Here is a 56,229-nt window from a genome sequence, read left to right as displayed (position 1 = left end):
TCCCCCTTGCGGCCAAATCGCTCCTGCGTAGGCATTGGCGACAGGAAAAACAATCCCAACCCCAAATCCAATAACTGCAAGTAAAATCGGATAATGCGGCCACCCGTGGAAAAAAATTAAAGAAATCACTGCTGCTAACGCTAACAAAGCTCCAACCATTAACGAACGAAAACCGCCCAATCTGTCAAATAAAAAACCGCCGAGCAAATTACCGATCATCGTTGCGGCGGAATTGAGCATTAACACAAGACCGGCAACCGAAAGAGGTTTGTCTAACTGCTCATGAACGTAAATGGCATTCAAAGGCCATAAAAAAGAAGCCCCTGTTACATAGATGGCCATTCCAATAATCAATATCCAAAGAGCACGGGGCATATAAAATTCCTCCTGCCAATATTTCAAATTTCAAAATAAATTGTATTCTTTTTTGTAAGCAGAAGCAATAAAAAAGAGCTTACCGACAAATGAATGGTAAGCTCCCATATAGATAATCTTAATTTTCCGACATGAACAAGCTTTTCTGCCACTTCCCCGAACGAAAACGCCATCAGACAAATGAATTTGTCTGTCATGCGTTTCACGTGGGGCGGCAAGAAAAATCTTGCCGCCTATGGCAGAAAAGCGGTTTTCTATTCATGATGAGATATGTCGGAAACTCAACTTGAATTTATATAGCAGCTCACTGCTCAACATGTTGTTTCGATTTTTGCGGTTGTCCGCCCGTTTCTTCATACGCTTTTTTCGCTTGTTTGACAGGGTCGAAATCTTTCCCTAACTCAATATCATTGTTATTGATTCCATTTCGTGTTTTTTGCTCTGGGTTGTTTTGTTTCGAACGTTTTTTCATCCTTGTCCCTCCTTAATGCTCTAACAAAATCATGTCATTTTGCATTTGTTGCAATTGCAGGCGCATGCGATGCAGTTGTTCGCGCTGTTGCGCATTGCAGCTTAACGCCAAATGAGCTAAATCGTTCACCGTTTCTTCTAACATTTGCTGTGCTTTTGTATATTCCGTATCGTTGTAGTGCTCTTGTTTTTGCGCTTCCGTATATTGATCTTTTGCGTAGCGAATCACATCTTCACAATGCTGTAAAAACTCATCGACCGATTGCCGCGTCGCCATACTTCATCTCCTTCCTAAATGAAATTGATATCATTTCATAGTTTGCGCAGTTTTCATTCATCTATCACATGTTCTTTCCATTGAGCTCATCTTATAAATCATGGTACAATGCTGAAATGATACGATTCAAAAAGGAGGGGCTATTTTGAACCCATTTCCATATACAAACGACAATAAACGTTATCACACATGGAACTATCACTTGCGACAAGTGTTTGGTCATAAAGTGTTCAAAGTTGCGCTAGATGGCGGCTTTGATTGCCCGAACCGCGACGGTACCGTTGCATACGGAGGCTGCACGTTTTGCAGCGCTGCCGGTTCTGGTGATTTTGCCGGCAATCGCGCCGATGATTTAGTCACCCAGTTCAATCAAATTAAAGAAAAGATGCATGAGAAATGGAAAGACGGCAAATATATCGCTTATTTCCAAGCGTTCACCAATACGCATGCCCCTGTGGAAGTGCTGCGTGAAAAATATGAAACGGTGTTAAATTTAGAAGGGGTTGTGGGGTTGTCGATTGCGACTCGTCCTGATTGCCTTCCTGATGATGTCGTTGAATATTTGGCGGAACTGAATGAACGAACGTATTTATGGGTCGAACTTGGATTGCAAACCGTACATGAGCGAACAGCTTTGCTTATTAATCGCGCTCATGATTTTGAATGTTATGTTGAAGGTGTGAATAAACTTCGTAAACATGGCATTCGCGTATGCTCGCACATTATTAACGGTTTGCCGCTTGAAGATTATGACATGATGATGGAGACGGCAAGAACGGTAGCGAACCTTGACGTGCAAGGCATTAAAATTCACTTATTGCACCTTTTAAAAGGAACGCCAATGGTGAAACAATACGAAAAAGGGATGCTGCGCTTTTTATCGTTTGAGGAATATGTCAACCTTGTATGCGATCAATTGGAAATTCTTCCGCCTGAAATGATCGTTCATCGCATTACAGGAGATGGTCCAATCGATTTAATGATCGGTCCAATGTGGAGCGTGAATAAATGGGAAGTGTTAAATGCCATCGATGCTGAATTAGAGCGCCGGAACAGCTATCAAGGGAAATACTACAAAAAAGAAGGGAAGAAACAATGAAGTTAGAACGCATTCTCCCATTTACGCGCACATTGCTTAATTTAGCTGTCCAAGAAGGCGACATCGCCGTTGACGCAACGGTAGGAAACGGGCATGATACGCTTTATTTAGCCGAACGCGTCGGAAAAACAGGTCATGTATTTGGCTTTGACATTCAAGCCCAAGCCATTGAAAACACGACCAACCGCCTGCGAGAGCACGGCGCGTTAGAGCAAGTCACATTATTTCACGCAAGCCATGATCAGCTGATTGAAAAAATTCCCGAACAATATCACGGCAAAATTACCGGCGCCATTTTCAACCTCGGATATTTACCGGGCGGCGACAAACAAATTGTCACCAAACCGGATTCCACGATTCGCGCCGTTGAACAACTGTTAGAAATCATGGCTTCTGAAGGAATCATCGTACTTGTGATTTATCACGGTCATCCTGAAGGCGCCGTGGAACGTGACGCATTGCTTGAGTACGTCCAAACGATCGACCAGCAACGTGCCCATGTGCTTCGTTATCAATTCATTAATCAAGTGAATAATCCGCCATTTATCATAGCGATTGAAAAACGATAAAAACCTTTTGCTTGTTCGGCAAAAGGTTTTTCTGTTGATCATTCATTTTTTAGCAAAAAAGGAGCTGTTTCAGAGAAGAATGACCAATTGGCTTTTTCAAAAACTTCATGCTATTCCTGTTGATCGACAAAGCGGAATAGCCATTCGTCCAGTCCGCCGCTCCTTAAAGGTGATTGAAAACGGGGAAGTTCTTGGAATTTTTCCTGAAGGAAAAAGATGTAAAAATGAGGAAAGGGTCAAACCGAAAAAAGGGGTAGCTTTTTTAGGGGTAAAAACAGGAGCGCCTGTTCTTCCCATTGCGATTATTTTTCTGGATACGAAAAAGCGGATTCGAAAGCCAGTAAAAGTTGTTATTGGGCCAATGATGTATTTAAACGAACTTAAAAGTTCAGATTATACCGTACTGGCAGAGGCTGTTATGGATCGCTCAAGAGAACTTAGAGAAATATATAAGGTTTGAATATTTTTAAAATGGATTATTAAAAAACAGGTGGTAAAATGGTAGAATGAATGAAAACAAAACTATTTATGGAATTATTTTTCACTCATGCCCAACAAACCAATTTTTACATATCCTATAAAACTTTTATTATCTTTAACAAAAAGGAAAGATCGATATGTATTCTTTTATCGTCAATAAAATTTCGGGAAACGGAAAAGGATTAAAAGTTTGGAAAAAGGTTGAGAAGTTGCTTCAAGAAAAACAAGTCAATTATCAAGTGCGTTTTACAGAACGTCCAAAACATGCAATCGAAATTGTTAAGGAGATTTCTTCTGAAACATGTCTTGCCGTTGTTGCCATTGGCGGAGATGGTACGATCCATGATGTTGCTAACGGGTTAATCGGTTCGAATATCCCTTTGGGGATTATTCCTGCGGGTTCGGGAAATGATCTGGCAAGAGCTCTTGATATCCCAATGGACTATAAAAAGGCATTAGAACGTATTTTAATGGGAGAACAAAGAAAAATGGATATTGGAAGAATCAATAACGAATACTGCATCACTGTAACGGGGATCGGTTTTGACGGCAAAGTCGCCGAGGTAAACAATGCATCCAAATTTAAAAATTTGTTGAATTTCATTAGACTAGGCGATCTTTCGTATGCGCATAGCGTCTTGCACGTTTTATTAAAATATCGTCCTGTCAACATTCAGTTAAAAGTTGATGGAAAGACCCTAACTTTTTTTAATGTATGGTTAATTGCCATTGCCAATACTCCGAATTACGGCGGAGGGATTAAAATATGCCCGGATGCTTGTTATCATGATGGGCTTTTTGACATTTGCATCATCCACAGCATGACAAAATGGGAGCTGTTACGCAATTTTCCAAAAGCGTATAAAGGCAAACATGTTTCTCATCCTGGCGTAACCATGCTCAAAGGAAAAGAAGTAGAAGTAATCTCTGAATGGCCGGTGATTGTCCAAAGCGATGGCGAACTGGTTACGAAAACTCCAGTGAATGTGACCATTCAGAAGGAGGCATTGCTGATCATTTAAGTAAACATAAAAGCCTTTTGCCGAAAAAAGCAAAAGGCTTCTCTATCTTGCAAACAGCGGACAAATTTTCTGCCATGTCCGATACGCCCGGCCGTTTAGGTAGAAGAAGTAAGAAATTTGTCCACCGAATTTAATTAACTGCTTAGCCAGTTTCTTTACATCTTTTTGCTTCTGTACTTTTTCGTCAGACAAATACACGCCTAGCAATCCGCGGTTAATAAGACGATGAAATTGTTCATTTGGCAATCCAGCGATATGTTTATCCGCCTCTTCAATAAAATGGCGCAATCGCTCCATCAACGAAGAATGATGCGGATAATAGAAACAAAAGTTTAAATCTCCGCCTAACCGATCTTCCTCTTGATCAATGAAATAATCAAGCAAAATATGTAATCCTTGAATATATGGAAAGTAGCCATTGCGCACTTTTAACGCCATTTCTTCATCGAATGTTTCGGTAAAAGCGTAGGCGACTAAACAGAAAATGCCGAGCGTAGAGCCCGAGCAGGCGGAAAATTCATACCATTCCATCGGCGGAAGATTGTCTTTATATTGGCGAAACCATTGTTCAAGACGCGATACACGCTCATCTTCTTTCACGTGTTTATGCACCTGTAAATCGCAATAATAACTAGCCAGCTCCCGTAAAAACGGCGCAATTTTTTCATAATGCTTTACTTTTTTTAATACGTCTTGGCATGTTTGCACAAGCTCGTGAAGATAGCCGCCGTCATCTTGTTCTTTTCGATAGCGGTAATAATTCGTCACGTTTGCGCCAATCGATAAAGCGTCAAGCATGGAATCGTGAAGAGCCCGAAAATCAAGCGGGTCCAGCGACGTGCTCCGGTCACATAAATTATCGAGATAGTCGCTTATCGTTTGATAAGCAACAATAAAGCGAATACACTCCTCGATTTCCTTTCCCGCAAGAAGCGCTAAAATCGCTCCTCCTTCGCAATGAAACGTTTTCGTTTCAATGCTCGCAAGCGCCTGCTTTCGCAATTCTGCATCAGGAATCGCCTCTGCTTTTTTTCTCCAATACGCTAATTCACGATGCACGATCGGAAATACATCGCGATATACTTTGCTCATTAAGCTAAATGGATTGGTCGGAACTTTCAACTAGCTCACCTCGTTGCAGTTGAAGAGTTAAAAACGTTTGCGCATACAAAAATACTTGCTCACGCTCAGGTTCATTAAAAATTTCATGGTACAACTTCGGCCATTCTTTGTACACTTTTTCTGATAAAGATAATTGATCAAACCATGCCTTTACTGCTGTTTTGTCAACGATTTTATCGTCGCCTGCTTGCATCACTAACAACGGAAGATCAGGAAGATCGGCAATCTTTTCATGAGCAATTTGAATCGCTTTGACCAATTCGCGATACCAACGTACAGACACTTTTGTCACATATAATGAATCATTTTTGTCCATCTCGCGCACTTCTTCGTTGCGCGTCGCTAGTTCCACGGATAATCCTGATGGAAAACGCTTTTTCGGATGAACGTAATTCAAAATGCGCGATAATAGATCAAGCGATTTCGTTGGATATTGCACAAGACCTAGACATGGCGAAGAAAGAATAGCTCCGCGAACCGGGAGTCGCTTTTCTTGCAATGTACGGATGACAACAAGTCCGCCCAAGCTGTGACCGAGCAAAAAGATCGGCAAATAAAACTTCTTTGCTTCGTTCACCCAACTTTCTACCGCTTCAATATATTCGTCAAACGAGTCAATATGTCCTCTTCGGCGGCGCGTCGTCGTTCCTTGCCCAGGCAAATCGCCAGCAACAACATGAAAACCGCTTAAACGAAACATTTCAATAAGCCATTTATAACGTCCATGATGTTCAGCTGCCCCATGAACAATCACGACCGTTCCCTTTGCTTCTTCTGCTTCCCACTTCCGCATAAACACCCTCCTTTTTCATTTACGAATAGAGAAAAAACTTGTAAACTAAATGTAAAAATGTAACGAATTTTATCGATGAAAGGAAAGAAAGCGATGATTTATCCTTACAAAGGCCATTCTCCAAAAATCGCAGATTCCGCTTTTATCGCAGATTATGTCACCATTACAGGCGATGTCACAATCGGCGAAGAAACGAGCATTTGGTTTAATACGGTCATTCGCGGAGACGTCGCTCCGACGATCATCGGCAATCGTGTCAACATCCAAGACAATTCCGTTTTGCATCAAAGCCCGAACAATCCTCTTATTATTGAAGACGATGTTACCATCGGTCATCAAGTGATTCTTCACAGCGCCATCATTCGCAAAAATGCGTTAATTGGGATGGGTTCGATCATTTTGGATGGTGCCGAAATTGGTGAAGGAGCTTTCATCGGCGCAGGTAGTCTCGTGCCACCCGGGAAGAAAATCCCGCCTCGCACTCTTGCCTTTGGCCGTCCAGCAAAAGTCGTTCGCGAACTAACGGAAGAAGATGAAAAAGAAATGGCGCGCATCCGTCAAGAATATGTTGCAAAAGGGCAGTATTATAAATCATTGCAAGCGAACAAAACCACGCGCTAACATCAGCGTGGTTTGCAATTTCTTATGATCGGCTCAACATTTTTATTTTATCATAAACACAGAAAGACTCACGATGTCGAACAAATCGACTCTTTTTAATATCGGGCTGTGCCGCTTGCATTATGCAAGCAAAATGAACATTTCTGCCATTGCTTCTTATTGACCCAACTTTACTGGCATAACTGCGATTTTTCTTTTGATTACGCGGTATCGACTGCTCTTTTTTCATCCCTATTATAGCAAACAATTCTTTTGTGAAAAGTATCACATTCATGAACCATATCCTTGCGTCACCGATGGGTTAATGAGGTTAGAAAGCAAGAGCATATACGTGCACGAAAAATGGAAATAATATTTTTACACAACTGCTTCTTCGCGATGAAGAAGCCGATCTCGCTACGCCTAGATTTTCAAATCATTTTTTGATAAGATGACGATAAAACAACAGCTAGGGGAGAAAACATGCTCATATTCACTATCTTTCTTGCGATCGCTATTCTCGCTGTTTCCGTTTCTTTATTTTTTCGTCCAAAACGATCACGGCTCCTTTTGAATATTGCTTTGTTTTTTACCCTTCTCTTGCTTGTGAAAACACAATGGCAGGAACTAAAAGGTGACGAACAGATTGTTTCGCCAATCAAACAATCGTTATTAAGCGAAAAAACATCCCCTGAAACATTTTCTGATCAGTCATCTGTCCTGCTTGATGTGCCGATTATTCGTCAACTTCCTGAACTGCCACGCGGTTGTGAAGTAACGAGCCTAGCCATGCTTTTACAATATGCCGGGGTAGACGTTGATAAAATGACGCTTGCCAAACAAGTGAAAAAAGATCCAACGCCTTATCAAAAGAAAAATGGCCAAACATATTTCGGCCACCCCAATGTTGGATTTGTCGGCGATATGTATTCGTTAAAAAATCCTGGTTTGGGCGTATATCACAAACCAATCCGCCAACTTGCAGAAATGTATTTGCCCAATCGGATTGTTGATTTAACAGGAAGCGATTTTGAAAAATTGCAACAATATCTTTCAAATGGATCGCCCGTTTGGGTTATTACCAATGCCACCTATAAAAAATTGCCAAAAAGCGCATTTCGTCAATGGCAAACGCCGCATGGAGCCATTGAAATTACATACTATGAGCATTCTGTCGTGGTTACCGGTTACAATGAACAATTTGTTTACTTTAACGACCCTCTCTCAGGCGAAAAAAATAAAAAAGCACCCAAAAGCGAGTTTATCGACGCTTGGGTGCAGATGGGGAGACAAGCAATCACCATCAAGCCTCAGTGAACAGGCAACGATTGCTTGTCTTTTTTCACACTGAAATCATATTTTTTCTCGACGTATACTTGATGCCAAAGCATAAACATAAGCACCGTCCAAATTTTGCGGCTATGGTCAGCTTTATTGGCGCGATGCTCTTCAAGCAAGCGAAGAACGACATCTTTATGGAAGAGGTGATCGGTCTCACTCTCTTTTATTAACGTTTTCGCCCAATCATACATTTCATTTTTTAGCCAATGGCGAATCGGCACTGGAAAACCGAGTTTTTTTCGGTGAAGGACGTGATCCGGCACAATTCCTTCCGCAGCTTTGCGCAAAATATACTTCGTTGTTCCATGAGCCGTTTTGAATTTAGGATCAATTTTTGACGCTACAGCAAATACTTCCTTATCTAAAAAAGGAACACGCAATTCTAATGAATGAGCCATTGTCATTTTATCAGCCTTCAACAAAATGTCGCCGCGCAACCATGTATGAATATCGACATATTGCATTCGATTCACATCAGGGTAATGAGTTGTTTCTTCGTACAAAGGAGCGGTGATTTTTGTATATTGTAAACCTCTTTCGTACTCTTTCAACAACTGTTGCTTCTCTTGTTCACTATACATTTTCGCATTGCCGATATAACGCTCTTCTAACGGAGTTGTTCCGCGTTCAATAAAGCTTTTTCCTTTTACTCCTTCAGGAAGAATGCGAGCTATCCATTTTAAAATCATTTTCAATGATTTTGGCATGTGTGCAAACAGCCGCAATGATTGAGGCTCGCGATAAATGTTATAACCGCCAAATAATTCGTCAGCCCCTTCCCCAGATAAAACAACCGTCACGTGCTTTCTTGCTTCACGAGCAACAAAGTAAAGCGGAACTGCTGCAGGGTCAGCAAGAGGATCATCCATATGCCACATAATTTTCGGCAATTCGTTCATATATTCTTCTGGGGAAATGATGTAGCTAATGTTTTCTACGCCAAGCTTTTCCGCTGTCTCTTTCGCAACGTCAATTTCGCTAAACCCTTCTCGCTCAAAGCCCACTGAAAATGTTTTAATATTTGGATGAAATTGTTTTGCGATCGAAGCAATGAGCGAGGAGTCAATCCCACCTGATAAAAACGAACCGACTGGTACGTCGCTGCGCATATGTACCTTCACTGAGTCAAACAAGACGTCGCGAATTTCTTTTATCCACTCTTCTTCCGTTTTTGTCACAGGAGTAAACGAAGCTTTCCAATAACAATGAATCGTAAGCGGTTCACCGATTTTCTTTTTCAAATAATGACCAGGCTCTAACTTTTGTATTTCGGCTGTCATGGTCATTGGCTCAGGTACGTATTGGAATGTCAAATAATATTGCAGCGCTTCATGATTGAGTTGGCCATCGAAAGCAAGCAAAATGCTTTTCTTTTCTGAGGCAACGAATAGACGGTCTTCTTGAACCATGTAGAAAAATGGCTTAATTCCAAACGGATCGCGTGCGGCAAAAACCGTTTTCTCTTCTTTATCCCAAATCACAAACGCAAACATGCCGCGCAATTTTTCAACCGCTTTTTCCTTTTCAGCACTATAAAGAGCGAGAATGACTTCCGTATCCGATTGCGTCGCAAATGTGTATCCCTTTGCTAATAGTTCTTCACGCAGTTCAACATAATTGTAAATTTCACCGTTAAATATAATCCAATAGCGCTCATTTTCATATGATAGCGGCTGATGTCCGGCTTCAAGATCGATAATGCTTAAGCGGCGAAAACCGAAATGAACGTGTTCATCAAAAAAGTAGCCGTCATCATCTGGACCGCGATGAGTAATCAGATCGTTCATTTGTTTGAACGTGTCTTTCCATTGCTCATTCAATCGTTGCGGGTAATCATAAATACAGCCAACAAACCCACACATCCCTTATCATCCTTTCCGTTACTTAAGCAAAGAGAAAGAGAGTTACACCAATCATGTAACTCTCTTTTCTCTTTTGAAAATTACTTCGCTAAAGCAAATGCTTGCTCTCTCAATGTGTCCGCTTTATCTGTGCGCTCCCATGGAAGATCGATATCCGTGCGGCCGAAGTGACCGTAAGCCGCTGTTTGTTTGTAAATCGGACGGCGTAAATCTAACATTTTGATAATTCCTGCAGGGCGAAGATCGAAATTGTTGCGCACCACTTCAATGAGAATATCTTCTGACACTTTTCCTGTACCGAACGTATCGATGGAAATGGAAACAGGTTTCGCAACGCCAATTGCATATGCTAATTGCACTTCACATTTATCGGCAAGGCCAGCCGCAACGATGTTTTTCGCAACATAGCGCGCCGCGTACGCAGCAGAGCGGTCAACTTTTGTCGGGTCTTTACCTGAGAACGCGCCGCCGCCGTGACGTGCATAACCGCCATATGTGTCAACGATAATTTTACGACCTGTTAAACCAGCGTCCCCTTGTGGACCGCCAATTACGAAACGGCCAGTTGGGTTAATGAAGAATTTCGTATTTTCGTCGATTAATTCAGCAGGTACAACTGGTTCGATCACGTATTCTTTAATGTTGCGTACAATTTGATCTTGTGTAATTTCTGGATGATGTTGTGTAGAAACAACGATTGTATCGATGCGAACCGGTTTGCCATTTTCATCATATTCAACAGTTACTTGTGTTTTTCCGTCTGGACGCAAGTAAGGTAAAATATCTTCTTTGCGCACTTCTGCTAAACGGCGAGCTAATTTATGCGCTAATGAAATTGGAAGCGGCATTAATTCTTTTGTCTCATTGCACGCAAATCCAAACATTAATCCTTGGTCACCGGCACCGATCGCTTCAATTTCGTCGTCAGTCATTTGACCTTCGCGTGCTTCTAACGCTTTGTCAACGCCCATTGCGATATCTGGAGATTGCTCGTCGATTGATGTTAATACAGCGCAAGTATCTGCGTCAAATCCGTATTTTGCACGAGTGTAACCAATTTCACGAATCGTGTCGCGAACGATTTTTGGAATATCAACATATGTTGATGTCGTAATTTCACCGCTTACTAATACAAGCCCTGTTGTCACGCTCGTTTCGCAAGCAACGCGCGCATTTGGATCGTTTGCTAAAATCGCATCTAAAATCGCATCAGAGATTTGGTCACAAATTTTATCCGGATGTCCTTCTGTTACAGATTCAGACGTAAAAAGACGGCGTTTTGCAGTCATTGAACAAATTCCTCCTCAATTTACTTAGTAATCGCCAGCGGCCGCACCGTCTGACAAATGATACGGTACTCATTCCCCTACTTATTATGGTTTATCGTGAAAAAAACCTTTCCTTCAACTTAGAGGAAAGGTTTTTGCTTTTTGTTCGCGCCTTTCACTCTTATCGTTCAAGGGCTTTGCCTTGCCACAGGTTAGCACCTTTTCACTTTTTGTGACGGTTGCTGGGTTTCATCGGGCCTGTCCCTCCACCAACTCGGGATAAGAGTATCCGTTCATTTAAGCATCATAGCACAATTATGATTACATCGTCAACAAAATTCGACTTTACGTGTGGGTCAAGTTTTTGTGGGAGATCCTTCCCTTTCTTTTTTCTGCCAATCCGAACGAAGAACGCTCCACAAGTTCGGAAAAAGTGGCAGAAAATTACCTTCTAATAAACATTTTACTCAATCCGACTTTACTATTTATGGTTGTTCACTCATGCAAATAATCGTCAAAAAATGTTAAAATAATAAACATGAAAAAGACCAATAATTAGTATGGACTATTTATCAAAATGTGTTATACTTTTTGTATGTAGTAGATAAATAAATCAAACAAAGGTGGGTTTTGTTCAATGAACTCTATTGACGTTTCAAACAAATTATCCATGTTATTACAACGGGATGGGGCCTTCCATAACTTATCTGTACCACGCTTAGTGGAAAAAGTATTAGAGCGCAAAGAAGGAATTCTGACTTCCTCCGGGGCCGTTTGTGCAACAACAGGAAAATATACAGGACGATCCCCAAAAGATAAATATATTGTCGAGGAAGCTTCGACAAAGCATAAAATTGATTGGGGTCCAGTCAATCAGCCAATTTCCGAAGAAGTATTTGAAAAACTTTATAACAAAGTAATCGATTATTTAATGAAAAAAGAAGAAATTTTCATTTTTAAAGGATTTGCCGGCGCAGATCCAGCATATCGTTTGCCAATTCAAGTCATCAACGAATTTGCATGGCATAATCTTTTTGCACATCAATTGTTTATTCGTCCAACGGAAGAAGAATTAAAAACGCATGAAGCACAATTTACCGTCATTTCTGCACCAACGTTTAAAGCTGATCCTGCTGTCGATGGAACGCGTTCCGAAACATTTATTATCATTTCTTTCGAACGCCGCACCATCTTAATTGGCGGAACTGAATATGCAGGTGAAATGAAGAAATCGATTTTCTCTGTCATGAACTATCTCCTTCCTGAACAAGGAATTTTACCGATGCATTGTTCAGCAAACGTCGGTCAAGAAGGAGACGTCGCCCTCTTTTTCGGCCTTTCTGGAACAGGGAAAACGACGCTTTCTGCTGACCCAAATCGTCGCTTAATCGGCGATGACGAACACGGATGGTCAAATACAGGCGTGTTTAACATTGAAGGCGGATGCTATGCAAAATGCATCAATCTTTCACGCGAAAAAGAACCGCAAATTTTTGACGCCATTCGCTTCGGATCCGTACTCGAAAACGTCGTCGTTGATCCAGAAACACGCATTCCAAATTACGATGATGCGACATTAACCGAAAATACGCGCGCAGCTTATCCAATTCAAGCAATGGACAACATTGTTGATCCAAGCATTGCCGGGCATCCACATACGATTATTTTCTTAACGGCCGATGCATTTGGCGTATTGCCGCCGATTAGCAAGCTAACAAAAGAGCAAGCCATGTATCATTTCTTAAGCGGTTACACAAGCAAATTGGCAGGAACCGAACGCGGGGTTACATCACCAGAAGCGACGTTTTCAACATGCTTCGGTTCGCCGTTTTTACCGCTTCCAGCTACACGCTACGCGGAAATGCTTGGACAAAAAATCGATGAGCACAACGTCCAAGTCTTTTTAGTCAACACGGGCTGGACCGGAGGCGGATATGGCGTCGGCGAACGCATGAAGCTTTCATACACGCGGGCTATGGTGCAAGCGGCACTCGAAGGAGAATTAAATAACGTCGAAACGGTAAAAGATCCGATCTTCGGCTTAGAAATCCCGCTTCACGTCCCAGGTGTGCCAGATGAAGTGTTGCAGCCAAAAAATACATGGAAAGACCCTGTCGCATATGAAGCAAAAGCAAAAGAATTAGCGGCAAAATTCCGTGAAAACTTTAAGAAATTCAAAAACATCGATCCGAATATCGAAGCACTCGGCGGACCGATCGCATAACAAGAAAGGGGCTTCTTCAAAAGAGGCCCCTTTTAATTTATTGAATTCAACGCGATTAATTCATATGTCAACAATGTTTTTTCGTTTGTTAACTCTAACTTTTTCACAATCGCCTGTCCGCTCGTTTCCCCTTGTTTGGTTCGACGCACTTCAATTGGAACATCGAGCGGATAAAGACGATATCCATCTTTTTCAAGAATAAATGTATTTCCTTCCACTCGCTTTTCTTTTCCTTTCGTCACAATCATTGTACAAAGTTCTAGCGGCATCCCCATCGTCTTTCTCTCCTTTCTGATTGCCTCTACTCATTATAGTATCATGACCACCTTCCCTAGTCATTCACACATTTTTGTCATGTGCATACGATAAGGTAAACATGATGAAAGAGGGGAATCGTATGCGGAAATGGGGTCTTTTATTTGCCTTAATGGCTTCGCTTCTTTTTTCTTTATTCGCCTGCAGTTCAAAAGAAGAAATGAAAACGTTGCGCGTTGCGGAAGTCACTCGTTCGATTTTTTATGCTCCGCAATATGTGGCGCTGGCAAAAGGATTTTTTGAAGACGAAGGAATTAAAGTCGATTTAACCACGACATGGGGCGGCGATAAAACGATGACAACATTGTTATCGGATGGAGCCGATATCGCTCTCGTTGGTTCCGAAACATCGATTTATGTTTATAGCCAAGGTGCAAATGATCCGATCATTAACTTTGCCCAACTCACCCAAACCGACGGAACGTTTTTAGTTTCCCGGAATAAAGTCGAAAACTTTTCGTGGGATCAACTAAAAGGAAGTACGTTTTTAGGCCAACGAAAAGGCGGCATGCCCCAAATGGTTGGGGAGTACGTCTTGAAAAAGCATAACATCGATCCACAAAAAGATTTAACGCTCATCCAAAACGTAGAATTTGCGAATATCGCCAATGCGTTTGCGAGCGGAACGGGAGATTACGTTCAATTATTTGAACCGACCGCCAGCATTTTTGAACAAGAAGGAAAAGGGTACATTGTTGCTTCATTTGGAACGGAGTCCGGCCGCGTTCCATATACGACCTTTATGGCAAAACAAAGCTTTTTAAAAGAAAATGAAAAAGATATTGAAAAATTTACACGTGCACTCTACAAAGCACAGCAATGGGTACAAACACATGATGCAAAAGAAATTGCGAAAGCGATTCAACCGTACTTTGAAGATACGGATGTGGCGCTGATCGAAAAAGTAGTCAAACGATATAAAGATCAAGGTTCATACGCCACCGATCCGATTTTAGATGAGGAAGAATGGAACAACTTGCAAGAGATTATGGAAGAAGCAAAAGAACTTCCGAAATATGTTGACTATTCCACTCTTGTCAATACGTCTTTCGCCAAAAAAGCAGAGCAGTAGGTGATGGAGATGAATGTCTTAGCAGTCGAACAAATCTCTCATACGTACTTCACAAAACAAGCCGCTGTTACCGCTCTCGAACACGTATCGCTCACCATTGAGAAAGGGGAATTTATCTCCTTTCTCGGCCCGAGCGGTTGTGGAAAAACAACGCTTCTCTCCATTATTGCCGGCCTCATTCAACCGACAAGAGGACGCATTTTGGTAGAAGGAAAAGAAATGAACACAAAGCAAAAAGTGATCGGCTACATGCTGCAGCAAGATTATTTATTTCCATGGAAAACGATTGAAGAAAACGTAACGATCGGCTTAAACATTATGGGAATAAACGATTACGCCAAAAAAGAAAAAGCGCTGGCGCTTCTTACGGAAATGGGATTAAGCGGTGTCGAAAAACAATACCCTTATCAATTGTCTGGCGGAATGCGGCAACGAGCCGCTCTTGTCCGTACGCTCGCAACTGATCCAAAAATTTTGTTGCTTGATGAACCGTTTTCTGCGCTCGATTACCAAACAAAACTAAAGCTCGAAGATCTCGTCTGGAAAACGTTAAAACAATATAACAAAACAGCGTTGCTTGTCACTCATGATATCGGCGAAGCCATCGCGATGAGCGACCGCATTTTCATCTTTTCTGCAAAACCAGGTCGAATCGTACGAACCATCAACGTTCCCGAAACGTTGCGAACACATCCGCCGTTTGCGGCACGACAACATGTTGACTTTTCGTCATTATTTCAAGTGATTTGGAAGGAGCTGGAGAATATTGAACAAGCATAATTCACTGCTGCAGCACCTTCACGAGCAATATTTATTGTCGTTAAAAAAAGAAAAGAGAACCATTCTTTTCTTTCAATGTCTTATTTTCCTTTTCTTTTTCCTTCTTTGGGAAGTGGCTAGTCGCCATAATTGGATTGATCCGCTTCTCTTCAGTTCGCCCTCGAGCATTTGGCGTTTACTCGTTCAAAAGATCGCTGATCACACATTATTTGTACACGTTGGAATTACATTGACAGAAACCGTATTTGGCTTCATTCTCGGTACGCTTCTTGGCACATGTCTTGCTGCATTGCTTTGGTGGTTTCCACTCCTTTCACGCATACTGGATCCTTATTTAGTCGTTTTGAATGCGATGCCGAAAGTGGCGTTAGGCCCGATTTTAATCGTGGCGCTCGGTCCAAGCTTTACTTCGATCATCGCCATGGGAGCGATCATTTCCGTCATCATTACGACCATCGTTGTTTATACGTCATTTAAAGAAGTCGATGAAAATTATGTAAAAGTGCTGAAAACGTTCGGTGCAACAAAACGACAATGCTTTACAGAAGCGATTTTGCCTGCTTCTTTTCCAACGATTATCTCAACGTTAAAAGTCAATGTGGGCCTATCATGGGTCGGTGTCATTGTCGGTGAATTTCTTGTCTCCAAACAAGGGCTCGGCTACATGATTATTTACGGATTTCAAGTATTTAACTTTACGCTCGTCTTGTTAAGTCTGCTCATTATTGCGCTTTTAGCGACAATGATGTACCAACTTGTAAGCGTAATCGAAAAAAAACTGTTAAAGCGTTCTTAGACAAAAGAACGCTTTTTCATTTCCAATAAACTATACGTTAATACATCGTCTTTCATAATAAAACTAAATCGATCATCGCTTCGAATATTTTGAGGTAGCTGTTCTATGTATACAGGACCATTTGTTTCAAAGTAAGATGGTTGTTGAATGAGCTCGTCCACATAAGCAACATAAATATTTTTAATAATCGTTTCTGTTTTCCCCATCACTTCATACTGACCAAGGTACATCAGTTCTCGAACGATTCCGCCCGTTTCCTCTCTTACTTCGCGAATAGCCGCTTCCTCAGGCGTTTCTCCTTCTTCCATTTTCCCCCCGGGAAATTCCAAACCGCGCTCGCGATGTTCCGTCAAAAGCCAACCATTTCGATAACGGCAAATAACAAACACGTGTTTTGGTTCCGATGAAAACGCATTTTTCGTAAACGATAAACGAACGCGATTGCCATAATAATCATAAAACGTCAGCATCGACACTCAACCTCATCCATATCCTCATTTTTTCTCCATTGTATCATATGAAGTTGAGCATCGACACGTTTGGTTATTCTGGAACGATTCCAAGTGTCTGAATATGTTGCTTCGCTTCTTCGTCCCCCAACTTATAAATGAGCGCATACGCTTTTTTCATCATTTCATCATACCCATCGCTCGGACGATCATAATGATGTTGGATATACGGCACGTGCGCGCGAAAAAACGCTTGCACATCCGATGAATGCATTTGATCAAAATACTCGCGTAATTGAATAATTTCTTCATCGGTTGCCTCAATTTTAAAATCCCAAGGCGATGCAGTTTTCACTTGTGAAATTTCACCGGGTGCGACCGAGATATAATACGTCTTCTTTTGATCTTCCGTCATCTTCCCACCTCTTTTTGTATGAATGTATCTTTTAGTGTGAATAGGCGGGCAAAATTTATGCTCAAAAAAGAAAAACGGCAAGCATTTCGCTGCCGTTTTATTTTCCAAGAAACGATTTCAACATCCAAACATGCTTTTCTAAGCTTTGATGAATGCCTAATAACATATCGCCTGTCGTTTCGTCATTGGCTTCTTCTGCCAGTTTCATTCCTTCTTTTAATTCGCCAATCATCGTCTCAAAATCTTGAATAATCGATGCGACCATTTCTTCCGCTGTTTCATTTCCTGTCGCTTCTTGGACGGATGCAGTCGCTAAGTATTCTTTCATCGTCGCTACAGGTTTGCCGCCAAGGGCAAGCAAGCGTTCAGCCAATTCATCAATATGCAACGCTGCTTCATTGTACAATTCTTCAAATTTTGTGTGCAATGTGAAAAATTGCGGTCCTTTTACATACCAATGATAGTTGTGAAGTTTGACATACAACACGTTCCAGTTCGCAATTTGCTTATTCACGATTTCAACTAAACGATTTTGCATGATTTTTCTCCTCCTTCAATTTCTATTCCTCTTTTTCATTTTACCAAAACAAAATTTTTTTGGAAAATGATACACTTTTGCATGAACATAGTACTCGAAAGGTGGGAATAACATGTTCACAGTATTAATCATTTCGATGATCATTATTATTGTGGTTCTTTTGTTAAGCGTCGCAACGATTTCCAAAGCCTATCAATATAAGCATACGATCGATCCGCTCAAAAAGGATGATGACAACAAATAAGGTTCAGACGAATCGTCTGAACCTCTTGTTTTATCCAAACACTTTTTTCAATTCTTCTTTATCTTGCTCAAGCCAATAACGCATTAAGCGTTTCGCGCCTTCTAAATCATGAAGCTTCGCTTGCCCGCATTCTCTTTCCGTTGCAGCAGGAACTTCTGTTACATTCAACGCATCTTTCATTGTTGCTTCTAGTAAGTCGATAATTTCTTCGACCGTTGGCGAACCGCTCACAACTAAATAGTAACCTGTTTGACAGCCCATTGGAGAAATATCAATAATATCAAAATGATCATACTTCTCCGCATGTTTGCGAATATGAAATGCAAGCAAATGTTCGAGCGTATGGATCGCTGCTGGCTCCATCGCTTCTTTATTTGGCTGACAAAAACGAATATCGAATTTATTGACAACGCCATCGCTTCCGACTTTATGCACGCCGCAATGTCTAACATACGGTGCTTTAACTGCGCAATGGTCAAGTTCAAAGCTTTCTACTGAAGGCATTCATATCACCTCTTGAAATGATCGTTTCTTTACTATCATACACAAAAATCCGATTTTTTTCATCTGTTTTATCTGAAACTGGCAAAAATGACGAGCGTTGGTCGTTTATGCTACAATGATCAAAAAGCAATCGGAGACAGGTGTTGAACAATGGTAAAACAATTGTTTATTCTGCTCATTCGGTTTTATCAAAAGTTTATATCTCCGTTAAAACCGCCGACATGCCGCTTTTATCCAACGTGCTCTCATTACGGATTAGAAGCGATTCGACGCTTCGGCGCGATCAAAGGCGGATGGTTGACGATCAAACGCATTTTAAAGTGTCATCCGTTTCATCCGGGCGGATTTGACCCTGTACCTGAGAAAAAGGATTAACTGTCGTATCCATTAACCACAACATCTAATTTTCCTGTATGCGGATCAATGATCAGTCCGTGTACAGGAATGTTCGGCGGCAAAAGCGGATGATTTTTTAACATATCAACGCTATGACGAACGCTTTCTTCAACAGAAGAAAATCCTCTTAACCATCTTTCTAAGTCCACACCAGAGTATTTCAGCATTTCGATTCGCTCTTTTGGAATTCCACGTTCGATCATTTTCTCAATCATGGCCCCCGCTTGAATGCTTCCCATTCCACAATCATAATGGCCGACAACACACACTTCATCCGCCCCTAGCTCATAAAGTGCCACAAGCACGCTTCGCACAATGCTGCCAAACGGATGAGAAACGATCGCCCCGGCTGTTTTTACGATTTTGACATCGCCGTTTTTTACATTCATCGCTTGCGGCAACAATTCAACCAATCTTGTATCCATGCAAGATAAAATAACCAACCGCTTGTTTGGATATTTCGTCGTCTCATACTTCTCGTATTCTTTCTTTTCAACAAACTTTCGATTATGTTCTAAAATTTCATCTAATAAGCGCATGCGGATTCCCCCCAGTTCTTTTTCAAGGATTATAGCATAAATCAGTTGTGCTTTTCCTATTTTTCATGTAAGATAAATGCGTTAAATCGTAATGATTACGTTTTAAGAGAGGGGAAACAAAATGAAAAAAGTGCCTGTTACCGTTTTAAGCGGTTATTTAGGATCGGGTAAGACGACGTTATTAAATCATATTCTAAATAATCGCCAAGGGTTAAAAATTGCGGTGATCGTGAACGATATGAGCGAAGTCAACATCGATGCGGAACTCGTCAAACAAGGAGGATTTTCGCGTACGGAAGAAAAGCTTGTTCAAATTCAAAACGGATGCATTTGCTGTACGCTGCGTGAAGATTTAATGAAAGAGGTAGAAAAGCTCGTGGACGCTGGAAACATTGATTATATTGTCATTGAATCATCGGGAATTAGCGAACCGATTCCAGTCGCTCAAACGTTTACATACATCGATGAAGAATTTGGCATCGATTTAACATCGAAATGCCGACTCGATACGATGGTAACCGTTGTCGATGCTTACCGCTTTTGGGATGACTTTTCTTCAGGAGAAAGCTTGCTAGACCGCAAGCAAGGCGCCGACGAAAACGACACGCGCGAAGTCGTGGACCTGCTTATTGACCAAATTGAATTTGCCAATGTCATTTTGCTAAACAAAATCGATTGCATTTCCAAAGAGGAAGCGGATGAATTAGAAGCCGTGCTGCGCAAGTTAAACCCTAAAGCCAAAATCATTCGCACAACGTTCGCCAATGTCCCGCTTCATGAAGTATTAAACACGCACTTGTTCGACTTTGAAAAAGCAAGTCAATCCGCTGGCTGGATTAAAGAGCTAAACGAAGAACATACTCCAGAAACAGAAGAGTACGGCATTTCATCGTTTGTTTACCGCCGTCGCCGCCCGTTCCATCCGGAGCGTCTGATGCATTGGTTAGAAAATTGGCCTGTTGAAGTCGTCCGAGCAAAAGGATTCTTTTGGGTCGCTTCTCGCAATGATATGTGCGGATTGCTCTCCCAAGCAGGTCCATCGATCATGATTCAAGGGGCTGGAGAGTGGGTTGCCGCTTATCCGAAAGAAGAACAGCAACAAATTTTAGCGGAAGATCCTGATTTGCAGGCAAAATGGGATGACGTTCACGGCGATCGGATGACAGAGCTCGTCTTCATCGGAATTGAAATGGAGCAAAATCAAATTGAAGCATCACTGGATACATGTTTATTAACAGATGAAGAAATGAACATGGACTGGTCTACATTTGTCGATCCACTTCCACCATTTGTCACCGAATAATCATTTTCAAATCGTAATGACTACGATATAATGAACGGGGAATTCATTGGCTGACTCCTATTTGAAGCGGAAATATTTAAACAAAGAAAGGGGAATACGATGAGAGGAAAGGCTCTTTTATCCGTTGTGCTTGCTGGAACGTTAACGTTGTTCGGTTGCAATAAACAAGAAGAAACGACAAATTCGCAAAAAAACGAAAACACCCTTACGATTTATACAACGGTTTATCCATTGCAAGATTTTGCTGAAAAAATCGGTGGAGAGCATGTCAACGTTCAAAGCATTTATCCACCAGGGGCCGATGCCCATACATTTGAACCGACAACAAAAACAATGCAGCAACTGGCCGATGCCGATGCGTTCATTTATATTGGCCAAGGAATGGAAGGATTCGTTGATCGAGTAACAAAAACATTAACGAATGAAAATGTAAAATTAGTAGAAGCAACGAAAGGAATCGAACTGATCGATTCGACACATGATGATCACGCTCATGAAGATGAAGCAACACATGATGAACATGCTCATGAGGATGAAACAGCAAATGATGAATACGAGCATCACCATGGCGATAAAGATCCGCACGTTTGGCTTGACCCTATTTATGCGATTGAAATGGCCGAAACGATTAAAAATACATTATCTGAACTAAAACCTGAAGCAAAAGACGAATTTGAACAAAACTTTGCGGCACTAAAAAGCGAATTAGAAGCGCTCGATGCGCAGTTTAAAGAACTTGTCGCCAATGCCAAACGAAAAGAAATTCTCGTTGCCCATGCTGCGTACGGCTACTGGGAAAAACGTTACGGCATTGAACAAATAAGCGTGACAGGCTTGTCACCAACCAATGAGCCATCGCAAAAGCAGTTAGCCAATATTATTAAAACCGCCAAAAAACATAACATTCGTTACATTTTCTTTGAACAAAGCGTCACCCCAAAAATTGCCGAAGTCGTCAAAAACGAAATTGGCGCCGAGCCATTGCGTTTGCATAATTTAGAATCATTAACTGAAGAAGATGTCAAAGAGAAAAAAGATTATATCACCATTATGAAGGAAAACGTGGAAAACTTGAGAAAAGCGCTGCAATAAAAAGCCAGCCAAAAAATTGGCTGGCTACAAAACGCTGTTGACGTTTGCTCAACAGCGTTTTATTTTTGTTTGTATTTTTCCATAAACCGTTGCGCACGTCCTCCGCGCTCGACAAATTTTTGTTTTCCGGTATAAAACGGATGCGTGTCACAACTAATCTCCACTTTAATTAACGGATATGTATTCCCATCTTCCCATTCAATTGTTTCATTTGACGTTTTTGTCGAACCGCTTAAAAATTTATATCCGCTATTCACGTCCATAAACACTACTTTTTGATAATTCGGATGAATTCCCGGCTTCATATTTTCACTCCTATCCAAAATAAAACGTAATGATTACGGTTATTATTTTATAAAATCAATAGACGTTTTGTCAAATCAATCACATGCATACTTTTACCGCTCAAGATCAAAATAATACGTGTCATAACAAACAATGGAAAGAAAGGAAAATGAGTGAATGGATCATTTACTTACCGCTAGAAGCTTGTTTGGAACAACGATGGCGTTTCATATTATTTTTGCGACATTAGGCGTCGGCATTCCGTTGATGGTTTTATTTGCTGAACTTCTTTATCAAAAAACGAAAGATCGCGATTATGCGATTATGGCGAACCGTTGGACAAAAGGGTTTGCCATTTTGCTCGGGATCGCCATCCCCTCGGGAACAATTGCCGGCGTGCAGCTATCCCTATTATGGCCCGGCTTTATGGAAGTGATCGGAAAAGTCATGTCTCTTCCGTTTCAAATCGAAATTTATGCATTTTTTGTTGAAGCGTTATTTATGTCCATTTACGTTTACGCTGCCGATCGCATTGCCCCGTGGATGCGCATTTTAAGCGTGACGCTTGTTGCGATTGGAGCGATGGCTTCAGCCATTTTAATTACAAACGTTCATGCGTTCGAAGGGACACCTGCAGGATTTCGGATCGAAAACGGAGAGATTGTCGATGTCGATCCGTGGGCGGCCTTTTTTAACCCTAGTTTTGTCGTAACCGCTACTCATGTTGTTTTATCAGCCTTTATGACCGGAGCATTTGTCATTGCTTCGATCGCTGCTTATAAAATGTTGCGCACTCATAACCATAAACGCCTCTATTCTTTTCATCGAAAAGCGCTCATGCTCGGTCTTACCGTCGGAGGCATTTTCTCTCTTCTCACCGCCATGAACGGACATGAATCCGCTCAGTTGCTTCATGAATATCAACCTGAGAAATTAGCCGCTGCTGAAGGATTGTTTGAAACGCAATCGCATGCCCCTCTCGCCATCGGCGGATATACCGATCGCGAAACACAATCGGTTAAATGGGCAATTGAAATTCCTTGGCTGCTTAGTTTTTTAGCTGGAAATAGCTTCGATACGGTTGTCGTTGGCTTAAATGATTTTCCGGAAGAATGGTGGCCGCCATTATTTGTTCATACGCTATTTAACGCAATGGTCGGAATCGGCATGCTTCTACTTCTTTTATCCATAATCGGTTTTGTATGGAATAAAGTGCTCAAAAGAAAAGAGTTTCCGCGTTGGTTTATGTGGCCTGTGATTAGCGCAGGGCCTCTAGCCATGCTTGGAATCGAATTTGGCTGGATTTTCGCATGCACAGGCCGACAGCCTTGGGTCATTTATCGCATGATGAAAACAGAAGAGGCAGTCACGCAATCAACAAACTTAGGCACGCTGTTTATTCTTTTCACTATCGTTTACATTTTCTTGTTTATCGCTGTCGTTCTTGTCTTTAAACATTACTTTGGTCGCCATCCAGTTGAAAACGAATTAGACAAACACCAAAATCACTCTTTATTAGTATAGGAGGGTATATACGTGACAGATGAGCTCATTGCGATTTCGATTTTATGGGGATTTATTTTTATTTATGCCGTTATGGCGACAATGGATTTCGGCGCGGGGTTTTGGTCGATGATTTATATCAACCGTCAACAAACCAACGCGACCAAAATCGCCAATCGTTATTTATCGCCGACATGGGAAGTGACCAATGTATTTATCGTTGCCATTGTCGTCGCGTTATTCAGCTTTTTCCCTAGAGCGACATTCATCCTCGGCACCGTATTATTAATACCGGGAAGCATCATTTTGCTTCTTTTAGCCATTCGGAGCGCCTTTCTCGTCTTTGCCCATATGGCTCCAACATACGAGAAGGTGCTGACTTATATTTCAGGCGTTAGCGGCATTCTCATTCCCGCTTTGCTTATTAGCGTTCTGCCGATTACACACGGCGAATTTATTGAAACCATAGACGGTGTCTCTCGTCTACGATTAGATCGACTATTTACAAGCCCCCACGAATACGCCTTCATTGGATTTGCGATTGCAAGCACGCTTTTTCTTTCATCGCTTTTACTTGCGGATTACTCGAACTACGCCGATGAAATGGAAGCGTATCAAGTTTACCGACGAGATGCGCTCATGGTTGGGCCAATCGCTTTCATCATGTCGCTTTTGATTATGGTCACCATGCGGAACGAAGCGCGTTGGTTATACGATGGAATGATGGACTATCTTCCTTGGCTCATCGCTTCTGTCATCATGTTTTTAGTTGCTGGGGCGGCATTATTTTTACCTTCGATGAAACATAAAGGGCGAAAAGGAATGCCAAGACTTGCTGTGATCGCCATCGTACTCCAATATTTTTTTGCTAGCTATGCGTATGGAAAGGCGCATTTGCCTTACATGATTTATCCGGATGTCACAATTCAATCCGGTTTCACCCATCCAAACACGTTTCGAGCACTGTTCATCACATACATCGTCGGTTTTATCATTCTTTTTCCCGGCTTTATTTATTTTTGGCGACTGTTCATGAAAGATCGGCGCTATCTTCAACAAGAAAAACAAAAATAATCATTGCAAATGATAAAGAATTCCATTATGATTTTAACCATAAAGAATATAAAAACACAATATATTGTGATATAAACCGATAAAAAAAACTAAATATTGAAACCAGCAAGCGAAGGTGTCCGCATGGACTTAATAGGGAATCTGGTGCGAATCCAGAACTGTCCCCGCAACTGTATGCGCAGACGAAATGGAATGCTCCACTGTACATGTCAGCTTTTTCGGCGCATGTACGGGAAGGATCCAAAGTAGGAAGAAGCGCGAGTCAGGAGACCTGCCTTCCTTGTCCGTTTCATGTTCTCCGGGGGTTGGGAAGATGAAACGATGGTCGAAACATTTGCTCTTTTTCTATCTTTCACCATCGTTTCATCCACTCAATAACCGAGTGGATTTTTTATTTACTTTTCAATGGGGGAAGGGATCAAATGACAATCATCATAAAAGAAAATGGTAAAAGAAGAAAACCTTTTAACGAGGAACGATTACGAAATTTTTTATCTCATATTTTCGTAGATTTTCCTCATTTAAACATGGAGCCATACATAGAACGCACCATTCGCTCGATTGTTGGCCATAGCGAATATAAAGCTGAAGAAATCACAAACAAGCTCATTTTAAACGCATTGGATCAAATCACCATTGAAGAACCGGATTGGACGTTTGTCGCTGCCCGCATTTACTTAAAACAATTGTATAAACAGGCTGCGCTCCATCGCTCATACGATGCAGCGCAGCGGTACGGTTGCTTTTACGAACTTCAGGTGAAGCTCGCCCAATTAGGCATTTATGACGATTTTATTTTACAGCAGTACACAAAAGAACAGTTGCAAGAGGCGGGCGCGTGGATTGATCCTGACAAAGACCATTTATTTACATATATCGGCTTAAAAACGCTAGTCGATCGCTATTTATCGAAAGGATACGAGGGAGAAATTTATGAACTGCCTCAAGAGCGCTTTTTAACAATTGCCTTAACATTAATGGCTAAAGAGAAACCATCGAAGCGGATGGAATTGGCAAAAGAAGCGTACTGGGCGCTATCGAACCAATATATGACCGTCGCGACCCCGACATATGCCAACGCAGGAAAAGCGTACGGACAACTATCAAGTTGTTTCATCGATACAGTCGATGATAGTTTAATTGGCATTTATGAATCAAACACAGACGTCGCCCGCTTATCAAAAGGCGGAGGCGGCATCGGCGTTTACTTAGGCAAAATTCGCGCCCGCAACTCGGACATTAAAGGGTTTAAAGGAATCTCATCCGGCGTCATTCCGTGGATGCGCCAATTAAACAACACCGCTGTATCAGTCGACCAGCTCGGAACTCGCCAAGGAAGTATCGCTGTGTATTTAGACATCTGGCATAAAGATATTTTTGCCTTTTTAGATGCAAAATTAAACAACGGAGATGAACGGCAAAAATGCCATGATTTATTTTACGGTGTGTGCATTCCAGACCTATTTATGGAACAAGTAGAAAAGCGCGGCGATTGGTATTTATTCGATCCACATGAAGTAAAAAAGGTGATGGGATGGAAAGATGATCGCGGCCGTCCGTTAGGCCTTGAAGATTTTTACGATGAACAGCGCGGCTCGGGGTCATTTCGTGAAAAATATGAGCAATGCGTCAACCATCCTCAGCTAAGTAAAGAGCGCGTTCCGGCGATTGAAATTATGAAGCGGATCATGAAATCGCAGCTAGAGACAGGAACGCCTTACATGTTTTACCGCGATGAAGCAAACCGAATGAATCCGAATAAACACGCCGGAATGATTTATTGCAGCAACTTATGCACAGAAATTATGCAAAACATGAGCCCGACGATCGTTACAAAAGAATACACAAAAGACGGAGAAATCATTACGCATAAAAAAGCTGGAGATTTCGTCGTCTGCAATTTATCGAGCATTCATTTGGGACGAGCCGTTCCCGATGGCGTATTGGAGCGCCTCATTCCCATTCAAGTTCGCATGCTTGACAACGTCATCGATTTAAACGAAAAGCGCATTGAAGTGCTTCAGGCTGTTATCACCAATCAAAAATATCGCGCCATCGGCTTGGGAGCGTTTTCATGGCATCATTTGCTCGCATTAAAAGGAATAAAGTGGGATAGCGAAGAAAGCGTTCAATTTGCCGACCAGCTATTTGAAAAGATCGCTTACTTAACGATTAAGGCTAGCAATGAGTTGGCCAAAGAAAAAGGAGCTTATCCGCTGTTTGAAGGCTCCGACTGGCAAACGGGAGCTTACTTTGAACTTCGCAACTATAAATCGCACGATGATTTAGATTGGGATACATTGAAACAAAGCGTTATGAAATACGGTGTGCGCAACGGATATTTAATGGCGCCGGCGCCAAACGGTTCAACGTCTGTGTTAGCGAACGGCACGGCCTCATGCGATCCGATTTTTCATCGCTTATACTTTGAAGAAAAGAAAAACTATAAGATTCCAGTCACCGTCCCTGATTTAAATGCAAAAACGATTTGGTTTTATGAAAATGCATATCAGGTTAATCAATGGATAAGCATTAAACAAAACGCCGCTCGGCAAAAGCATGTCGATCAATCGCTCAGCTTTAATTTATACGTTCGCAACACGATTAAAGCAAAAGATTTGCTTGATCTACATTTAACGGCTTGGAAATCACGCTTAAAGTCCACATATTATGTCCGTAGCACCGCTTTAACGATCGAGGAGTGCGAAACATGTTCATCGTAACGGAGGAATAAACATGGAAATCTCCATTATTTACACATCAAAAACGGGAAATACGAAAGAAGTTGCCGAACTGATTGAAGAGGAGTTGAAAGCACAAGGACATGAAACAACTTCCGTTAACATATATAACGAGCCATGGAACGACCACTTTGTTCAACGTAAGCAGCTCATTTTTTTCGGCTCATACACGTGGGGAAACGGCCAATTGCCGGAGGAAATGCGCCGTTGCTTGCGTTCGATCATAAAGGAGAAGCGCATTAGTTTGCCGGATGTCGCTGTGTTCGGAACCGGTGAACAAATGTGGCCTCATTACTGCCGAGCAGTGGATGAAATGGCTTTTCATTTGTCTAAAATAACGAACGTGTTAGGAACGTTAAAAATTGAGCAATCGCCTCGCGGCAGTCAAAAACATTTGCCACGGTTGTTCGTTCATCAAACATTGCAGGAGGTGGAACGTTTTGTTGTTAACAAAAGTTAAGCTATTAGAGCCTTCAAACCCAAACAAAGCAACAAGCATCATTAACGGAAAAGCGAGTGGAATTTTAAACTGGAACGATATTAAGTACAGTCATTTTTACGATATTTACAAGACGTTGCTCGGAAATTTTTGGACTCCTTTTGAAATTAACATGTCCGATGACATCAAGCAGTGGAACATGTTATCTGAACGAGAGCGCGATGCATTTTTGCACATTATCGGCCTCCTTTCGATTTTAGATTCGGTTCAGCCAAATTTCATCGGCATCATGAAAGAATACATTACCGATCCAAGCGTCAAAGCGATCTTTTCGATTATCGAACAGCAAGAAGTCGTTCATAATCAATCGTATTCTTACGTCTTGGCATCGATCGAAAAATTATCCGAACAAAATCGCGCATTTGAGATCGCGCGAACGACACCGCAAGTTTATGAGAGAAACAAACATGTCATCAATGTATATGAAGCGTTTCGTCAGCAGCCGACCGTGCACACATTCTGTCAAGCTCTTGTCGCTTCACTCGTGTTAGAAGGAATTAACTTTTATTCCGGTTTCGCCTTTTTTTACAACTTAGCGCGCAATCAAAAAATGTTAAAAACGTCAACAATGATTAGCTACATCAATAAGGATGAACTATGCCACAGCTACTTTATCTCACAGCTCGTTCGGGCCGTTTTATGGGAAAATCCCGAAGTGGATGTACACGGTGCATTTTCAGAGTGGATTTATGAATATATCGATCAAGCTATCCAATACGAAATAGAATGGTCGCGCTTTGTGTTGAGAGAAATAGACGGTATCGACGTCAACGAAATGACAAAGTACATTCAATATCTCGGCAACAAGCGTTTGCGAATGTTAGGGCTTGAAGATCGGTACGAAGCAACGGAAAACTCAATGCCATGGATTCGAGTGTTTAGCGATGAAAATATTAATCTTGGAAAAACCGATTTCTTCGAAGCAAGACCGAGATCCTATGCCAAGACAACGGATATTAACGGATTTGATGAATTATAAAAAGGTGGGAGAGAATTCCCACCTTTTTACCATTTTTCTCGAGCCCAACGCAACGATTGAAAATCGACTTGATGCACAGGAACATATGTGTCCAGCATACACTTCTGTATCAACTTTCGTTATGTAATGCGGATCGCCGCTCACATACTCAATGGGTGCCGAGAAAACCTCTACCATTTCTCCTCCCTCTATATTAAAATGATATTCATTATCAATTATTTATTTCAAGCAATGGCTGATCATTTGTAAACACTTTCATAGAGTCGATTATTTCTGTCACTTTCCCCGTTAACACGTTATAAATACAAATTGTTTCGGGTCTTTCTTCGAATTCCCTTTCACATAAATGCACTGCTTTTCGCTTATAAACATGAATTTGATCATCTAAAACAAACATTTTCACGCGTGATGGGACAACGCACGTTTCGCAATCTCGCTCAATAAAAAATGTCATTGAACCTAGTGAAGAAAAAATGACAGGTTGTTGATCGTTTCGTACAAATTGAAGTAAATGATCGGTGACCGCTGCGATTGTTTTATAATAATCAACGGGAGTGTCAAAATCGACGACCGTTATGTATTTTAATGCACGATCAATTCCTTGCAACAACGTCAACATCGATCGGCAAGACGGAGAAACGCTGTAATAATGCTTTAATGCTTCGTTAATCATTTGTTGTAACGGCCGTTTCCAAGTTTGCTTCAATAAATAACGAATCATGTTTTGCTCTATCTTCCCTCCTTAGTTCACTTTTTTCAACTCACCAATCTGATGAATCACTTGCTGAATCGAACTCCATGAGCGCTTCACAAAATAAATCGGCTTCTCCTGGTCTTTCGCTTTTTGCTTAATGACTTTGGCTAAATTATGATTAATGTAGTCCGTCATGACAAAGACGATATCCACATGCTCTGGAATTTGGCGTTTAACCATGTTCACTTTTCGCCCATCTAAATGAATAATTTCGCGAAATCCAGAACTTTTTAATTTATCGGCAATGCTTCCTAAATGATCCGCACCTACTACCAATAAAGATGACATAAGACTCCCTCCGAAAAAGCTTTTTCCAACATTCTACACCTATTCTAATTGAGAATGATTATCTATGTCAACGTTCAATGATAAAAATTCTCATTGTTTTTAGCGCTTTTTTCAAGTTATGACTGTGAAAAGCTTTGTCAAAACTATATTCGTACAAGGAAAGGAGGGAGATATATGGCAAAAGATGTCCTTTGTGAGGTTAAAAACTGTCATTTCTGGGCCCAAGGAAACAAATGCAGCGCCGATTCGATTTACGTGGTCAGCCATGCAGGATCAAACGCTTCTAGTTCTCATGAAACCGACTGTAAAACGTTTAAGCCAAATTCTGCCGAATAATCAAAAATCCCCTGCGAATGACGCAGGGGATTTTTTGCTATAACACTATTAACAATGTTAATAATGTAAAAAAACGTAAAAAGCCATATTTTCGTCAATTTATCGCCACATTTTCGCAACATTTCTTCCGTACATTCCTCACAAATTCGCTTTAATCTTATATAAAGAAAATATTAATTAAAAATGTGTTCTGGAGGTGGAAACGATGAGCGACGTTTTGTTGCTGAGCCGTTTTCAGTTTGCGATCACGGTCTTTTATCATTTTTTATTCGTTCCGTTAACAATTGGCTTAGTCATTTTAGTGGCTTTTATGGAAACACAATATGTGCGGACAAAAAACCCGCTTTATCGCCAAATGGCAGACTTTTGGGGAAAGTTGTTCACGATTAACTTCGTCCTCGGTGTCGTTACCGGAATTACAATGGAGTTTCAATTTGGGACAAACTGGTCCGAGTATTCAAAGTACATGGGAGATATTTTTGGATCCCCGCTTGCCATTGAAGCATTAGCTGCTTTCTTTTTAGAATCGACGTTTATGGGGATTTGGCTCTTTGGAAAAGATAAAATCTCGCCAAAGCTTCGCGCTTTTTCGATGTGGATGGTTGCATTAGGAACAAACATTTCAGCCCTTTGGATCATTACGGCAAACGGTTTTATGCAAAATCCAGTCGGATATGTTTTGCGTAACGGACGGGTGGAACTCGAGAATTTCTGGGCGCTCGTCACGAACCCTTATGCATGGCATATGTTCGTTCATACCGTTGTTAGCTGTTATATCGTCGGTTCATTCTTTGTCATGGCCGTCAGCGCCTACCATTTATTGCGCAAACAACATGTAGAGTTTTTCCAAAAATCATTTAAATATGCGCTGATTTTCGGATTAGTTGCAGCAACTGCAACGCCGTTTATCGGACACAAATCGGCTTCCTTTGCTGCGAAAATGCAACCAGCAAAAGGAGCTGCATTAGAAGCGGTTTGGGAAACACAAGAAGGATTACCTTTCCATATTATTCAAATTCCTGATCCAGAAAATGAACGCAACCTTGTCGAGTTTTTAACGATTCCGAAGCTAGGCAGCTACTTCTATACCCATTCTTTCGATGGAAAAGTAACAGGATTTGATCAAATTCCAAAAGATGAACGTCCAAATGTCACAATCGTATTTTATTCATTCCGACTCATGGTTGCGCTCGGACTTTACTTTTTAGCTGTCGTTTGGTACGGATTTTATTTATACCGCAAAAATAAATTGCTTGAATCCAAACGGTATTTAAAACTAGTCATGTATTCCGTTTTACTTCCTTACATTGCGATTAACGCTGGATGGACGGTTGCGGAAGTTGGACGCCAGCCTTGGACCGTATACGGATTAATGCGAACAGCTGAAGCCGTATCACCGATTTCGTTATCACAAATCATTTTCTCTCTTGTCAGTCTTGTTATTTTCTACACGATTTTATTAATCGCCGATGTTTACTTAATGATTAAATATGCGAAAAAAGGCCCTTACGCTTCTAGCGATGTGAAAGGAGGGGAAGTTCAGCATGTCTCATGAAACACTCGCGATTATTTGGTTTGGTTTATGGGGATTAATTTGGACGGTTTATTTTATTCTTGATGGATATACACTTGGAACAGGCATGTTATTCCCTTTCATCACAAAAAACCGTCAAGAGCGCAATCAATTACAAGAGGCGGTCGGACCGTTCTGGGGCGGAAACGAAGTATGGTTGATTACGGCAGGGGGAGCGACTTTCGCTGCTTTCCCTACCACTTATGCCAATATGTTTAGCTATTTATATACACCGATGATGCTGATTTTATTCGCCCTCTTTTTCCGGGCAGCTGGTCTAGAGTTTATGCATAAAGAAGAGTCGCCAAGATGGCAAAATTCATGGAAATGGTCGTTTTTTGGCAGCAGCGTGGCTTTATCTTTCTTATTTGGCGTCACTTTTGCCAACCTTTATTACGGATTGAAAATCGGTCCTTCTGGCTACGAAGGAACGCTTTTAAGTTTGCTTCATCCATATGGCATTCTCGGTGGATTGCTATTTATTAGTTTATTTATCGTTTCTGGTTCGCTATGGATTATGATTAAAACGACGGGGGATGTCGCGGATCGCGCTTATCGTATCGCTCGACCTGCTTCTGTCGTTGCAGCAGGTATATTAGCGATTTTCTTCGTTGCAACAAGCAACCGAACACCATTATTCACAAACTTTACGAAACTTCCTGTATTATGGATCATTCCTGCGCTGGCGTTTGTCGCTTCTCTGCTGACTCTGTTGTTTGTTTGGCAAAAACGAATTGGCTTAGCGTTCACAAACATTTGCCTCACCATTTTTTCAATGATGGCAACAGGGTTTATCGGCATGTTCCCAAACATGCTTCCATCGCGTATCGCTGACAAATATAGCACGACGTTATTTGAGGCTGCCGGAAGTGAATTAAACTTAAAAATTATGCTTGGCGTTGCCATCGTCATGGTCCCAATCGTCATCGGCTATCAACTATGGAGCTATAAACTGTTTAAAGAAAAAATTTCAAAAGAAACAGCCAAAGGATATCAATAAAAAGGAGGTCGGCATTCCGACCTCCTTTTTATTGTTCAACGTCTCCTTTCCATTCATTCATGCCGCCTGTCATATTGTAAATGTGTTTAAATCCTTCTTTTACTAATATTTCACTTGCCTGTGCAGAACGGTTTCCTGAACGGCAAACGACAAGATACGTTTTTTCTTTATCCAGTTCATCCATTCTGCTTTCTATTTCTTGCAATGGAAGCAACTTTGCTCCTGGAATATGTCCAGATGCAAATTCTTCTTGTGTACGTACATCAATCACTTCCACTTTTCCCTCGGCAATCAGTTTTTCAGCTTCATCGACAGCAACATTTTTATAACCGCTTTCTGAAGAACAACCCGTCATCATCCACACAACGCTGAGCAAAAAAAGAAAAAGCTTTTTCACTCCGATCACCTCATTTTGCCACAAGCACATAAAATGATGGATGCGGATGAATCATCTCAACCGTAAACCCATGTTCCTTCGCTTTTGCTGCTAATACATCTGAAGCAATACGCTCATGAATCGGCGGCCCCATTTCTGATTCAACCGCTTCCCATTCAATGATCAACAACGTTCCATTCGGTTTTAAAATTCGCTTGATTTCTGTCAACGTTCGCTCTAAATTCGGTACTTCATGTAAAACAAACGCCGCTAACGCTTTATCAACGGAATCATCTTCTAAACGAATGTGGTCTAAATCGCTTTCAATAAGCTGAACATTTTCAATTCCTTGTTCACTTGCACGCTCCTTCAGCAATTCAAGCATTTTCGGCTCAATATCAACCGCAAATACTTTTTTTGCATAAAGCGCCATTGGCAATGTAAAAAAGCCATTCCCTGCTCCTAAATCAGCGACCATATCTTCTTTTTGAATGCCAAATTCTCGAACCATTTTCTCCGGCTGCAACAACTCGTAACGCTTCGGATCTAACAACTTGCTTGCCTTTTCGGGTTTAAATCGATGTCCACCCATTTTTCATCTCCCTTTCTTTTATACCCTAGTAAGTATATTACACTACATTTGCTTTTCATTCAAATATTTGACGATACACCGCTTTTTTAGCTAATGTATTTCGGTCAACATCGATTCCGATTCCAAACCGATCGGGAACGTCCACTTCTCCATTGTTGACGATAATTTCAGGAATGATGATGTCTTTTTCCCAATAGCGCGATGATGCGGAAATATCCCCTGGTATTGTAAAATGCGGGAGGGAGGCTAAAGCGATATTATGCGCACGGGAAATGCCTGTTTCCAACATTCCCCCGCACCAAACCTCCACATGATATTTTTGGCATAAATCATGAATTCGCTTCGCTGCTGTCAGTCCGCCCACCCGGCCAATTTTAATATTAATCACTTGGCAGCTGCCAAGCTCAAGAGCTACTTTTGCATCATGATAGGTCGCAATGCTTTCATCCAAGCAAATCGGCGTCTTTATTTGTTTTTGTAAAAAGGCATGTTCAATCAAATCATCGCTTGCGAGCGGCTGTTCAATCATCATTAATTGAAATTCCTCTAACGCTTTTAATCGCTCAACGTCTTTTAACGAATAGGCCGAATTCGCATCAGCCATAAGCGGAATCTCTGGAAAATGGCGTCGAATTTCCTTTAACCATTCATAGTCATTCTCCGGTTTAATTTTTACTTTTACCCGTTTATATCCTTGCTCCATATACGCTTCAATCATTTTCAAACAGTCGCTCATTTTCTCTGTGCCAACGACGACACCGACTTCAATTTTAGTTCGCACCCCACCGAGGGCTTTCGAAAGTGAAATTCGTTGCCTTTTTGCATATAAATCCCAAATCGCCATTTCCATGCTTGCTTTCGCCATATGATTTCGTTTCACATGCTCAAATAAGGTTGAAACTTGATCCGGATGCTCGATCGTTGCTGAAAGAATGGAGGGGATGAGGAAATCTTCAAGCATGTGCCAACACGTTTTAATCGTTTCTTCCGTATACCAAGGGGTTGAAAAGGCCACGCACTCTCCCCAGCCAATCACTCCATCTGCATCTTCTACTTCAACAATGATGACATCGCGATCTTGAACGGTTTCAAGACTGGTGACAAACGGAGATCGCAATCTCATTACAACATGATAAAGCGTCACCCTTTTAACGTTCATCGCTTCGTCCCTCACCTGTAAGAAGCGAAAGCAACTCTCTTCGCAACAATTTGTTTGAAGCGTTGCGTGGCAAATTGTTCACAAAATAAAATTGCTTTGGAACTTTATATTTTGCTAATTTTTGCTCACAAAACTGCTGTAATTCTTCCTCTGTCACGACCTCATCCTCATGCACTACGACGAACGCGCATGGAACTTGGCCCCATTTTTCATCATCGATTCCGATTACCCCTGCCTCTTTGACTGCTTTATGCTCTAATAAAACGGATTCCACCTCAGCCGGATACACATTTTCCCCGCCAGAAATAATTAAATCCGAACGGCGGTCTAAAACATATAAAAACCCGTCTTCGTCAACATACCCAATATCTCCTGTATAAAACCAACCGTCTTTTAACACTTTTTTCGTTTCTTCTTCACGATATAAGTATCCCTTCATCACATTCGGACCTTTTACGACAATTTCCCCTGCTTCATTCGCTTTCGCTTCTTTTCCATCTTTTTCGATGCGAATTTGTACAGGGAAAAGCGGCTTTCCTGCTGATCCGCGTTTCGATAAATACTCTGGAGGCAATGTAACCACTTGCGAAGCTGTTTCCGTCATTCCGTATGTTTGATACACAGGGATATGTCGACGCGCGCATTCATCGAGCAACGCTCGCGGTGCGGGCCCGCCTCCGAGAAGCATGCAGCGGAACGTTGACGGATATGGCTCGTTCAATTCACGAAGCATTTGTTGTAACATCGTGCTGACAACGGACATGATCGTTGCTTTTTGTTGTAAAATGATTTCATTTGCTTTTTTAGCATCAAACTGCGGCAATATATACACACTCATTCCGTAAATAACACTGCGCATTAAAATCGAAAAACCGCTCACATGGAAAAATGGCACGGCTGCCAACCAACAATCATCCATATGCAATCCCAGATTTAATGCCGATCCAATGGCGCTCCACCAATGATTTCCGTACGTTTGCATGACTCCTTTTGGCTTTCCAGTCGTTCCTGACGTATACATGATCGTCGCAACATCATCCAGATTGTATGTTGTTTGCAGCATTCCCTCTTGTTCAGGGACGGTTTCGAGTTCGGCCCATTCGATTAATTGGATGTCATTGTCCATTGGCTGCAAAGATTGAGCATGATCACAAATGACGAACGAAGCTTGACTATCCCGTAATTGCCATATTAATTCTTCACGCGTAAGACGTATATTTTGCAAAAGCGCAATCGCGCCAACGTATTGTAGCGCATGAATAATTTCTACCATTTTTGCGCTATTTTTCATATGTACAGCAACAATATCTCCTTTTTTTACCCCTAATCGCAACAATTGTTTTGCCTTTTTCTTTGCGAGCTCGTGCAATTCCGAAAACGTGATTTCCTTTTCTCCTTCATATAGCGCGATGCGGTGGGGAGTTAAAAAGGCTCGTTGATGTAGCCAGTTTGGTACGATCATGAACATTTCCTCCTTCAAAAAAAACAGCTTGATGTTCAACACCAAGCTGTTGCTGTTTTTTACGGAAAACGTGGAAATTGTTTGAAGTTCGGTTTGCGTTTTTCTTTAAACGCATCGCGTCCTTCTTTTGCTTCATCGGTTGTATAATAAAGCAACGTCGCATCTCCAGCAAGCTGTTGAATGCCTGCAAGCCCATCCGTATCCGCGTTAAACGCTGCTTTCAAGAAGCGAATCGCCGTCGGGCTTTTTTCTAAAATTTCTTCAGCCCATTTTACCGTTTCTTCTTCTAATTGCTCCAACGGAACGACTTTATTGACAAGGCCCATTTCCAATGCTTCTTGCGCAGTATATTGTCGGCACAAATACCAAATTTCTCGCGCTTTTTTATGACCAACGATGCGCGCCAAATATCCAGCGCCGTATCCGCCATCAAAGCTTCCGACTTTCGGTCCTGTTTGGCCAAAAATCGCATTATCCGCCGCAATCGTTAAGTCGCAAACCACATGTAACACATGTCCGCCGCCAATCGCATAACCCGCTACCATCGCGATGACTGGTTTTGGAATAACGCGGATCAGACGTTGTAAATCCAATACGTTGAGCCGCGGAATGTTATCTTCGCCAACGTATCCGCCATGGCCGCGAACCTTTTGGTCGCCGCCAGAGCAAAACGCTTTTCCGCCTGCACCTGTTAAAATAATCACACCGATTTTAGAATCATCGCGCGCATACGAAAACGCATCAATCAGTTCCATCACCGTTTTTGGGCGAAATGCATTATGTACTTCTGGGCGGTTAATGGTGATTTTTGCGATGCCGTTATACGTTTCATATAAAATATCTTCATACTCTCTCTCTTTTACCCATTCAATTGCCACAGGATGTTCCTCCTTTAAAAATAAATTCATTTACTATTTTAACAAAAAATTCAGGCTGTTCTAGATGAATCGTATGACCTGCACGTTTTGCATGCGCAATAACTCCGTTTGGTAGTAATTGTACCATTTCCTCCGCAATTCGACAAAATTTTTCATCTTCTTCTCCGCAAATAAGCAACGTTGGCATCGTTAGGTTTGTTAAATGGTTCCACCAAGACGGTTGCGTTCCTGTGCCCATTCCTCGCAAACTGTTCGCTAATCCGACCACTTTATTTTTTAATCGCTCGTGACGAAGGTGTTCACGCACGGCTTTCGGCAATTTTTTATGCGAAGCGAAAAGCGGAATGTTCTCCCATCTTTCTACAAACGCTTCGATCCCATGCTGTTCAATAAACGATGCTAACTGCTCGTCTTGCATTCGTCGCATCGCTCGTCCTTCCTCTGTTTTTAAACCTGGGGAACTGCTTTCTAATATTAGTGTTTGAACGTAGGTTGGATGCTTGACCGCCAATGTTAAAGCGAGACGACCACCCATTGAATAGCCGAGAACGTGTGCTTTTTTCATCCCCAATTGATCAAGTAGCGTTGTTAAGTCTGCAGCCACACGTTCAATGTTGTAACGTTCTACATCGGCCGGGCACGCGGTTTTCCCGTGCCCGAGGAGATCAACCATCACCATTTGAAAATGTTTTTCCCAATTTGGAATGAAGGGCTTCCATGTTTCACTGCTTCCTGTAAAGCCGTGCAACAGAAGGAGAGGATCCCCTCGACCACAAATTTCCACATAGTATGACACATCATTCACAACAATTTCCATCAAATTTCCCCTTCACGCAAAAAAATGGATATTTCCTGGGAAACAGATTTCCACAAATTGCGGTGTATTTTGACATTTTCTTCTCGTGATGATGGAATTTCAATGACATGTAATCCTTCTGATGAAGTCGCTTGGACAACGGCTGTTCGAAATTGTTCCCACGTTTCAACTTTTTCGTATTGCCCATCATACATCCGAACGACGTGTTCAAACTGCAAATCGGTCGGAGTACCAAACAATTTTTCAAAATGCTTTGGTTCGCTCGCCTGCGGCAAAAAGGAAAAAATTCCGCCGCCATTGTTGTTCAGTACAATGATCGTTGCATTTAATGATTGCAATTTCGCAGCTAGCAACCCATTCAAATCGTGATAAAACGATAGGTCACCGATGACTAATACGAGCGGCTCGGACACTACACTTGCCCCAAGAGCGCTTGAGACAACTCCATCAATTCCGTTCGCGCCACGATTCGCTAAAATACGAATGTTTTTGTCATTTGTCATGAAAAACGTATCTGCATCGCGAATCGGCATGCTATTTCCGACAAATAAGGTGGTCGATGACGGAAGCAACTGTGCTAATTCAATAAATACCTTTCCTTCAAACATCGTTTGTTCTTCGGCTGCCCGCAACAATGTTTCTTTTGCTAATTCGTTTGCCTTTTGCCATCTTTTCAGCCAACTAGACGTTCGAACATTAGATGAGGCACAATGGGCGAGTTGTTTACAAAAGTCGACTTCGTTGCTTTCAATCATGACATCGATCCTCAATGTCGGATCGCGCCATCCACCTGCTTCATCGACAACGATTTGTTCAATTTCTGGGTGATTTTTCAGCCATAAAAAGAGAGATTTAGAAACCGGCATAGCTCCAAAGCGAATGACAACGTCCGGAACGAGTGCATTTGCCGCTTCTTCGCATTTTAAAATCGCATCATACGTTTCGACAATTTGCTCTTTTCGATGGCTTCCGCTGCGCAATTGTGAAAGCGGATCAGCCAAAATCGGGTAGCCTAACGCTTCCGCTAATGTCGTCACCGCTTCAGAAAAGCGCGGAATATCCATATCTCCGCAAATGATCAATCCTTTTTCAATTGAAGATAATTTTTTATAAAGATCAGCGATGAATGATTCATGTAATTGTTTTTTTCCTGTATATACCTTTGTATATGCTTCGCGGTCATATTCCCACGTTTGTTCACTCATTTTTGGCACAAGCGGTTCCCTAAAAGGAAAGTTTAAATGAACAGGTCCAGCAGGAAGCGCTTGAGCTGTTGTAACCGCCCGTGCAGCCATTGTCCGTACATAGCGAAGCATATGCTCATGGCCTTCTGGCAATGCCATGTCAACAAACCACTTCACATATTTACCATAAATTTCAATTTGGTTAATCGCTTGCGGAGCACCCACATCGCGCAATTCATGCGGACGATCCGCTGTGATGACGACTAACGGTACGCGAGCATGATAAGCTTCGACGATCGCCGGAAAATAATTCGCTACCGCCGTTCCTGATGTACAGAGAAGAGCAACTGGTTTTTGGCTCGCTTTTGCCATTCCCAATGCAAAAAAAGCAGCAGAACGCTCATCAATGTGAACATGAATCTGAATGTTAGGATGTTCTGCCATGACCATCGCAACAGGGGTTGAACGAGAACCTGGGCTAATCACCGCATCATGAATTCCCATTTTCGTCAACTCATCAACAAAAGCAGATACATATAACGTCATCTCATTCACTCGTCCATTCCCCCTAAAGCAAAAAGCATCGGTTTAAATTTTACATTTGTCTCTTCATATTCGCTATAAGCGTCTGAATGGGCAACAATGCCGCATCCTGCAAATAAATGAGCTTCGTTTTCATGAATTAATGCCGAACGAATCGCAACAGCAAATTCGCCGTTTCCACTCGCATCCATCCATCCAATCGGCGCTGCATACCATCCTCGGTCAAGCGGTTCGATTTCACGTATTTTTCGTACCGCCTCTTCTTGCGGAAACCCGCCCAATGCTGGCGTCGGATGAAGTCGTTCAACAAGCGATAAAATGGATACATTTTCTTTGCTGTATCCTTTGACAGGCGTATATAAATGTTGAATATGCCGCATTTTTAACAACGTTGGCGCTTGCGGAACAACGACATGATCGCATACTTCGTTCATTGCGTTGCAAATCATGTCGACAACCAATTGATGCTCTTGTCGATTTTTTTCATCGTGAAGCAACCAATCGCCAAGTTGTTCATCTTCTTTAAGCGTTTTTCCGCGTTTAATCGATCCAGCTAAGCAAACCGTTTCGCACACATTCTCTTCTTTTTTTACAAGCTGTTCTGGGGAAGCACCTAAAAAACAAGAGGATCCGTTTTCAAATGCAAAAATATAGCTCATTGGCTGTTGCTCTCGGAGCGCAGCAAGCACCCTCGCTGAATCGATTTGCTCATTAAACATGAGCTCCAGTTCACGAGCCAACACTACCTTTTGTATTTTCCCGTCATGAATTTCGCTCGTTACATCTTTGACTGCTTGAATCCATTTTTCACGTTCAATTTCTTTTTTCAGTAAGCAATACACATCTTTGTTGTTTTGTTTCTTTTGGCCGTTGAACAGATGAATAATGATCTCTTCTAACTGTTCCAGTGACTGATCAACAACATTGACAGTAAGCCATGTTTCGTTATTTCTTTTCGATAACAGGATGGATGGAAGAATAAATCGAGCAGATGGGAAGTTTATCCATTTTTCTGTTTTTCGTTTGAGCGGATCGAAAGCAAATCCACCAAAAAGAATTGGACCTGTCCCTAACACGTCCTGCTCGCGCTCAATTAAAGCGCCTTCAAGAATTTTTTTCCATTTTCTTTCGATTTCTATAAACCGGTGTTTCGATTGGTCATCGCTTTGAATGACATACGTTCGCCCAAGTCCTACAAAAACGTATTCATTCGTACAATCAGACCAATAAAAACGTTGGCCAAGGAAGAACTTCTCCCCTGCTTCGAAAAACGATAGCGGATCGACCTCATCTACTTTCATCGATACACTGACTATATTCATTTTTTTTGTTAAAGCATCACGCAATCGGTCAATAACTTTGTTTTGATATAAAGTAACCACCTTGAATCACGCCTATACTTAAACTTTTTTTACTCCTTTTTCATTATAATATTGTTATGTATATATAGGAAACAATTTATCTTTCCCAAAACGTTGACACATTTTCCCCGGTTTCCTACACTTATTGTGAACGATTTTTTACATTTTCTTTTGAAGGAGTAGAATTGTATGCCATCACCATTGCGTTCAGATGCACCAGTCATCAAATATAAACGAGATTGGCGAGTTTGGTGGCGCTTATTGCGGCCACACACATTAACGGCTGCTTTTGTACCTGTATCGATCGGCACAGCACTTGCTGTTTACGAAACAACGATTAACTTCTCACTTTTCATCACGATGCTTGTCGCTTCACTTTTTATTCAATCGGCGACGAACATGTTTAATGAGTATTATGATTACAAACGTGGGCTCGACACTCCTGAGTCTATTGGGATTGGCGGAGCGATCGTTCGCGATGGAATCTCTCCAAAAACAGTGCTTCTTCTTGCTTGGTCTTTTTTTGCAGCGGCGGTGCTACTCGGAGTATATATTTGCATGAATAGCAGTTGGTGGCTCGCTTTAGTCGGAACGATTTGTATGGCGGCCGGCTATTTTTACACCGGCGGTCCGATTCCGATTGCTTATACGCCGTTCGGTGAATTAGCAGCAGGATTTTTCATGGGGCTTACGATCATTTTAATTTCGTTTTTTATTCAAACTGGAACAATCACATGGACGCCCGTTCTTGTATCTGTCCCGATTTCGATTTTGGTTGGAGCGATCTTGCTGGCAAATAATATTCGCGATTTAGATGGCGATCGCGCAAACGGTCGAAAAACGTTAGCGATCCTCATCGGTCGGAAAAATGCGATTCGCCTGCTAGGAGCCATGTTTATCGTTTCTTTCGGTTGGATGATCGCTCTCGTTCTGTTTCATATCGTTTCTCCATGGACGTTATTAGTATTTTTTAGCATTCCAAAAGCATTTGTTGCAACGAAAGGATTTGTTGGAAAAACAAAGCCGATCGAAATGATGCCGGCTATGAAAGCGACCGCACAAACGAATACACAATTCGGTCTCTTGCTTGTTATCGGGCTGCTCATTAGCTACTGGCTGTAAAACATAGCGATTGCGCTATGTTTTTTCTTTTTTTTGCAAATACTATGCTTAATCCTATTTAAGAAGGGGGAATGATTGTGCTCACATCTCAACAACAATCCGGCTTACACGCTCGATTATTGCATGACAAAAAAGAACTGCAAAATCGATTGAGGACCAATGATCATTTTGGAAAAGACAGAAACTTTGCGCACGATTCCGTCGGAGAATTGTCAAACTATGATAATCATCCTGCTGATAGTGGCACAGATCTATACGAACGCGAAAAAGATCTTGCGTTAAACGAACACGCGGAAAGAGAATTAAAAGAAATCGAACACGCACTTCATGCGATGGAAAATGGGACGTACGGCATTTGCGAAAAATGCGGAAAGGAGATTCCTTTCGAACGGCTGGAAGCCTTACCGACAACCACTTTTTGTAAAGAACATAGCCCAGATCAAGCTGTTTCAAAACAACGTCCGATTGAAGAAGAAGTACTTCGGCCTCCATTTGGAAGATTCGTTGTCGATGAAGATGACGCGGAAACGTTTGATGCAGAAGACAGTTGGCAAGAAGTGGCTCGCTTCGGGACATCGGAAACTCCTTCCGACATTCAAGGGGACACGATTCATTACGATCGAATGTACATCGAAGCGGAAGAACCGATTGGATACGTAGAAGAGTTTGAAAATTTTGCGGCTGTTGATTTATACGGAAATCATGTCACTGTATATCCAAGCATTTCACATGAACAATACGAAGACATGTTGGATTCTGAACAAATGATGTCGATCATTGGCGACTTACCTCCCGCTGAAAAAGAACCGTATACAGAATAAAAAAGCTGTCCTTTAAGCGTAACATTCGCTTATCGGACAGCCATCCCTATTCGTGAATATTCCAAATATCGCGAGCATACTCACGAATCGTACGGTCACTTGAGAAATATCCGGAATTGGCAATGTTGATCGCACTCATCTCAAGCCACTTTTCTTGATGTTCATATGCCGTCCCTACTTTTTCTTGAGCCTCCACATAAGAAGCAAAATCGCGCAAAACAAAGTATTGATCGTTTTGGGCCAATAATGAATCATAAATCGGTTCAAAGTGATCATATGCATCGTGAAAAAAGCCATTGACAAGCTGATTGACTACTTGTTGAATGCGTTGATCGTGATGATAATATTCATACGAATGGTATCCGCCATTTTCATAGTAATGTAATACTTCTTCGGCGGTTAATCCAAAAATAAAAATGTTGTCGGAACCGACTCGCTCAAAAATTTCAATGTTGGCTCCATCCATTGTGCCAATTGTAACGGCACCGTTTATCATGAATTTCATATTTCCTGTTCCTGATGCTTCTTTGCTGGCTGTCGAAATTTGCTCGCTCACATCGGCAGCAGGGAAAATTTTTTCAGCTAACGAAACACGATAATTTTCTAAAAAAACTACTTTTAGCTGACCTTTTATTTGTTTGTCATGATTAACCTTTTCGGCAAGTGAATGAATCAGTTTAATAATTCGCTTGGCATAATGGTATCCCGGAGAAGCTTTGGCTCCAAAAATGAATGTGCGCGGATAAATCGTAAAATTTGGATCCGCTTTTAGCCGATTGTATAAATACATAATATGAAGAACATTCAATAATTGGCGCTTGTAGGCATGCAGTCGTTTCACTTGCACATCGAAAATCGATGTCTCATCGATCGCGATTCCTGTTTTTTCACAAATCAATTTTGCTAAGATCGCTTTTCTTTTCATTTTCACATGAGCTAGTTCTTCCTTGAATGACGCATCAGTCGCATACCGCTTTAACTCAATCAATTGTTCAGAATGCTTGATCCATCCTGTTCCAATTGCCTCTGTAACGAGCGTTGCCAACTCTGGATTTGCCTTTAGCAACCAGCGCCGATGCGTAATTCCATTCGTTTTATTATTAAACTTTTCTGGGAAGTATTCATAAAACCGTTTCATTTCCCGATGCTTTAAAATTTCGGAATGGATTTTCGCAACACCGTTTACACTATGACACCCAACAATCGCCAAATGAGCCATTTTGACAAGCCCATGCGCAATAATGGCCATTTCCTCAATTCGTTTCCAATCACCTGGGTAACGCTCCCACAAATTGCGACAAAAACGTTCATTAATTTCTTCGATAATCATATAAATTCTCGGTAAAAGCGGTTTAAAAATATAAACGGGCCATTTTTCTAACGCTTCTGACAGCGTCGTGTGATTCGTATAAGAAATGGTATTCGTTGTAATGTACCAAGCATCTTCCCAACTCATTTCTTCTTCGTCCAAAAGAATTCGCATGAGCTCTGGAATCGCTAAAACGGGATGAGTGTCATTAATATGAATGGCAACATGTTGATGAAAGTCTTTTAAATGCCCATAACGATTGCGATATTCGCGCACAATGCTTCCGATGCTGGCGGCAACAAGAAAATATTGCTGCTTTAGGCGCAAAATTTTTCCCTCGTCATTCGCGTCGTCTGGATACAAAAATTCAGAAATCGCTTCTGTCTCACGTTTGTATTGCATAACGTTTTTGTTCATCGGAAACTTGGCTGGTTCTGCACTCCAAAGCCGCAGCGTATTAACGGTTTTTGTATCATACCCAATCACAGGCATATCATAAGGAACAGCCATTACTTTTTCAGCATCGATATGGTGAAATTTTAATCGTCCATTCTCTGTATAAACGTTCACCTTTCCCCAAAAATTCACTTCAATCGCTAAATCTTCTTTACGAACCTCCCAAACGTTTCCATGGCGTAACCATTGTTCAGGAAGTTCTACTTGGTACCCATTCACAATTTTTTGATCAAATAAACCGTGTTTATAACGAATTCCTTGACCGTGTCCCGGTAAATCTAACGAAGCTAAAGAATCTAAGAAGCAGGCCGCAAGCCTGCCGAGTCCTCCATTTCCTAACCCTGCGTCCGTCTCCACCTCTTCAATGTCACGCAACTGAATTCCTAACTCTTTCAATCCTTCTTCAACGACATCACGAATGCCAAGATTCATTAAATAACTTCCAAGCAATCGTCCAAGTAAAAACTCAATGGACAAATAGTATACTTGTTTTTTATGTTCAGCCCGGTTTCGTTCGTTCGTCTGAATCCAATGGTTGCTAATATGTTCGCGAATCATATTTCCTAACGTATGGTATTGGTCAAGTGCCGTCGATTCAGAAAACCGTTTTCCATACACCATTTCTAACCTTTGCAAAAAAGTGTATTTAAACTCTTCTTTGTTAGCGAACATAGCTGCCACTCCCAGTCGTTAATTCGGCATACAATTGGTTATATTTAAATGCTGATTTCGCCCAACTATAGTCACGACTCATCGCTTCTTTCACGATCTTCTCCCATATCTCTTTTTGTTCGTATAAAGATAAAGCACGACGAATGGTATAGAGCATGTCATGGGCATTAAAATTTTTGAACGTAAACCCGTTTCCTTCACCTGTATATTCATTAAAGGATTGAACCGTATCATTCAATCCGCCTGTTTCACGAACAATCGGAATGGCGCCATATCGTAATGCAATCAATTGCCCAAGTCCACACGGTTCAAATTTTGAAGGCATTAAAAACAAATCCGCTCCTGCATAAATTTGATGAGCGAGCTCTTCGTGAAAGCCAATATATACTTTTACTTTTTCGGGATATGTGGCCGCCATTTCGTTAAAAAAGTGCTCAAACTCCCAATCGCCTGTTCCAAGAACGATAAATTGAATGTTTTCCGCTAACATTTCATGAAATACACATTTGACTAAATCTAACCCTTTTTGACTCGTTAAACGTGATACCATTGCCATAACTGGGACATCTTCAACCGTCGACAACCCAAATTTTTGTTGAAGAGCATGTTTATTAATTCCTTTTCTAGCGATGGTCGACGCATCGTAAGGAACGGCAATATACGGATCTTTTCTTGGATTATATACGTCATCGTCGATTCCATTTAAAATCCCGACGACATGTGAACAACGTTCCCGCAAAAGTCCATCTAACTTTTCACCATAATACGCTGTTTGAATTTCTTCCTTATACGTTGGGCTTACCGTTGTAATGAAGTCTGCGGAAACAAGAGCCCCTTTCATAAAACTAACATTTCCATAAAACTCTAAATGTTCAATCGAAAAATAGCGATCGCTTAGGTTTAGTAAATCTCCTAAAATCTCGCGCGGAAAAATTCCTTGAAATTGTAAATTATGAATGGTAAAAACGGTTTTCATGCCCGCATAAAATGAATTTTTCTTATACTCTTCTCTTAATAAAAACGGAATCATCCCTGTATGCCAATCGTGACAATGCAAAACATCCGGTTTAAACGCAATCGCAGGCAGCGAATCAAGAACAGCGCGGCAAAAGTAAGCGAAACGCTCTCCATCATCATAATGCCCATAGAGCGAATCGCGTTTAAAGTAATATTCGTTGTCGACAAAGTAATATGTAATTCCTTCATACTCTAAACATTCAATTCCGCAATACTGTCTTCTCCAACCGACGCGAACCACAAGTTGAGCAATTTTTTTCATCTTGCTTCGATACGTTTCTGAAATCAACCCATATTTCGGTAACATGATCCGAATATCCGTACCAAGCCGCTTCAATTCTTTTGGTAAAGCACCGGCTACATCTGCTAATCCGCCAGACTTGACAAACGGTACACATTCTGAAACAACGAATAAAATTTTCACGAATTCATCAACGCTCCTTGCATCGTTCCTTTTTGAATGACAAATGGCTGTTCTTTCGTTCCAAATAAGTGCGTCCCATCGCTGATGCGAACATCTTTGTCAATAATGACATTGTTTAATTGACATTGATCTCCTATTTGACTTTTTTGCATAATAATGCTGTTTTTAATGACCGTTCCTTTTCCAATTTTCACTGAACGGAAAATAATGCTGTTTTCAACATGTCCTTCGATGATGCATCCGTTCGCAATCATCGAATTTTTTACATTTGAACCATTCATATATCTCGTTGGCGGTTCATCTTTCACTTTTGTATAAATCGGTCTTGATTTTAGAAATAGTTGTTTCCAAATATTTGGACGAAGCAACTCTAAACTGTGAAGAAAATAGCTTTCAATGGAATCAATCACCGCTACATATCCCGAATATTCATAATCGCAAATCGTTAGTTGATTTGTAGGATCGTGCACGACATCAATGATGCTTTGATAACCGGTTTGCTGTTGGGTAGAAATCAACTCAAGCAAAAGCGATGTTTCCAAAATAAACATATTCAATGATTTTCCTTGATGGCGAATTTGTGTAATGTCACACTTATTTTCAATATGACGCTGCAAAATCGCTTCATAATCCATGTTACAAACCGTATAACTATTGCAGATGAGCGCATATTTTTGGCTGCTTCGCAAAAAATAATCAATATGTTGCTGAAAATGCTGAAATGAACCAATTTGCGGAACTGGTAAATCAGGTGATGGGAAAAAGAAGAGGCCATCCCGTTTACGGTTTAAATCCCAATTCTTACCTGATCCAAGATGATCCATTAATGAACGATATTGATACTTCGGAAAAATGGCGACGCTTTCGATCCCTGAATTCACCATATTTGAAAGAACAAAATCAATTAAGCGATAACGTCCTGCAAAAGGAACGGCAGCGATCGATCGATTAAACGTTAAATCCTTCATTTCTTCTTTATACGTTGTTGCATCAATGATCCCAAGCATCAATTTGCTCATCGTTGCCCTCCCTCTCTACCTTTCAGATTTTCCAACAACTCCTCCGTTACAAGAATCACGTCGTCTTGCTCCCTAGCATAAATCACCGTTCCGTTTGGAATTTCCATATTCGGTGGAACAATCACTTTTTCGAGATAGACATTTTCGCCAATCACTGTATTTGGCATAATGACGGAATGTTTAATGGTCGTTTCTTGACCAATATATACACCTTGAAACAGAACGGATTTCTCTACTTTTCCTTCAATGATGCATCCTTCATTTACTAGCGATTCTTTCACATCTGCGCTTGGAGCAATATATTGTGGTGGCTCGTTTGGATTCACGGAATAAATGCGCCAAAAATGATCGAACAAGTCTAATGAAGGTTCTTCCACTAGCAAATCCATATTTGCTTCCCATAAACTTTTGACCGTCCCGACATCTTTCCAATACCCTTTAAAAGGATAGGCAACTAACCGCTTTTTTTTCTCAATGAGAAGAGGGATCACATCTTTACCGAAATCATGGCTTGATTCCGGATTGCAATTATCTATTTCTAAAAACTCTTTTAATATCGACCACTTAAAAATATAAATTCCCATGGAAGCTAAGTTGTTTTTTGGATGGACGGGCTTTTCCTCAAATTCAATAATCTCCATTTCTTCATTTGTATTCATGATGCCAAAGCGACTCGCTTCTTCCCATGGAACTTCAATGACTGAAATCGTCACATCGGCCTTCTTTTCAATATGGTATTCGAGCATTTCCGAATAATTCATCTTATAAATGTGATCACCTGAAAGGATAAGAACATACTCAGGATCATATTGTTTTAAATAATTCAAATGTTGATAAATCGCATTCGCCGTTCCTTTATACCAACGTACCTCCGACGATTCGGCATAAGGAGGCAACACTGTTACTCCTCCATTTTTTCGGTCTAAATCCCATGCACTGCCAATGCCAATATACGTATTTAATTCAAGCGGTTGATACTGTGTTAATACTCCAACGGTATCGATTCCAGAATTGGTGCAATTGCTTAATGTAAAGTCAATAATTCGATACTTTCCTCCAAAAGGAACAGCTGGCTTAGCCAAATTTTTTGTTAACGAATTTAATCTACTCCCTTTTCCCCCTGCGAGTAGCATGGCGACGCACTTTTTTCGAATCATTACGCTCTCTCTCCCCTCTTTTTCGCATCGGCCGCAAAATAGAGACCGCATATGGTGGTATGGTCATACAAACATGATACGGCTTTCCATGAAACGGCTTTTCCACAGCAGTAAGCGTTTTTCGATTCATTTGTCCCGAACCGCCATACGAAACATCATCGCTATTAAAAACCTCTTTGTACGATGCGTTGAGCGGAACCCCAATTTTATAGTTATGATAAACCTCATTTGTAAAATTACATACAACGATTAAAAAATCATTTTCTTTCTTGCCGCGGCGAATAAATGAAAAAATGCTCTGTTCCGCATTGTTCACATCGATCCATTCAAATCCTTCCGGGGTGTGATCCAGCTCATATAGCGCTTTTTGCTTTTTGTAAAAATGAACGAGTTCTTTTACATACTCATCCATTTTTCGATGCAGTTCAAAATCAAACAAAACCCAATCAAGCTGCTCTAAATCTTTCCATTCATCAAATTGCCCAAATTCTCCGCCCATAAATAACAGCTTTTTTCCCGGATGAGCGATCAAATATCCGTATAATAAACGAAGTTGAGCAAATTTTTGCCAATAATCTCCCGGCATTTTATTTAGAAGCGATTTCTTTCCGTGAACGACTTCATCGTGCGATAATGGCAAAATAAAATTTTCTGAATGCGCATATAGAAGAGAAAATGTCACTTTATGATGAACATGTTTTCGTTCATTCATTTCCGTTTCCATATAACTTAATAAATCATTCATCCATCCCATATTCCATTTATAATTAAATCCCAACCCGCCTTCATACGTCGGTGCAGTTACTTGTGGCCAATCGGTCGAATCTTCTGCGATCATTAAAATGGTTGGATCATATGAAAACACCGTTTCATTTAATTTCTTTAAAAAAGAAATCGCATAGGGATTCGAATGCAATACTTCACTATTAGGCCAATACAACATGTTTGCCACAGCGTCGACGCGAAAACCATCGATATGATAATAGTCCATCCAAAACAAAGCATTCGAGATCAGAAAACTGTGGACTTCTGGTTTTCCTAAATCAAAATTAGCCGTTCCCCAAACAAAATTTTCACGATCTTGCATATTGATATATTCATAAGTCGGTTCGCCATCAAACATATAAAGACCATGTTCATCTTTACAAAAATGACCGGGAACCCAATCCAAGATGACGCCAATTCCAGCTTGATGGCATTGATCGATCAATTCCATTAAATCATGTGGGGTTCCATAACGACTCGTTGCGGCATAATAACCGGTTCCTTGATAACCCCATGAACGATCGAGCGGATGCTCAACAAGCGGCAACAATTCAATGTGTGTAAATCCGTGCTCAACGACATACGGAATCAATTCATCAACAATCTGTTTATACGTATAAAAGCTTCCGTCTTCTTTCTTTTTCCATGTACCAAGATGAACTTCATAAATAAACATTGGTTGATTATAAATTTGCTTTCTTTTCTTTTTCCGTTGCCATTCTTGATCATTCCATTTGTATCCATCCAATTTATAAATGATCGACGCTGTATTCGGACGTAATTCCGAATAAAAAGCATATGGATCCGCCTTCAATAAAACTTCTCCGTTTCGAGTAACGATTTCATATTTATAAAGATGACCTTCTAAGTTTTCCGGGATGAAAATTATCCATACTCCTTGTTCGTTTACTTTCACCAATCGATGATGTTCACCGTTCCAATTGTTAAAGCTTCCAACAACTCGAACCTCAACCGCATGAGGCGCCCAAACACAAAAACGAGTGCCTACCGTCCCTCCCTCTTCAACGATATGCGCCCCGAATAACTGATAGCTTTTATAAAATGTTCCCTCATGAAACAAATGAATTTGGAAATCGGTCGGACTGACTGTAATCAAACGCTCGCTCACCCTTTCTTCGATAAAATGACAAAAACATTCGTTATTGAATATATTAAATACTCTAAATGAAAATTCCTTGATAAAAATTTAGATATTTTCTGACATTATTCAACAAATCACATAAAACACATTTACGTAACTTCAAAGTGATTAGGAAAGAAAATCGATTCCAATATCTACAAAATTGTCACTTGCATAATAAAGAATAATTATATAAAATACTTTATTGTAATAATTATATATATTTAATTATAATTATTATAATTATCATATTATAAAGAAAGAGGTGTATTATGACCCCATACGATTATCATCATCTGCCTCACGTAAAAATACAAAACAAATCAAAAAAAACACTTTGGATTACGCTTGCATTAACCTTATTTTTCACTATTGTTGAAATAATAGGAGGAATCCTTTCAAATTCCCTCGCTTTACTTTCTGATTCAGCTCATATGGCATCGGATGTCATCGCGCTCGGTTTGAGCATGGTCGCTCTCTACTTAGCAACACGTCAACCAAACAAAACGTTTACGTTTGGATATTTGCGCTTTGAGATTATTGCTTCATTTTTAAACGGTCTCGCCCTCACCATCATTGCAATCGGAATTTTTATAGAGGGAATTCGACGTTTCATTCATCCGGAGAACATTGATTTTCAATTGATGATCGTCATTGCTTCAATCGGATTTATCGTCAATCTCGTATTAACCATCGTCCTTAGCCGAAGCATGAAAGAAGAAGAAAATTTAAATATAAAAAGTGCATTATGGCATTTTATCGGCGATCTTCTCAGTTCGATTGGCGTCATTATTTCTGCAGTGGTCATCTATTTTACAAACTTTTACTTCTTCGATCCACTCATCAGCATGGTCATCGGCGGGATTATTTTTGTCGGAGGAGCTAAAATTGTTCGCGAATCTTATCTAATTTTGATGGATTCTGTTCCAGAGCAATTCGATATCGATCAAATTCGTGCAGATATTCGTAATGTCGAGGGAGTAGAAGATGTACATGAAATGCATCTATGGGCCATTTCGACAGATCATTATTCGTTGACGGCTCATGTCCTCATTAATGAAAACATCCAACCCTTCTGTGTCATTTTAGCCATTAACGACATTTTGGAAAAAAAGTACGGCATTAAACATTCAACCATTCAAGTCGAACACCCTTCGATTCACAATCATGGTGAATATGGCAAACAGTTTTTGCACAATAAAAAATAAAAGGTTCTATGTCAATTGTTGGGGTGCACTTGATGTGAAGTGCACCTCTTTTATATGTATGAAAGTTAAATAAGTGAGCATAATACCTTATTTCTGAGTCGTTGAAAGTTGCGAATACCATAAGACATTCGTTTAATGACTTTAATTTTATCGTTAATCCCCTCTAAATAACCGTTTGTGTAGGGATAAATAAACGAATTAATGATTTCTTTCTCCCAGCTTTTAAAGGTTCGCTTCATGTACTGATATTCGTCCAGTCCTGATTCGTCAATCGCTTGATACAGCTGTTCCTTGATACAGCTGTTCCTTGATACAGCTGTTCTAAGTTAGACCTTACATTGCGTTCATTGCTTTGTGTCATCCATTTTTTAAAGACTTCTTTCACTTGGTAAGCTTTCTTTAAATCAGGGGACAACTCTAAATAATATTGCAGGAGCTCCTGTTCTCGTGTGGTTAACTTCTCTTTCGGTTTATGTAAGAGAAAACGTAACTTTTTCATCGATTTTCGATCTTTGTCTTGGAACGACTTTTGTACTCTCTTTCGTACTCGTTCAAGTGCCCAGAAGTTATGACGAGCATAATGGAATTTATCCACAATGATAATAGGATTTTGAAAGAGTTGTTGAGCTAATATTTTGTACGGCTGCCACATATCCATGACCACCATTTGAACACGATGAGTCGGTAAAGAACGAAAATAATCTTTTAACGTGGACAACTTCCGATCTTGAATCACATCAAATACCTTGAAGCCTTGAGGATCTCCGATGACACATTGATATTTTCCTTTTTCGGTTGTCCCCTTAAACTCATCAATGGCTAAAATTCGTGGTAATGAGTGGTTCTCATAAGTATAATAACGGTCAAACCATCGAATCACTGTTGATTGTCCCAATCCAAACTCTTTCGCCACTTCCTTAAAATTGGCCGCTCTCACTTTGATGAGAAGGGCTTGAAGGACACGTTTCGTATGACGTTGATAGCGCTCTAAGAAGGTATATCGTTCATAGAAACGCTTCCCACAGGATGTACATTTATAGCGACGCTTTTTTAGAATGAGATACGTATACATTTCGCGAAATTTGACATCTCGAATCTTCTGCAGACGATAATCATGAATAGATCTTGTTCTCTCCCCGCACTGAGGACAACTTTGATGACAAGGTTTGGTTTCGATAAAAATTTCTAGGTGCGTATCCGTTTCCACAATATTTGACACAATGACATTTTCTAATCCAACCAGTTTTGTGATACAATGGTCTTGCATTTACGAAGTCTCCTTTGAAATGAGGTTTGGCCACTTTCATTATAAAAGAGAGCACTTCGTAAATGCTTTTTTATTTTATGAAATTCTTTACCCCAACATTTAGTATAGAACCAAAATAAAAAAGGCGTTGTGAGTTTCTCACAACGCCTTTTTAGTGACCCGTACGGGATTCGAACCCGTGTTACCGCCGTGAAAGGGCGGTGTCTTAACCACTTGACCAACGGGCCTCAATACACCAGTTGTTGCATGGCGGAGAAGGCGGGATTTGAACCCGCGCGCCGCAAAAACGCGACCTAACGGTTTAGCAAACCGTCCCCTTCAGCCACTTGGGTACTTCTCCCAATGGCTCCGCAGGTAGGATTCGAACCTACGACCACTCGGTTAACAGCCGAGCGCTCTACCACTGAGCTACTGCGGAATTATGGTGGGCCTAAGTGGACTTGAACCACCGACCTCACGCTTATCAGGCGTGCGCTCTAACCAGCTGAGCTATAGGCCCTAGAAAAGCGGGTGATGGGAATCGAACCCACGACATCAGCTTGGAAGGCTGAGGTTTTACCACTAAACTACACCCGCATGTTTGAATGGGGCGACTAGTGGGAATCGAACCCACGCATGCCAGAGCCACAATCTGGTGCGTTAACCACTTCGCCATAGCCGCCACGAATGGTGCCGGCTGCAGGACTTGAACCCGCAACCTACTGATTACAAGTCAGTTGCTCTACCAATTGAGCTAAGCCGGCACGATCGGATTTTTTACTTTAGCAACACTTAGCTCGTAATGTATTGAACGTCGTCCCGCTCTCAGAAAGTTTAAACAAGTAGTAGCTCGAGCGGTACGCTGAAGCACATTCACCGAAGTTTATTCGAACGTGCTCTACAATTAGGCTAAGCCGGCATAACTGGCATGATCAAAATGGTGGCTCGGGACGGAATCGAACCGCCGACACAAGGATTTTCAGTCCTTTGCTCTACCGACTGAGCTACCGAGCCTCAACATAACTGGCGGTCCCGACGGGACTCGAACCCGCGATCTCCTGCGTGACAGGCAGGCATGTTAACCACTACACTACGGGACCATTTGGTTGCGGGGGCAGGATTTGAACCTGCGACCTTCGGGTTATGAGCCCGACGAGCTACCAGGCTGCTCCACCCCGCGACGATTTTAACTCAAATCTTTACTTTATAATATGGCGGAGGAGGAGGGATTCGAACCCCCGCGCGCCTTTCGGCGCCTCTCGGTTTTCAAGACCGACCCCTTCAGCCAGACTTGGGTACTCCTCCGTATGATTGATAACATGGTGGACCTTGTAGGACTCGAACCTACGACCGGACGGTTATGAGCCGTCTGCTCTAACCAGCTGAGCTAAAGGTCCTAAGCTAGTAGCGGCGGAGGGAATCGAACCCCCGACCTTACGGGTATGAACCGTATGCTCTAGCCAGCTGAGCTACGCCGCCATTATTCAAATTTGGTTGGTGGAGCCTATCGGGATCGAACCGATGACCTCCTGCGTGCAAAGCAGGCGCTCTCCCAGCTGAGCTAAGGCCCCTCACTGGTCGGGAAGACAGGATTCGAACCTGCGACCCCATGGTCCCAAACCATGTGCTCTACCAAGCTGAGCTACTTCCCGTCTTCGCATGGCGCGCCCGAGAGGATTTGAACCCCTAACCTTCTGATCCGTAGTCAGATGCTCTATCCAATTGAGCTACGGGCGCAATACCCTGTTTTAATGGTGCCGAGGGCCGGACTCGAACCGGCACGGTAGTTACCTACCGCAGGATTTTAAGTCCTGTGCGTCTGCCAATTCCGCCACCCCGGCGGCTTTATGGAGCGGAAGACGGGACTCGAACCCGCGACCCCCACCTTGGCAAGGTGGTGTTCTACCACTGAACTACTTCCGCATTATGCGGGTGGAGGGACTTGAACCCCCACGCCGTGAGGCGCCAGATCCTAAGTCTGGTGCGTCTGCCAATTCCGCCACACCCGCGAAATGGTGAGCCATGGAGGACTCGAACCTCCGACCCTCTGATTAAAAGTCAGATGCTCTACCTGCTGAGCTAATGGCTCGTATGAATGGTGCCGGCTGCAGGACTTGAACCCGCAACCTACTGATTACAAGTCAGTTGCTCTACCAATTGAGCTAAGCCGGCACATGAGAAAGAATGTTTGAACGTTTATCAAGTTTATATTCAGTTGAATGTTGTGCCTCTTCCTCTACTAGCCTTTTCGAGGATGATGGATGCGTCGAGGCAACTCGCCGCTTATTCATAGATGCTTCGCTCGTCTCTACCAATTGAGCTAAGCCGCTTTATTAAATTTTTATGGTGGAGGATGACGGGATCGAACCGCCGACCCCTTGCTTGTAAGGCAAGTGCTCTCCCAGCTGAGCTAATCCTCCATTTTGCTGCCCGGCAACGTCCTACTCTCGCAGGGGCCCCAGCCCCAACTACCATCGGCGCTGGAGAGCTTAACTTCCGTGTTCGGGATGGGAACGGGTGTG

58 protein-coding genes, 22 tRNA genes, 1 rRNA gene and 2 riboswitches (1 of these 83 only partly in view) are annotated in these 56,229 nt (G+C 41.5%); of the genes, 25 read left to right on the top strand and 56 right to left on the bottom strand.

The window, feature by feature from the left end; genetic code table 11:
* The 4 genes from EDD69_RS12630 to EDD69_RS12615 form a co-directional block, all read right to left on the bottom strand.
* A protein-coding gene (locus tag EDD69_RS12630) for an MDR family MFS transporter (protein ID WP_132949290.1) crosses the window boundary here: on the bottom strand, positions 1 to 375 show its 5' portion. Its footprint begins 825 nt before the window's first position; the window shows 375 of its 1,200 coding nt (coding positions 1-375); it begins with the start codon at positions 373 to 375; the stop codon falls past the left edge of the window.
* Between the two features lie 23 nt (positions 376 to 398).
* A complete protein-coding gene (locus EDD69_RS12625; RefSeq protein ID WP_132949289.1) occupies positions 399 to 593 on the bottom strand; it encodes a hypothetical protein in 195 nt (64 codons plus the stop codon).
* A gap of 86 nt (positions 594 to 679) precedes the next feature.
* Positions 680 to 847, bottom strand: coding sequence for a glycogen biosynthesis protein GlgD (locus EDD69_RS12620; RefSeq protein WP_132949288.1), 168 nt, complete (start codon positions 845 to 847; stop codon positions 680 to 682).
* 12 nt (positions 848 to 859) lie between these two features.
* Positions 860 to 1,123: a YtzC family protein gene (locus EDD69_RS12615; protein ID WP_132949287.1), complete on the bottom strand. Its 264-nt coding sequence runs from the start codon at positions 1,121 to 1,123 to the stop codon at positions 860 to 862.
* 145 nt (positions 1,124 to 1,268) lie between these two features.
* On the opposite strand from EDD69_RS12615, the gene mnmL reads away from it, so the two are divergent.
* From mnmL to EDD69_RS12595, 4 genes are all read left to right on the top strand, one after another.
* Entirely contained in the window at positions 1,269 to 2,222 is a 954-nt protein-coding gene (gene mnmL, locus EDD69_RS12610; protein WP_132949286.1) for a tRNA modification radical SAM protein MnmL/YtqA, read from the top strand.
* Positions 2,219 to 2,791, top strand: a complete 573-nt coding sequence (gene mnmM, locus EDD69_RS12605; RefSeq protein ID WP_132949285.1) for a tRNA 5-(aminomethyl)-2-thiouridylate-methyltransferase MnmM — start codon at positions 2,219 to 2,221, stop codon at positions 2,789 to 2,791. The genes mnmL and mnmM overlap by 4 nt, the downstream gene beginning before the upstream one ends.
* Before the next feature lie 34 nt (positions 2,792 to 2,825).
* Positions 2,826 to 3,251, top strand: a complete 426-nt coding sequence (locus tag EDD69_RS12600; RefSeq protein ID WP_165871793.1) for a lysophospholipid acyltransferase family protein — start codon at positions 2,826 to 2,828, stop codon at positions 3,249 to 3,251.
* A 157-nt stretch (positions 3,252 to 3,408) separates the two neighbouring features.
* Positions 3,409 to 4,293 (top strand): diacylglycerol/lipid kinase family protein, encoded by an 885-nt coding sequence (locus EDD69_RS12595; RefSeq protein ID WP_132949283.1) that lies wholly within the window; start codon positions 3,409 to 3,411, stop codon positions 4,291 to 4,293.
* 42 nt (positions 4,294 to 4,335) lie between these two features.
* On the opposite strand, the gene EDD69_RS12590 is transcribed toward EDD69_RS12595, so the two are convergent.
* Positions 4,336 to 5,415 carry a tetraprenyl-beta-curcumene synthase family protein gene (locus EDD69_RS12590; protein ID WP_132949282.1) on the bottom strand — a complete coding sequence of 360 codons (1,080 nt, stop codon included), beginning with the start codon at positions 5,413 to 5,415 and terminating at the stop codon, positions 4,336 to 4,338.
* Positions 5,390 to 6,208, bottom strand: coding sequence for an alpha/beta hydrolase (locus EDD69_RS12585; protein WP_132949281.1), 819 nt, complete (start codon positions 6,206 to 6,208; stop codon positions 5,390 to 5,392). Before EDD69_RS12585 ends, EDD69_RS12590 begins: the two co-directional genes overlap by 26 nt.
* Positions 6,209 to 6,301: 93 nt before the next feature.
* Here EDD69_RS12585 and EDD69_RS12580 point away from each other — a divergent pair, with 93 nt between their 5' ends.
* Positions 6,302 to 6,829: a gamma carbonic anhydrase gene (locus EDD69_RS12580; protein ID WP_132949301.1), complete on the top strand. Its 528-nt coding sequence runs from the start codon at positions 6,302 to 6,304 to the stop codon at positions 6,827 to 6,829.
* A gap of 22 nt (positions 6,830 to 6,851) precedes the next feature.
* Here EDD69_RS12580 and EDD69_RS12575 read toward each other — a convergent pair whose 3' ends face one another.
* A complete protein-coding gene (locus EDD69_RS12575; protein WP_132949280.1) occupies positions 6,852 to 7,103 on the bottom strand; it encodes a hypothetical protein in 252 nt (83 codons plus the stop codon).
* Between the two features lie 188 nt (positions 7,104 to 7,291).
* Here EDD69_RS12575 and EDD69_RS12570 point away from each other — a divergent pair, with 188 nt between their 5' ends.
* Entirely contained in the window at positions 7,292 to 8,125 is an 834-nt protein-coding gene (locus tag EDD69_RS12570) for a C39 family peptidase (protein ID WP_132949279.1), read from the top strand.
* Here the strand turns inward: EDD69_RS12570 and asnB are convergent.
* Positions 8,119 to 10,011: an asparagine synthase (glutamine-hydrolyzing) gene (gene asnB, locus EDD69_RS12565; RefSeq protein WP_132949278.1), complete on the bottom strand. Its 1,893-nt coding sequence runs from the start codon at positions 10,009 to 10,011 to the stop codon at positions 8,119 to 8,121. The genes EDD69_RS12570 and asnB overlap by 7 nt on opposite strands.
* An 80-nt stretch (positions 10,012 to 10,091) precedes the next feature.
* Positions 10,092 to 11,300: a methionine adenosyltransferase gene (gene metK / locus EDD69_RS12560; RefSeq protein ID WP_132949277.1), complete on the bottom strand. Its 1,209-nt coding sequence runs from the start codon at positions 11,298 to 11,300 to the stop codon at positions 10,092 to 10,094.
* A gap of 157 nt (positions 11,301 to 11,457) precedes the next feature.
* Positions 11,458 to 11,565, bottom strand: a riboswitch (SAM riboswitch).
* A gap of 351 nt (positions 11,566 to 11,916) precedes the next feature.
* Between metK and pckA the strand changes: the two genes are divergently transcribed.
* Positions 11,917 to 13,503: a phosphoenolpyruvate carboxykinase (ATP) gene (pckA, locus tag EDD69_RS12555; protein ID WP_132949276.1), complete on the top strand. Its 1,587-nt coding sequence runs from the start codon at positions 11,917 to 11,919 to the stop codon at positions 13,501 to 13,503.
* Positions 13,504 to 13,535: 32 nt separating this feature from the next.
* Here pckA and EDD69_RS12550 read toward each other — a convergent pair whose 3' ends face one another.
* Entirely contained in the window at positions 13,536 to 13,778 is a 243-nt protein-coding gene (locus EDD69_RS12550; RefSeq protein WP_132949275.1) for a DUF2584 domain-containing protein, read from the bottom strand.
* Between the two features lie 122 nt (positions 13,779 to 13,900).
* On the opposite strand from EDD69_RS12550, the gene EDD69_RS12545 reads away from it, so the two are divergent.
* The 3 genes from EDD69_RS12545 to EDD69_RS12535 are packed head-to-tail and all read left to right on the top strand — an operon-like array spanning position 13,901 to position 16,466.
* Entirely contained in the window at positions 13,901 to 14,890 is a 990-nt protein-coding gene (locus EDD69_RS12545; protein ID WP_132949274.1) for an ABC transporter substrate-binding protein, read from the top strand.
* 9 nt (positions 14,891 to 14,899) lie between these two features.
* The gene (locus EDD69_RS12540; protein ID WP_132949273.1) at positions 14,900 to 15,670 is read left to right on the top strand and encodes an ABC transporter ATP-binding protein; all 771 of its coding nucleotides are present in this window, start codon (positions 14,900 to 14,902) and stop codon (positions 15,668 to 15,670) included.
* Positions 15,657 to 16,466, top strand: a complete 810-nt coding sequence (locus tag EDD69_RS12535) for an ABC transporter permease (protein ID WP_132949272.1) — start codon at positions 15,657 to 15,659, stop codon at positions 16,464 to 16,466. Before EDD69_RS12540 ends, EDD69_RS12535 begins: the two co-directional genes overlap by 14 nt.
* Here the strand turns inward: EDD69_RS12535 and ytkD are convergent.
* The 3 genes from ytkD to EDD69_RS12520 all read right to left on the bottom strand — a co-directional run bounded on the left by ytkD (position 16,463) and on the right by EDD69_RS12520 (position 17,868).
* The gene (gene ytkD / locus EDD69_RS12530; protein ID WP_132949271.1) at positions 16,463 to 16,936 is read right to left on the bottom strand and encodes an RNA deprotection pyrophosphohydrolase; all 474 of its coding nucleotides are present in this window, start codon (positions 16,934 to 16,936) and stop codon (positions 16,463 to 16,465) included. The genes EDD69_RS12535 and ytkD overlap by 4 nt on opposite strands.
* Positions 16,937 to 17,009: 73 nt before the next feature.
* Complete coding sequence (locus tag EDD69_RS12525; protein WP_132949270.1) at positions 17,010 to 17,330, bottom strand: hydrolase; 321 nt, start codon at positions 17,328 to 17,330, stop codon at positions 17,010 to 17,012.
* 97 nt (positions 17,331 to 17,427) lie between these two features.
* Complete coding sequence (locus EDD69_RS12520; protein WP_132949269.1) at positions 17,428 to 17,868, bottom strand: Dps family protein; 441 nt, start codon at positions 17,866 to 17,868, stop codon at positions 17,428 to 17,430.
* 112 nt (positions 17,869 to 17,980) lie between these two features.
* Between EDD69_RS12520 and ytzI the strand changes: the two genes are divergently transcribed.
* Positions 17,981 to 18,112, top strand: coding sequence for a YtzI protein (ytzI, locus tag EDD69_RS12515; protein WP_132949268.1), 132 nt, complete (start codon positions 17,981 to 17,983; stop codon positions 18,110 to 18,112).
* Positions 18,113 to 18,142: 30 nt separating this feature from the next.
* Here ytzI and EDD69_RS12510 read toward each other — a convergent pair whose 3' ends face one another.
* Positions 18,143 to 18,616, bottom strand: a complete 474-nt coding sequence (locus EDD69_RS12510) for an S-ribosylhomocysteine lyase (RefSeq protein ID WP_132949267.1) — start codon at positions 18,614 to 18,616, stop codon at positions 18,143 to 18,145.
* A gap of 150 nt (positions 18,617 to 18,766) precedes the next feature.
* Here EDD69_RS12510 and yidD point away from each other — a divergent pair, with 150 nt between their 5' ends.
* Positions 18,767 to 18,991, top strand: coding sequence for a membrane protein insertion efficiency factor YidD (gene yidD, locus EDD69_RS12505; RefSeq protein WP_132949266.1), 225 nt, complete (start codon positions 18,767 to 18,769; stop codon positions 18,989 to 18,991).
* Here the strand turns inward: yidD and EDD69_RS12500 are convergent.
* Positions 18,988 to 19,551, bottom strand: coding sequence for a beta-class carbonic anhydrase (locus tag EDD69_RS12500; RefSeq protein WP_132949265.1), 564 nt, complete (start codon positions 19,549 to 19,551; stop codon positions 18,988 to 18,990). The two genes, yidD and EDD69_RS12500, sit on opposite strands and share 4 nt — an antisense overlap.
* Before the next feature lie 121 nt (positions 19,552 to 19,672).
* On the opposite strand from EDD69_RS12500, the gene EDD69_RS12495 reads away from it, so the two are divergent.
* Positions 19,673 to 20,854, top strand: a complete 1,182-nt coding sequence (locus EDD69_RS12495) for a GTP-binding protein (protein ID WP_132949264.1) — start codon at positions 19,673 to 19,675, stop codon at positions 20,852 to 20,854.
* Positions 20,855 to 20,953: 99 nt separating this feature from the next.
* Entirely contained in the window at positions 20,954 to 21,946 is a 993-nt protein-coding gene (locus EDD69_RS12490) for a metal ABC transporter substrate-binding protein (RefSeq protein ID WP_132949263.1), read from the top strand.
* Positions 21,947 to 22,005: 59 nt separating this feature from the next.
* Here EDD69_RS12490 and EDD69_RS12485 read toward each other — a convergent pair whose 3' ends face one another.
* Positions 22,006 to 22,251: a type B 50S ribosomal protein L31 gene (locus tag EDD69_RS12485; protein ID WP_132949262.1), complete on the bottom strand. Its 246-nt coding sequence runs from the start codon at positions 22,249 to 22,251 to the stop codon at positions 22,006 to 22,008.
* A gap of 157 nt (positions 22,252 to 22,408) precedes the next feature.
* On the opposite strand from EDD69_RS12485, the gene EDD69_RS12480 reads away from it, so the two are divergent.
* The 5 genes from EDD69_RS12480 to EDD69_RS12460 all read left to right on the top strand — a co-directional run bounded on the left by EDD69_RS12480 (position 22,409) and on the right by EDD69_RS12460 (position 29,027).
* Positions 22,409 to 23,755 carry a cytochrome ubiquinol oxidase subunit I gene (locus EDD69_RS12480; protein ID WP_132949261.1) on the top strand — a complete coding sequence of 449 codons (1,347 nt, stop codon included), beginning with the start codon at positions 22,409 to 22,411 and terminating at the stop codon, positions 23,753 to 23,755.
* A 12-nt stretch (positions 23,756 to 23,767) separates the two neighbouring features.
* On the top strand, positions 23,768 to 24,808 hold the full coding sequence (locus EDD69_RS12475; protein ID WP_132949260.1) for a cytochrome d ubiquinol oxidase subunit II: 1,041 nt from the start codon (positions 23,768 to 23,770) through the stop codon (positions 24,806 to 24,808).
* 96 nt (positions 24,809 to 24,904) lie between these two features.
* A riboswitch (cobalamin riboswitch) is annotated at positions 24,905 to 25,101 on the top strand.
* 129 nt (positions 25,102 to 25,230) lie between these two features.
* Positions 25,231 to 27,531 carry a ribonucleoside-diphosphate reductase subunit alpha gene (locus tag EDD69_RS12470; protein ID WP_132949259.1) on the top strand — a complete coding sequence of 767 codons (2,301 nt, stop codon included), beginning with the start codon at positions 25,231 to 25,233 and terminating at the stop codon, positions 27,529 to 27,531.
* Between the two features lie 13 nt (positions 27,532 to 27,544).
* Positions 27,545 to 28,009, top strand: coding sequence for a flavodoxin domain-containing protein (locus EDD69_RS12465; protein ID WP_132949258.1), 465 nt, complete (start codon positions 27,545 to 27,547; stop codon positions 28,007 to 28,009).
* Entirely contained in the window at positions 27,990 to 29,027 is a 1,038-nt protein-coding gene (locus tag EDD69_RS12460; protein ID WP_132949257.1) for a ribonucleotide-diphosphate reductase subunit beta, read from the top strand. Before EDD69_RS12465 ends, EDD69_RS12460 begins: the two co-directional genes overlap by 20 nt.
* Positions 29,028 to 29,238: 211 nt before the next feature.
* On the opposite strand, the gene EDD69_RS12455 is transcribed toward EDD69_RS12460, so the two are convergent.
* Entirely contained in the window at positions 29,239 to 29,748 is a 510-nt protein-coding gene (locus EDD69_RS12455) for a diverged REC-like domain-containing protein (RefSeq protein WP_132949256.1), read from the bottom strand.
* Between the two features lie 21 nt (positions 29,749 to 29,769).
* Positions 29,770 to 30,069, bottom strand: a complete 300-nt coding sequence (locus tag EDD69_RS12450) for a DUF2325 domain-containing protein (protein WP_132949255.1) — start codon at positions 30,067 to 30,069, stop codon at positions 29,770 to 29,772.
* Between the two features lie 174 nt (positions 30,070 to 30,243).
* Between EDD69_RS12450 and EDD69_RS12445 the strand changes: the two genes are divergently transcribed.
* From EDD69_RS12445 to cydB, 3 genes are all read left to right on the top strand, one after another.
* Positions 30,244 to 30,405, top strand: coding sequence for a DUF1540 domain-containing protein (locus EDD69_RS12445; protein WP_132949254.1), 162 nt, complete (start codon positions 30,244 to 30,246; stop codon positions 30,403 to 30,405).
* A 205-nt stretch (positions 30,406 to 30,610) separates the two neighbouring features.
* Entirely contained in the window at positions 30,611 to 31,960 is a 1,350-nt protein-coding gene (locus tag EDD69_RS12440) for a cytochrome ubiquinol oxidase subunit I (protein ID WP_132949253.1), read from the top strand.
* Positions 31,950 to 32,978, top strand: coding sequence for a cytochrome d ubiquinol oxidase subunit II (gene cydB / locus EDD69_RS12435; RefSeq protein WP_132949252.1), 1,029 nt, complete (start codon positions 31,950 to 31,952; stop codon positions 32,976 to 32,978). The genes EDD69_RS12440 and cydB overlap by 11 nt, the downstream gene beginning before the upstream one ends.
* A 28-nt stretch (positions 32,979 to 33,006) precedes the next feature.
* On the opposite strand, the gene EDD69_RS12430 is transcribed toward cydB, so the two are convergent.
* The 8 genes from EDD69_RS12430 to EDD69_RS12395 are packed head-to-tail and all read right to left on the bottom strand — an operon-like array spanning position 33,007 to position 41,371.
* Complete coding sequence (locus EDD69_RS12430) at positions 33,007 to 33,375, bottom strand: rhodanese-like domain-containing protein (protein ID WP_424565365.1); 369 nt, start codon at positions 33,373 to 33,375, stop codon at positions 33,007 to 33,009.
* 10 nt (positions 33,376 to 33,385) lie between these two features.
* On the bottom strand, positions 33,386 to 33,946 hold the full coding sequence (locus EDD69_RS12425; RefSeq protein ID WP_132949250.1) for a class I SAM-dependent methyltransferase: 561 nt from the start codon (positions 33,944 to 33,946) through the stop codon (positions 33,386 to 33,388).
* A 55-nt stretch (positions 33,947 to 34,001) separates the two neighbouring features.
* The gene (gene menC / locus EDD69_RS12420; RefSeq protein WP_132949249.1) at positions 34,002 to 35,105 is read right to left on the bottom strand and encodes an o-succinylbenzoate synthase; all 1,104 of its coding nucleotides are present in this window, start codon (positions 35,103 to 35,105) and stop codon (positions 34,002 to 34,004) included.
* Entirely contained in the window at positions 35,095 to 36,573 is a 1,479-nt protein-coding gene (locus EDD69_RS12415) for an o-succinylbenzoate--CoA ligase (protein WP_132949248.1), read from the bottom strand. The genes menC and EDD69_RS12415 overlap by 11 nt, the downstream gene beginning before the upstream one ends.
* 53 nt (positions 36,574 to 36,626) lie before the next feature.
* Positions 36,627 to 37,445, bottom strand: coding sequence for a 1,4-dihydroxy-2-naphthoyl-CoA synthase (menB, locus tag EDD69_RS12410; protein WP_132949247.1), 819 nt, complete (start codon positions 37,443 to 37,445; stop codon positions 36,627 to 36,629).
* A complete protein-coding gene (gene menH / locus EDD69_RS12405) occupies positions 37,435 to 38,262 on the bottom strand; it encodes a 2-succinyl-6-hydroxy-2,4-cyclohexadiene-1-carboxylate synthase (protein WP_132949246.1) in 828 nt (275 codons plus the stop codon). Before menH ends, menB begins: the two co-directional genes overlap by 11 nt.
* Positions 38,262 to 39,992: a 2-succinyl-5-enolpyruvyl-6-hydroxy-3-cyclohexene-1-carboxylic-acid synthase gene (gene menD / locus EDD69_RS12400; RefSeq protein WP_207893285.1), complete on the bottom strand. Its 1,731-nt coding sequence runs from the start codon at positions 39,990 to 39,992 to the stop codon at positions 38,262 to 38,264. The genes menH and menD overlap by 1 nt, the downstream gene beginning before the upstream one ends.
* A gap of 5 nt (positions 39,993 to 39,997) precedes the next feature.
* Positions 39,998 to 41,371, bottom strand: coding sequence for an isochorismate synthase (locus EDD69_RS12395; RefSeq protein WP_132949244.1), 1,374 nt, complete (start codon positions 41,369 to 41,371; stop codon positions 39,998 to 40,000).
* A gap of 168 nt (positions 41,372 to 41,539) precedes the next feature.
* Between EDD69_RS12395 and EDD69_RS12390 the strand changes: the two genes are divergently transcribed.
* On the top strand, positions 41,540 to 42,472 hold the full coding sequence (locus EDD69_RS12390) for a 1,4-dihydroxy-2-naphthoate polyprenyltransferase (protein ID WP_132949243.1): 933 nt from the start codon (positions 41,540 to 41,542) through the stop codon (positions 42,470 to 42,472).
* Positions 42,473 to 42,543: 71 nt separating this feature from the next.
* Positions 42,544 to 43,293, top strand: a complete 750-nt coding sequence (locus EDD69_RS12385; protein WP_132949242.1) for a yteA family sporulation protein — start codon at positions 42,544 to 42,546, stop codon at positions 43,291 to 43,293.
* A gap of 46 nt (positions 43,294 to 43,339) precedes the next feature.
* Here EDD69_RS12385 and EDD69_RS12380 read toward each other — a convergent pair whose 3' ends face one another.
* Genes EDD69_RS12380 through glgB form a run of 5 tightly spaced genes read right to left on the bottom strand, consistent with a single transcriptional unit; the run spans position 43,340 to position 51,229 of the window.
* Positions 43,340 to 45,730 carry a glycogen/starch/alpha-glucan phosphorylase gene (locus tag EDD69_RS12380; RefSeq protein WP_132949241.1) on the bottom strand — a complete coding sequence of 797 codons (2,391 nt, stop codon included), beginning with the start codon at positions 45,728 to 45,730 and terminating at the stop codon, positions 43,340 to 43,342.
* On the bottom strand, positions 45,720 to 47,171 hold the full coding sequence (glgA, locus tag EDD69_RS12375) for a glycogen synthase GlgA (protein WP_132949240.1): 1,452 nt from the start codon (positions 47,169 to 47,171) through the stop codon (positions 45,720 to 45,722). Before glgA ends, EDD69_RS12380 begins: the two co-directional genes overlap by 11 nt.
* The gene (gene glgD / locus EDD69_RS12370) at positions 47,168 to 48,190 is read right to left on the bottom strand and encodes a glucose-1-phosphate adenylyltransferase subunit GlgD (protein WP_132949239.1); all 1,023 of its coding nucleotides are present in this window, start codon (positions 48,188 to 48,190) and stop codon (positions 47,168 to 47,170) included. Before glgD ends, glgA begins: the two co-directional genes overlap by 4 nt.
* Complete coding sequence (locus EDD69_RS12365) at positions 48,187 to 49,347, bottom strand: glucose-1-phosphate adenylyltransferase (protein ID WP_132949238.1); 1,161 nt, start codon at positions 49,345 to 49,347, stop codon at positions 48,187 to 48,189. Before EDD69_RS12365 ends, glgD begins: the two co-directional genes overlap by 4 nt.
* Positions 49,295 to 51,229, bottom strand: a complete 1,935-nt coding sequence (gene glgB / locus EDD69_RS12360; protein ID WP_132949237.1) for a 1,4-alpha-glucan branching enzyme — start codon at positions 51,227 to 51,229, stop codon at positions 49,295 to 49,297. Before glgB ends, EDD69_RS12365 begins: the two co-directional genes overlap by 53 nt.
* A gap of 296 nt (positions 51,230 to 51,525) precedes the next feature.
* Between glgB and EDD69_RS12355 the strand changes: the two genes are divergently transcribed.
* A complete protein-coding gene (locus EDD69_RS12355; protein ID WP_132949236.1) occupies positions 51,526 to 52,461 on the top strand; it encodes a cation diffusion facilitator family transporter in 936 nt (311 codons plus the stop codon).
* A gap of 65 nt (positions 52,462 to 52,526) precedes the next feature.
* Here EDD69_RS12355 and EDD69_RS15825 read toward each other — a convergent pair whose 3' ends face one another.
* From EDD69_RS15825 to rrf, 25 genes are all read right to left on the bottom strand, one after another.
* A complete protein-coding gene (locus EDD69_RS15825; protein WP_424565364.1) occupies positions 52,527 to 52,700 on the bottom strand; it encodes a transposase in 174 nt (57 codons plus the stop codon).
* Complete coding sequence (locus EDD69_RS12345; RefSeq protein WP_132949235.1) at positions 52,697 to 53,728, bottom strand: ISL3 family transposase; 1,032 nt, start codon at positions 53,726 to 53,728, stop codon at positions 52,697 to 52,699. Before EDD69_RS12345 ends, EDD69_RS15825 begins: the two co-directional genes overlap by 4 nt.
* Before the next feature lie 155 nt (positions 53,729 to 53,883).
* Positions 53,884 to 53,955: transfer RNA gene (locus EDD69_RS12340), tRNA-Glu, on the bottom strand.
* A gap of 20 nt (positions 53,956 to 53,975) precedes the next feature.
* Positions 53,976 to 54,068, bottom strand: a tRNA-Ser gene (locus EDD69_RS12335).
* Between the two features lie 3 nt (positions 54,069 to 54,071).
* Positions 54,072 to 54,146 (bottom strand) — tRNA-Asn (locus EDD69_RS12330).
* A 4-nt stretch (positions 54,147 to 54,150) separates the two neighbouring features.
* Positions 54,151 to 54,227: transfer RNA gene (locus EDD69_RS12325), tRNA-Ile, on the bottom strand.
* 6 nt (positions 54,228 to 54,233) lie between these two features.
* Positions 54,234 to 54,304 (bottom strand) — tRNA-Gly (locus EDD69_RS12320).
* 9 nt (positions 54,305 to 54,313) lie between these two features.
* Positions 54,314 to 54,389 (bottom strand) — tRNA-His (locus EDD69_RS12315).
* 6 nt (positions 54,390 to 54,395) lie between these two features.
* Positions 54,396 to 54,471, bottom strand: a tRNA-Thr gene (locus EDD69_RS12310).
* Positions 54,472 to 54,645: 174 nt separating this feature from the next.
* A tRNA-Phe gene (locus EDD69_RS12305) sits at positions 54,646 to 54,721 on the bottom strand.
* Between the two features lie 10 nt (positions 54,722 to 54,731).
* A tRNA-Asp gene (locus tag EDD69_RS12300) sits at positions 54,732 to 54,807 on the bottom strand.
* 3 nt (positions 54,808 to 54,810) lie between these two features.
* A tRNA-Met gene (locus EDD69_RS12295) sits at positions 54,811 to 54,887 on the bottom strand.
* Positions 54,888 to 54,919: 32 nt separating this feature from the next.
* Positions 54,920 to 55,012: transfer RNA gene (locus EDD69_RS12290), tRNA-Ser, on the bottom strand.
* Positions 55,013 to 55,027: 15 nt separating this feature from the next.
* Positions 55,028 to 55,104 (bottom strand) — tRNA-Ile (locus EDD69_RS12285).
* Between the two features lie 8 nt (positions 55,105 to 55,112).
* A tRNA-Met gene (locus EDD69_RS12280) sits at positions 55,113 to 55,186 on the bottom strand.
* A gap of 16 nt (positions 55,187 to 55,202) precedes the next feature.
* A tRNA-Ala gene (locus tag EDD69_RS12275) sits at positions 55,203 to 55,278 on the bottom strand.
* A 4-nt stretch (positions 55,279 to 55,282) separates the two neighbouring features.
* Positions 55,283 to 55,359 (bottom strand) — tRNA-Pro (locus EDD69_RS12270).
* A gap of 8 nt (positions 55,360 to 55,367) precedes the next feature.
* Positions 55,368 to 55,444, bottom strand: a tRNA-Arg gene (locus EDD69_RS12265).
* A gap of 15 nt (positions 55,445 to 55,459) precedes the next feature.
* Positions 55,460 to 55,548: transfer RNA gene (locus EDD69_RS12260), tRNA-Leu, on the bottom strand.
* Positions 55,549 to 55,555: 7 nt separating this feature from the next.
* Positions 55,556 to 55,630: transfer RNA gene (locus tag EDD69_RS12255), tRNA-Gly, on the bottom strand.
* A 4-nt stretch (positions 55,631 to 55,634) separates the two neighbouring features.
* A tRNA-Leu gene (locus EDD69_RS12250) sits at positions 55,635 to 55,716 on the bottom strand.
* A gap of 4 nt (positions 55,717 to 55,720) precedes the next feature.
* A tRNA-Lys gene (locus EDD69_RS12245) sits at positions 55,721 to 55,796 on the bottom strand.
* A gap of 7 nt (positions 55,797 to 55,803) precedes the next feature.
* A tRNA-Thr gene (locus EDD69_RS12240) sits at positions 55,804 to 55,879 on the bottom strand.
* Between the two features lie 172 nt (positions 55,880 to 56,051).
* A tRNA-Val gene (locus EDD69_RS12235) sits at positions 56,052 to 56,127 on the bottom strand.
* An 8-nt stretch (positions 56,128 to 56,135) separates the two neighbouring features.
* Positions 56,136 to 56,229 (bottom strand): 5S ribosomal RNA (gene rrf, locus EDD69_RS12230); the annotation flags it as partial.

Source organism: Thermolongibacillus altinsuensis (genome assembly GCF_004341205.1).
Lineage (GTDB): Bacteria > Bacillota > Bacilli > Bacillales > Anoxybacillaceae > Thermolongibacillus > Thermolongibacillus altinsuensis.
The sequence above is the reverse complement of the archived record's forward strand: the minus strand, read 5'-3'. Positions and strand labels throughout refer to the sequence as shown.

Coding starts and splice junctions, on each gene's coding strand:
- EDD69_RS12620 (WP_132949288.1), bottom strand. CDS start 847: ATGAAAAAACGTTCGAAACAAAACAACCCAGAGCAAAAAACACGAAAT.
- EDD69_RS12615 (WP_132949287.1), bottom strand. CDS start 1,123: ATGGCGACGCGGCAATCGGTCGATGAGTTTTTACAGCATTGTGAAGAT.
- mnmM (WP_132949285.1), top strand. CDS start 2,219: ATGAAGTTAGAACGCATTCTCCCATTTACGCGCACATTGCTTAATTTA.
- EDD69_RS12595 (WP_132949283.1), top strand. CDS start 3,409: ATGTATTCTTTTATCGTCAATAAAATTTCGGGAAACGGAAAAGGATTA.
- EDD69_RS12585 (WP_132949281.1), bottom strand. CDS start 6,208: ATGCGGAAGTGGGAAGCAGAAGAAGCAAAGGGAACGGTCGTGATTGTT.
- EDD69_RS12580 (WP_132949301.1), top strand. CDS start 6,302: ATGATTTATCCTTACAAAGGCCATTCTCCAAAAATCGCAGATTCCGCT.
- EDD69_RS12575 (WP_132949280.1), bottom strand. CDS start 7,103: ATGAATGTGATACTTTTCACAAAAGAATTGTTTGCTATAATAGGGATG.
- EDD69_RS12570 (WP_132949279.1), top strand. CDS start 7,292: ATGCTCATATTCACTATCTTTCTTGCGATCGCTATTCTCGCTGTTTCC.
- asnB (WP_132949278.1), bottom strand. CDS start 10,011: ATGTGTGGGTTTGTTGGCTGTATTTATGATTACCCGCAACGATTGAAT.
- metK (WP_132949277.1), bottom strand. CDS start 11,300: ATGACTGCAAAACGCCGTCTTTTTACGTCTGAATCTGTAACAGAAGGA.
- pckA (WP_132949276.1), top strand. CDS start 11,917: ATGAACTCTATTGACGTTTCAAACAAATTATCCATGTTATTACAACGG.
- EDD69_RS12550 (WP_132949275.1), bottom strand. CDS start 13,778: ATGGGGATGCCGCTAGAACTTTGTACAATGATTGTGACGAAAGGAAAA.
- EDD69_RS12545 (WP_132949274.1), top strand. CDS start 13,901: ATGCGGAAATGGGGTCTTTTATTTGCCTTAATGGCTTCGCTTCTTTTT.
- EDD69_RS12540 (WP_132949273.1), top strand. CDS start 14,900: ATGAATGTCTTAGCAGTCGAACAAATCTCTCATACGTACTTCACAAAA.
- ytkD (WP_132949271.1), bottom strand. CDS start 16,936: ATGCTGACGTTTTATGATTATTATGGCAATCGCGTTCGTTTATCGTTT.
- EDD69_RS12525 (WP_132949270.1), bottom strand. CDS start 17,330: ATGACGGAAGATCAAAAGAAGACGTATTATATCTCGGTCGCACCCGGT.
- EDD69_RS12520 (WP_132949269.1), bottom strand. CDS start 17,868: ATGCAAAATCGTTTAGTTGAAATCGTGAATAAGCAAATTGCGAACTGG.
- ytzI (WP_132949268.1), top strand. CDS start 17,981: ATGTTCACAGTATTAATCATTTCGATGATCATTATTATTGTGGTTCTT.
- EDD69_RS12510 (WP_132949267.1), bottom strand. CDS start 18,616: ATGCCTTCAGTAGAAAGCTTTGAACTTGACCATTGCGCAGTTAAAGCA.
- yidD (WP_132949266.1), top strand. CDS start 18,767: ATGGTAAAACAATTGTTTATTCTGCTCATTCGGTTTTATCAAAAGTTT.
- EDD69_RS12500 (WP_132949265.1), bottom strand. CDS start 19,551: ATGCGCTTATTAGATGAAATTTTAGAACATAATCGAAAGTTTGTTGAA.
- EDD69_RS12495 (WP_132949264.1), top strand. CDS start 19,673: ATGAAAAAAGTGCCTGTTACCGTTTTAAGCGGTTATTTAGGATCGGGT.
- EDD69_RS12490 (WP_132949263.1), top strand. CDS start 20,954: ATGAGAGGAAAGGCTCTTTTATCCGTTGTGCTTGCTGGAACGTTAACG.
- EDD69_RS12485 (WP_132949262.1), bottom strand. CDS start 22,251: ATGAAGCCGGGAATTCATCCGAATTATCAAAAAGTAGTGTTTATGGAC.
- EDD69_RS12480 (WP_132949261.1), top strand. CDS start 22,409: ATGGATCATTTACTTACCGCTAGAAGCTTGTTTGGAACAACGATGGCG.
- EDD69_RS12470 (WP_132949259.1), top strand. CDS start 25,231: ATGACAATCATCATAAAAGAAAATGGTAAAAGAAGAAAACCTTTTAAC.
- EDD69_RS12465 (WP_132949258.1), top strand. CDS start 27,545: ATGGAAATCTCCATTATTTACACATCAAAAACGGGAAATACGAAAGAA.
- EDD69_RS12455 (WP_132949256.1), bottom strand. CDS start 29,748: ATGATTCGTTATTTATTGAAGCAAACTTGGAAACGGCCGTTACAACAA.
- EDD69_RS12450 (WP_132949255.1), bottom strand. CDS start 30,069: ATGTCATCTTTATTGGTAGTAGGTGCGGATCATTTAGGAAGCATTGCC.
- EDD69_RS12445 (WP_132949254.1), top strand. CDS start 30,244: ATGGCAAAAGATGTCCTTTGTGAGGTTAAAAACTGTCATTTCTGGGCC.
- EDD69_RS12440 (WP_132949253.1), top strand. CDS start 30,611: ATGAGCGACGTTTTGTTGCTGAGCCGTTTTCAGTTTGCGATCACGGTC.
- cydB (WP_132949252.1), top strand. CDS start 31,950: ATGTCTCATGAAACACTCGCGATTATTTGGTTTGGTTTATGGGGATTA.
- EDD69_RS12425 (WP_132949250.1), bottom strand. CDS start 33,946: ATGGGTGGACATCGATTTAAACCCGAAAAGGCAAGCAAGTTGTTAGAT.
- menC (WP_132949249.1), bottom strand. CDS start 35,105: ATGAACGTTAAAAGGGTGACGCTTTATCATGTTGTAATGAGATTGCGA.
- EDD69_RS12415 (WP_132949248.1), bottom strand. CDS start 36,573: ATGTTCATGATCGTACCAAACTGGCTACATCAACGAGCCTTTTTAACT.
- menH (WP_132949246.1), bottom strand. CDS start 38,262: ATGGAAATTGTTGTGAATGATGTGTCATACTATGTGGAAATTTGTGGT.
- menD (WP_207893285.1), bottom strand. CDS start 39,992: ATGACGTTATATGTATCTGCTTTTGTTGATGAGTTGACGAAAATGGGA.
- EDD69_RS12390 (WP_132949243.1), top strand. CDS start 41,540: ATGCCATCACCATTGCGTTCAGATGCACCAGTCATCAAATATAAACGA.
- EDD69_RS12385 (WP_132949242.1), top strand. CDS start 42,544: ATGATTGTGCTCACATCTCAACAACAATCCGGCTTACACGCTCGATTA.
- EDD69_RS12380 (WP_132949241.1), bottom strand. CDS start 45,730: ATGTTCGCTAACAAAGAAGAGTTTAAATACACTTTTTTGCAAAGGTTA.
- glgD (WP_132949239.1), bottom strand. CDS start 48,190: ATGAGCAAATTGATGCTTGGGATCATTGATGCAACAACGTATAAAGAA.
- EDD69_RS12365 (WP_132949238.1), bottom strand. CDS start 49,347: ATGATTCGAAAAAAGTGCGTCGCCATGCTACTCGCAGGGGGAAAAGGG.
- EDD69_RS12355 (WP_132949236.1), top strand. CDS start 51,526: ATGACCCCATACGATTATCATCATCTGCCTCACGTAAAAATACAAAAC.
- EDD69_RS15825 (WP_424565364.1), bottom strand. CDS start 52,700: ATGAAGCGAACCTTTAAAAGCTGGGAGAAAGAAATCATTAATTCGTTT.
- EDD69_RS12345 (WP_132949235.1), bottom strand. CDS start 53,728: ATGCAAGACCATTGTATCACAAAACTGGTTGGATTAGAAAATGTCATT.